This window comes from Micromonospora sp. CB01531, assembly GCF_001905095.1.
GTDB lineage: Bacteria > Actinomycetota > Actinomycetes > Mycobacteriales > Micromonosporaceae > Micromonospora.
In genome coordinates this window covers 1-57001 of record NZ_LWLS01000058.1, presented here as the reverse complement: position 1 = coordinate 57001, position 57001 = coordinate 1, and the positions used below count along the sequence as shown (strand labels likewise).

The window sequence follows — 57001 nt, the reverse complement described above, 5'->3', positions numbered from 1 at the left end:
ATCAAGCCGGGCAGTCTGCTCGTCACCAGCACCGAGGACTGCTTCGGCGGTGCCGTGCGCACCGTGGACGACCTGCCGTCGAAGGTGTGCCAAGCGTTCAACCCCGTCACCGGCCCCTTCCACGTGCTCGGCGCGGAACCCGGCGACACTCTCGTGCTGCACTTCGCAGCCATCACCCCGGCCCGGGACTGGGGGATGTCAGCCACCTTCCCGCATTTCGGGGCACTGACCGGCACCCACACCACGGCGATGCTGCACCCGCCGCTTGAGGAGCGGGTGTGGCGCTACAGCATCGACGCCGCCGCCGAAATCGTGGCCTTCCACGCCCGCCGGTCAGACCACGCGATTGTCATGCCCCTGGAGCCGATGCTCGGCACCGTGGGAGTGGCCCCGGCCGGCGGGGAAGCACGCTCCACGATCGTGCCTGACGCGCACGGCGGGAATCTCGACACCCCGGAGATTCGCCCCGGCGCCACCGTTTACCTGGGCGTCAACGTCCCCGGCGCGCTGTTCGCCATCGGCGACGGCCACGCCCGCCAGGGCCAGGGCGAGGTATGCGGCGTCGCGGTGGAGACAGCCATGAACGTCACCGTTGCAGTCGACCTAATTAAGGGCGTGGCTACGCCGTGGCCGCGCATCGAGACCGACCACCGGATCATCTCGATCGGCGCTGCCCGTCCGCTTGAGGATGCCTACCGGATCAGCCAGCACGACCTGGTCACCTGGACCGCGCAACTGACCGGCCTGGAATTGCTCGACGCCTACCAGGTCGTCTCGCAGGCCGGCCGATCCGCACCTGGCAACGTCTGCGACCCGCTTTACACCATGCACGCCGCCGTCAACAAGGCGATCTTGGCGGGCGTGAATCCCTACGACGGAGTGCACCAGCGGCTGCGCCGCATCGCCGGGGCCCCGCGCGAGCAACCGGGGAAAGATCATGGGAACTGAGGCGATGAGCTGGGCACCCGCCGAGCTCGACTTGACTCGTCCGAATGCTGCACGGATGTATGACTACTTCCTCGGCGGCAGCCACAACTTCGCCGCGGACCGTCAGGCCGCCGATGCCGTACTCGCCGTCGCACCCCATGTCGCCGACGCTGCCCGGGCGAACCGCGCGTTCCTGCGCCGCGCCGTCCGCTACGCACTCCAGCAGGGCATACACCAGTTCCTCGATCTCGGCTCGGGGATACCGACCGTGGGCAACGTCCACGACATCGCCCACCACACCAACGGCGGCGCTCGCGTGCTCTACGTCGATGTCGAGCCGGTAGCCGTAGCGCACGCCAGGGCCCTGCTGGGTAACGACCCGCGGGTCGACGTCATCCAGGCAGACATCTGCTTCCCGGACTTCATCCTGCAGAACCCCACCACGCAGCGGCTGATCGACCTCACCCGCCCCGTTGCCGTCCTGTTCGTGTCGGTCCTGCACTTCATCCCGGGTGACGTCAACGCCATCGTGGAACCGTTCCGCGCAGCGATGCCCCCTGGCAGCGCCCTCGTCATCTCCCACGCGACCTCCGGCACGGTTACCAGCCAGACCGATGAGGTGCAGCGGCTGTACCAACGCACGCCCACCCCACTCCAACTGCGCGCCCCCGCAGAGGTCGAGGCGCTTTTCGACGACTTCGCCATGATCCCTGCCAACCCACCAGCGTTGCGAGCCAGCGGCACAGCGCTCGTCCCCGTCGCCCAATGGCGCCCAGATCCCGAGGACCAGATCGAGAGGGGCCATACGTCCGCCAGCCCCTTCCTCGCCGGCTTCCTTGCGGGCGTCGGCATGAAAGGAGCCGGCCGATGAACGCTCCTCGACTGCCGCTGCGCGACGAGCTGTTCCTGCTCGGCCACAACGACGACAACGGCCATCCGCATATCCATCGGCAGGCGTTGGCACTCGGCCTGGCCGGCGCGGTCCTGATCGACCTCTTCCTGGCCGGACGGATCGTCCTCGACCCGAACGATGACACCCGCAAGGCAGGCGACCGGTGGCCGCGTCTCCACAGCGACCAGCCGGTGGGCGACTTGATCGCCGACAGCGCCATCGCCTTCATCCGCCACGGGCGCACCGCCCCACCGGTGAAGGCGTTCCTGCGCGGCTTCGCCGACGACCTGTACGAGCGGACCCGGGCGGGTCTTGTCGCCGCCGGGATCCTGCGGCAGGCCACCCGCCGACGCCTGGGTGGCCTCGTCCGTGCGGACACCTACCTTGCGACGGACAGCAAGTGGGCGGTTGTCGCCCGGGCCCGCCTCCGATACGTCGCGCAAGGCCGCGAGCAGCCCGACAACCACACCGCCGCCCTCGCCGGCCTTGTCGCCACCCTGGGCCTGACCACCTACCTCTATCTCAACGAGGACGGTTCTGCCGTGGCGGCGTGTCTAAAGGCCATCGCCAGCCAGCACCACCGATCGGTGCGAGACATCACCGCCGCCGTCGACGCGGCGGTCGGTGACCTCGCCACTGCGACGTATCGCTGAAACGAGACCACAAGGACATCAACCCGATGGAGACCGTTGTGCGTATCCGCGCCGCCCGTTGGGCGGACAAGGGCCCGGTCGCCGAGCTGATCGCCGACGCCCTGCACCTCAGCCCGCTCGCCGCTTGGCTGGTGCCCGACCTGGAGCGGCGGCGCCAGGTGCTGACCGACGTCGTCGCGGTCTGGGTGGAACATGCCTTGTTCTTCGGCGACATCCACCTCACCGGCGACCTGGCCGCCGCCATCGTCGGCTTCCACCGCTACCGGCCCATCCCGCCACCGGCCAACTACCGGCACCAGCTCACCGAGGCCGCCGGAGCACACGCCGACCGTTTCGACCTGCTGGAAAGCGTGCTGTCCGCGAAACAGCCCACCGAGCCGCACTACCACCTGGCGTTCCTCGCCGTCCGCCCCGACGTCCAGAGGAGCGGCCGTGGCGCCGCGCTGCTGGCCCACCACCGCAGCCGCCTGGACCGCATCGACCTGCCATCCTGGGCTGCCGTTCCCCCAGGTGGGGAACGTCTGCTCGCTCGCTACGGGTACATACCCCGACCGCCGATCACCGTGCCCGACGGCCCGACGCTGCAGCCAATGCGCCACAACGCTCACCGCAGCAGCGCAATGCCAGTCAACCCCAGCCGCCCGGTCGACAACCGCTGGCAGGACTTTCATGCGTAGCCCCACCGTCCTCGCCCCTCAAACAGGCAAATCGGCATCCACCGTCAGCCCATCGCCGGCATCTCAACCGACACCGCATCTCATGGCATTCCCTCGCAGATACCCGCCAGACTTCATCGACGCTGTTGTCCAACGTGTCGCGGATGCCCGCGACATCAGGGCCTACGGCGCGGTCACCACCGTCGCCCGCCAACTGAACCTCGACCCGCGCCTGGTCCAGAAATGGGTTACCAAAGCCACCACCCCAGTCGTACCCCAGCCGGAGAGGCCGGCCGACTCGCGGGAGACGTACCTGCCACCGGGGCTGCTGCACTGCCGGTTCTGTCGCCAACCAATGGCCGACGCCGAGCTACCCGATGCTGGCCAGGCCTACCAGTGCCAGCCGGGTTGTCGGCCGCGACCCCTCGACGCAGCGGCCATCGCCGACACCGTCGGCCGAGTAATCCTGCGGCACGCCGCCCGGATCATCCCCTCTACCGGAGCGCCGACACCCCCGCATTTGGCCGCCATCCACGCCCACCGCGTCCTCCCCGCATCACCATCGGCGCCACCCCCACCGACGTCACCCTCACCTGGCGTGCCACACCTATGCCCCTGGCCGACCGGCTCAACACCGAACGCGTACAGCGTGTCGCTACCGCCCGTCACCTGGCCCCCAACGACCCGCTACGCGCCCGGCAACTCCTGCACGACAGCCTCACCGGCGTCGACCCCGCCACCGCGCCCGCCCACCCGCTGCACGCCGAAGCCGCCATCCTCCTGGCGGAACTGCAACTCCGCCTCGGCCACCCCGCTGATGCCCTCACCTGGGCCACCTACGCCCAGCACAGCACCGCCCACCTCCACGGGCCCACCCACCGGCGCACCCTGCACGCCCTCCACCTTCACGCGGCCGCTCACCGGCGCGCCGGGCACCACCAACGCGCGTACCACCTATATCGGAAGCTCGCCGACCAACTCACCCGCGTGGAAGGCCCGCACGCCCGCCGCACCCTCGCCGCCCACGCCACCACCGCCCTCGTCCTCCACGCCCTCGGTCACTGCCAAGCCGCCCGCGCCCTGCTCGCCGACACCATCACCACCCACCAGCGCGAGCACCCCGGCCATTCCGCCACCGCTCGCATGACTCAACACCTGTCACGCATGTGGCACGACTGCGCCACCAAGGGTCACCACCACCAAGACGCCTGATCACTCGACCATCCTCGATAGATCCGCCGTGCGACTGCACCAGCGAGCAGACCCGGTCCGGCCACCAGTGGCCCACCAGGTTCCGGGGAAGCGTTCGGCGCGTTCAGAAGCGCCAGCTGACCGTGGTCGCTGTCCAACCCGCCCAACGGGCCCTGACATCGGCGCCAACGTGCCCAAGCAGGTTCCGCATGAGTCCCGTCCCTTATCCGACGAGAAGGAGTGGCCGTGCCGCTGACCATCGCCCACCCCGCCCGGTTGAGGCGAAACCAGTCCGCCGTGGCGGAAGACCTCACGCAGCAGGCTTCATGCGCACGAGAGCCTGGGGGCCGGATCCTCATCGTCGGGGCGGGGCTGTGCGGCCTGGCCTGCGCGGACGAGCTGCTGCGGCTGGATCACTCGGACTGGCTACTTCTGGAGGCGTCCGCCACTGCGGGTGGGCTCGCTTCTTCCGTGACTGATTCAGCCGGCTTCACATGGGACCTGGGTGGGCACGTTGTGTTCTCCCATTTCGGCGAGTTCGACCGGCTGTTGTCCGAGCTGTTCAGGGACGGGGAACTGCTGCGCCATGACCGCTCCTCGTTCATCCGTTTCCGTGACCGGTGGGTTCCGTATCCCTTCCAACAGCACGTGCATTGCCTGCCCGCCGAGGACGCGACAGCTTGCCTGGACGGGCTCGTCCTCGCCCAACGACAGGGCGGCGTAGTTGGGGCTGCCGACTTTGGCACCTGGTTGCAGGCGACGTACGGGCCGGCGCTGGTGGAGCGGTTCTTCGGCCCGTACAACGCGAAAGTGTGGGCCACAGCGCCTGAGCTCATGTCCTCCTCCTGGGTGGCCGAGCGCGTCGCGCCGGTCGATTTCGACCAGATTCTGACCGCCCCCACCGCCCCTACCGCGAGGCGCGCCGGCCGGTGGGGGCCGAACGCCACCTTCGCCTTCCCAATCTCCGGCGGCACGGGGGAAATCTCGCGCCGCCTGGCCACTCGTCTCGGTCCTCGTGTGCGTACCCGTGCCCGTGTGGTCGCGGTCGACGCCGCCGTCCGAGAGGTGGTTCTGGCCGGAGGTGAACGCATCGCGTACGACCATCTGGTGGCCACTGGGCCGCTGGACCAGTTGGCGGCGATGACGATGGGCGTTTCGGCTGGGGTGCGGGCGGCGGCCGGGCGGCTGCGGCACACCACCGTGGCCATGGTCGGTCTCGGCTACCAGGTCCCCACCACCGACGTCCGGTCGTGGATGTACTTCCCGCAGCCGGACGTGCCGTTCTATCGGGCTACCAACTTCAGCAAGTACGCGCCCGCCAACGTCCCCGGCTCGGACACCCGCACCTTCAGCTCCTGGATGACGGAGACCTCCCTGCCGGACGGTGCGCAGGTCGACCAGGCCACGTTGATCGATTCCTGCGACCGGGCGCTGCGCCGCCACGGCCTCGTCCCCGCCCACGCGCCGTTGGCCAGCGCCCACCTGGAGGTAATCCCTTACGCCTACCCGGTGCCCACCCTCGACCGCGATACCGCCTTGGCCGAGGTGGTGCCGTGGATGGAAGCGAGCGGGATCTACCCGCGTGGCCGGTTCGGCACCTGGCGGTACGAGATCGGCAACATGGACCACGCGGTGAAGATGGGCATCGACATCGCCCGCCGCCTGGTGACGGGCACTGCGGAAGAGCTGCTCAACACGCCCATGGTCACGGCGGCCGGGAGCCGCTCGTGAACGAGACCACGGACAGTGGGCTGGTTTCCTTCGCCGGGCACCGCTTCCGCATCCACACCGACGAGGCCTTCCAGGCCATGCAGGGCATCCACCTGCGGAATTTCGCCCCGGAGGCAGACCTAGCCCCGCCGTGCGGGCATGTCACGCCGATCCGCGTCCACCACGATGAGGATCTCTTCCGGGAGCAGATGACCCGCCTGAGTGCGGTTCGGTCGCTGACGGTGGTCCCGTTCCGCAGCGAGCCGTACCGATTCTCCCGGATGGGCAAGGTGTCCTGGTGGCGGCCCGACCCCGACTCGCACCTACCCCAGGACCACCTGTACGCACGGGATGCCGCGCGCCGGCCGCACGTCGTGTTGCATCCGGGGACAGAGCACGGCGTGCGGTACGCCATGCGCGTCATCCGAGAGATCGTCCTACGCTGCGCGGAAGATCGCGGCTGGACCACCTTCCACGCCGCTGCCGCGGCGATCGACGGCCGCGGAGTGCTGATCGCCGGTCCGTCGGGGGCGGGCAAGACCACCGTGCTGACCGCGCTGGCTGCGCACCGCCAGGCCGACGTGGTCGCCTCCGACCGCGCGGTGCTCACCGAGGGCGCCTCCCGCGTGGTCGGCGTGCCAATCTCGGTACGGATCGCGGGCGGCACTCTGTCCGCGCTCGGCCCGCGCCGCGGCCTGCCACCGCCCCGGCAGCTGCCAGCCGACTTCGGCCATGCCCGCAAGGCCGCGTGGTCTCCGCGCGACTTCGCCCACGCCTTCACCGCCCGTGTGCGGGACAGCGCCCCGCTCCGGCTCGTTGTTCTCCCTCAACTCAGCGACGACGGCCGGGAGCTGAGCATGGCCTTCTGCGGCCCGGCCGTGGCCCGCGCCGGGCTAGCCGCTGTCTGCTGCACTCCGCATGACGAGGACTGGCTCCACCCCTGGTTCGCCGACCGCACCCGCATCCCCGATGAGCTGGCACGCCAAGCCGCTGGCTGCGTGGAGGACCTGCTCGCCAAGGTGCCGGTGATGACTGTGACCGCCGGGGTGCGCACAGCACGGCTGCTGGAGCGGATCGCCGACGCCGTGACCTGGGGCCTCGCGTGACGCCCCGGCGGATCGCGCTGGTCGGGCCGGTGGCCTCCGGCAAATCCACCCTCGCCACCGCTATTGCCGCCCACACTGGCCTGCGCCACGTCGACCTCGACGACCTGTTCTGGGGACCCCAATGGACTCCTGTCGGAGCCTCCAACTTCCACGCCGCCGTGCGACACGCGCTCGCCGCCACAGCGTGGATCGCGGACGGCAACTACGGCGGAGACGTCGCCGAGATCCTGCTTGAGCGAGCCGAGCTCACCATCTGGCTCGACCTGCCGCTGCGAACCTGCCTGCCGAGGTTGATCCGTCGCTCGATACGGCGGGCCGCCACCGGGCAGGAACTGTTCGCCGGAAACCGGGAGACCTTCCGGCACCTCGCCTCCCGCGACTCGATCCTGTGGTGGGGCCCGGCCCACCACCACCAGCACCGCCGCCGCTGGGCGCAACGCCTCCATCCGCTCACGGCCGGCGGCATGTCCGTCCTTCACCTCGACCAGCCGGCAGCCGTCGCGCCTCAGCTACGAGCCCACGGCCTACTCGCCCCGAAGGAGGCAGGAGCGTGATCGCCTCAGTCGTCCGCGTACCCTGGCACACCGCCCACAGCGGCTACGACCGTCTCCTGGACCACCTCCCCGAAGTCCGCCGGATCACCCCGCCCACCAGGCGCCTCGCCCAACACGCCGCCCGACGCGCCCATCGACTGCTTCGACGCCGGTGCCCGCTGCCGTTCTACTCAATCGAGCACTGCGCCACAGACCTCGCACTTCTCGCCGCCCGCGGCCCCGCCCACGTCCTGTACGGGGACGAACAGTTCTACTTCTCCCGCCACCGCCAGGGACCCACCGCCGTCACCTACCACCGCCCGGCAGCCCACCTGGCGGCACTCATGCCGCCCGCCGCCTGGCGCGACGTTGCCGCACGCGCCGACCAGATCATCACTCTCGACCCACACCAGCAGGAGTTCTTCGCCAACCTCGTCCCCGCCGAGCGGGTGCATCTGGTGCCGCACGGCATCGACACGGCCGCGTTCACCCCAGCCGACCAACTCCTCACCTCCCGGCCGCTAGTGCTGACTGTCGGCTGGTGGTTGCGGGACTGGAATGTCCTCGACACGGTGCACGAACGCCTGCACCGCCGCCACGGCGCCGGCATCAACTTGACCGTCGTCACCCGAGAGGCCCACCGCCGCCCGTGGCACCCGGCCACTCGCGTCTTGCAGGGCATTAGCGAGCCATCGCTGATCACCCTCTACCGCCAAGCCACGGTCCTGCTGCTGCCGCTGAAAGACGCCACTGCCAACAACGCACTGCTGGAGGCGCTCGCCTGCGGCACCCCCGTCGTCGCCACCGACGTCGGCGGCATCCCGCACTACGCAGGCAGTAGCCCCGCAGCCGTTCTCACCCCGCCCGGTGACGCCGCCGCCGCCATGTACGCGGTCGAGACGGTGCTCACCGAGACCGGAACCCCCGACCACACCATCCAGCGCACCGCCGCCCGTGAACGCGCGCAAACCTTCGCCTGGCCCGCCATCGCCGACCAGACGCGGGCCATCTACCGGCTGCTGGAGCAGCAGTGAGCGCGACCGAGGTCTGGCTGCACATCGCTGCCCCTGTGCTGCTGGCCGCCCTGCTCGCCCGCGCTCTGTGGGTGACCGTGGCGGTCGAGATGAGCGCCCGGTGGCTGCTGGCACCGCTGGCCGCAGTGCCCATACACCGCAGCGAGGTGCCGTGGCTGGTGATCCTGCTGCCGATGCTGCGTGAGCAGAGCGTCGCCCCGGAAGCGATCGCCGCGTTCACGGCACTGGAGTACCCGCACGGACGGGCCGCCGTCGTGGTGATCACCACCGAACGCGAGACCACCGCCCGTACCCGGCACCGCAGTCAGCTCCCGGCGCTGGCCGCCCACCGCCCGCTGCGGGCCGGGCACCTGCGGGGCATCTTCCCCGCCGCCCAATGCCGCACCGTCGCCGCAGAAGTTAACGCCGCCCCGCCCGACGACCGCCTCACGATCCTGACCGAACGGTTCGACGCCGAACCCACCACCGCCGAGGTTGTCGCAGCCCTCGCCGCCACCTCGCCATCCGGCCGGCTGCCCCTGGTGCACCTGCACCAGCCCGACATCGGCGGGCGCAAAGCCGGCCAGCTGAACTTCGCCCTCGACCACCTCGATCAGGTACTCAGCCCGCTCGGCTGGCACGAAACCGGTGACGCCGAGTCCACGTTCGCCGTGGTCTACGACGCAGACGCGATCCCCGACGCCCGCACCCTCCACGCCTTCGCCGCCGCAGCCGCCACCCGCATCGCCCAAACCGGCAGAACCCCGGCCCTCATCCAGCAGCAGCGGCTGCCGCTGCTGGGCCGCCGACCCTTCCCCAACGGGCCGGTCGGTCTGCTACTCACCGGGGAATGGGTGTATCAGCTGCGACGCTCCCTCGGCATCGAACTCGCCCGCATCCGCCTCCACGCCTACCTGTCGGGCTCCCCGCTACCGCAGTGGCTGCGCGCGTGGCTACGCCCCATGGTCTACGCCGTGGGGTGCGGCATGGCCGTCCAAATCCCGGTCATCCGCGCGCTTGGCGGCTTCCCCGAACCGATGGAAGATCTCGGCACCGGACACCGGCTCTCCCTGCTCGGCGCCGACCTGACCGCCACCACGGTCGCGGTCCTGGACGAGCCCTACACCGAGCCGACCGGGCTGGCCAATCTCCACGCGCTCGCCTTCACCTCCTCCGCCCGCCCCGACCGCCACGCCCAGGCGGTCGCCCACCTGCCCGCCACGATTTCCCGCCCGGCCAAGGCCCTCCTGATCACCCGCGAGTGGGCAGACGAAGCCGCCTGGCTGATCGGCGCACCCTTGGCAGCCGCAGCGGTCGCCTCCGCCTGGTGGGCAGGGCCCCATTGGGCCGCCGTCGCCGTCCTCGCAATTCTGCTCCACGGTCCGCTGCTCACCGCCCGGCTGCTCGCCCTCGCCCCCGCGCTGCACGCCGCTGTTCTCCCGCCGTGCACCACCGGCCAGCCTCCGGTGGCATCCCCCCGCCATCCGGCCGCCGTGATCGCCGCCAGCCCGCTCCAGCCGTTCGTCCGGATGGCCGGTCCCTGGGCGATGATCTTCCAGAAGCTCACCAGACACCACCGCGGCTTCGGCAAGACTGAACGCTGACGCCCCCGCCCGCCGTGCCGAGCAAGAGTTGGAGACCACTTCGTGGCCGAGCCTCAAAACCCCCCGACCATCCGCACATCCGCCAAAGCCGTCGTCATCCACGACGGACGCGTCCTGCTCCAACGAGCCACGTGGGAAGGCATGGACTGTTACTTCCTGCCCGGCGGCGGCCAGCAGCCCGGCGAACCCCTCGACGCCGCCGCACGCCGCGAGGTCCACGAAGAGACCGGCCTGACCGTGCACGTGGTACGCATGCTCTGGCTACGCGAGTACATCGGCGCCAACCACGAACACGCCGACACCGAAGCCGACACCCACCGCATCGAAGCGATCTTCCACTGCACCCCAGAGGGAAAACCCGGGCAGCTCAGCGGCCACGCTGAAGACGACCTGCAGACCGGACTGGAGTGGGTCGAACTGGAGAAGGTGCCCGGCCTCAACCTGCTGCCCCACGCCCTGCGGCAACCGATCGCCGCCCTCGCCGCCCTCACCGCCGACGACCCGCACACCGGCTACCTCGGCGACGTCGCCTGACAGACACCATGGCGGAACTCGACGGGCGGGTCCCCGACGGCGCCCGCGAACTCACCACCGGCCAGGCCAACCGCGTCTGGCACGTCAACGGGCCAACGCCCTACGTACTCAAGCACTACGGAACTGCCGCCCGCGCCGCGAACGAAGCCGCCGCCCTCGCCCTCCTCGCCGCCCACCAGGCACCCGCACCCCGACTGCTGGCCGCCGACCCGAACGCAGCACCAGCGTGGACCGCACAAACAGCGGTCCACGCCCCGCCCGTGCCCGCCGACCAGTTCCTCAACCAGATCGCCGAACCCCTCGCCGCCATCCACCGCATCCCCGGCCCACACGCCGGCCGCCTCGCCGGCACACAGCGTCACCCGACCTGGCGCGCCTACCTCCACAACCGGCTGCACACCTACATCACGGCAGCACCGGACCTCGCCCCCGTCGCAGCCGCCATCCACCGCGAGCTCGACATCATCGACCTGGACATCGAGCCGAGACTGCTTCACCACGACCTACACGTCGGACACCTCCTCCACACCCCTGGAGGACTGCTGCTCGACTGGGAACTCGCCGCCTACGGCGACCCGCTATCCGACCTGGCCCGCCTCGCAGTCCGCCTCCAACTACCCGACCCCACCGACCTGCTCTCACTCACCCACCGGCCGCACCCAACCTCCGCACGCCGCCTCATCCTGTACTCGCGCATCCACCAACTCGCCGACGCTGCCCTCAGCACCGACCCACTGATTCGCAGCAGAGCCAACAGTCAGCTGAGCCGGATATGACCCCGCCCGTTACGCAAGAAGGTAAGGGCGGATAGACCCTCCCGTTCGGTCACGTGGAGGATGCGGACAGTGCGCGTGATCGACTAACCTCGACTGACTGTGAGGGCAATGGCTGACGATCTTCGACTTCAGGCGGAGCAGCGCGCCCGGGTCTTGATCGACCGGCAGCTTCGAGATGCCGGCTGGGTCGTGCAAGACCGCTCCGAGACCAACCTCTTCGCCGGCACGGGCGTGGCCGTTCGTGAGGTGATCATGGCGAAGGGCCACGGCCGGGTGGACTACCTGCTGTATGTCGACCAGCGGGTCGTCGGGGTGATCGAGGCCAAGCCGGAGGGAACCCCGCTGTCGGGCGTTGAGTGGCAGTCGGCCATGTACGCCGAGGGCCTGCCGCCCGCGGTGCGGCTGAAGGCGCTGACCCGCGATGGACGGCTGCCGTTCGTGTTCGAGGCCAGCGGCTCGGAGTCCCATTTCACCAACGGCTACGACCCGCAGCCGAGGGCGCGGCGGATCTTCGCGTTCCCGCAGCCCGGCACCCTCGCGAGGATCGTCCGTGGTGCGGAGGCCGATCCGAAGTGGCCGACGTGGCGGGCGAAGGTCCGTCACCTGCCACCGCTGGACATTGCAGCGCTGCGGCCGGCGCAGATCACGGCGGTCGAGGGTATCGAGCGGTCGCTGGCGGAGCAGCGGTTTGACCGGTCGCTGGTGCAGATGGCCACTGGCGCCGGTAAGACCTACACGGCCGTGACGGAGTGCTACCGGCTGCTCAAGCACGGCGGGTTCACCCGGGTGCTGTTCCTGGTCGATCGCAACAATCTGGCCGACCAGACCCTGGCGGAGTTCCAGAACTACCGCACTCCGGGTGACGGGCGGCGGTTCACCGAGCTGTACAACGTCGACAAGCTGAGCAGCGCCGGCATGCTGGGCAGCTCCAGCGTGGTGATCTCCAGGTGCTTCTCAACCTCGCCCCCGATGTCGTGCGGGAGGTCGGTGCGGGCATGCTGCTGCAACGGCCGATCCGCCGGCAGCGACAGATCGAACAACCTCACTACGAATGCGGTCCGCGCCGCCAAGGGCGTTGTCGAAGATGTACGTCGGGCCGACAGCGCCATCCGCCGGGCTGCTGGTCGCCGCCCTGGTTACCCGGTGGATGATCGTGCCGGGCCGGCGGCACGACGGACATCGGGTCGCGTTGGTGCCGGTGTTCAGGGTGCGTACTGGGTGCGCAGCTTGCTGGTGTCCCAGCCGGCGTGGCGGGCGCCGGCCTGGTAGGCGCTCTCCAGGAAGGTGAGGACCGTCGCGCGCGGATCGGTGGTGGCGCGGGCGTCGTCGTAGGTCAGCAGCGCGAGGTGTGCGCCCCGGTTTTCGATCCAGCGGGCCCGTGCGGGTTGCAGCGGTTCCTCGGTGAGGCCGTCGGGCTCAGGCGCTGTGTAGGAGTAGAAGGCCGGTTCGGGGATGTTCTTGTCGCCGAACCAGAAGCCGGCGCTGATCACCTCGTGGGAGTACGCCTCGCGGGTCACCGGGTCGACGGTGTCCGGCTGCGGGGCCTGCCGGCCGGAGAAGCGGGTGACCGCGATGTCGAAGGTGTGCCAGAAGTGGTGCACCGGGCTGGTCTTGGCGTTGCACCGGGCGGCGTACTCCTCCAGGACCAGCCCGACTTGGCTGAGGACCTGCCAGTACCGGTTGACCCAGAATGGGTCGTACGCGGCGTGCGTGGTGTCCTCGGCGAACGGGATGCTGTCGGTCAGGTCGTAGGGCTTGGCGTCGATGTGGACGTGGATGCCGAGGTACGACAGCGCGGTGAGCAGTCGATCGTGGAATGCCGCGACGGACAGGCCGGGCAGCGGGATGGAGACCGTCTGGCCGGCCAGGGTGTTGATGATCAGCCGGTGGTCGACGAAGTCGAAGTCGATGGCGAACATCATGTCCCGGCCCATGGGCCGGGATGTGATGCCGCGGCCGGTGAGATGGAACGGCACGTGCCACCAGTGGTTGCGCGGTGGTGCCTGGTTCAGCCGGATCTTGCCGACGATCTGCGTGAACCGGTGGACGGTTTCCTTCGAGTCCGCCCAGGCGGACAGCGGGATCGGCGGGAACAACTCGGTCATCCGGACTCCTCCGTGCTGTGCACCATTCTGGCCGTCGTCGGCATCCTTCCCGATCCGCCGGCCGTACGGGCACAAACCACGCGTCTTCAGCAAGTCTCGCCGTTGGGGTCTGCGAGATTGCTGGCGATGTTCCCGGCGACGGCTACCCGGCTGGGCTGTCGCCGAGCACTTCGTACCCGTTTGCTGTCGAGGCCCGGGACGCTGCCGGAGACAGCTCGCGGCGTCCGATGCGGTAACGGCGTGGGCATCGTTATCGAGCAGCATGGTCGGCTGGTTGACATCGGTGACGGAGGCGGGCAGCATGCCCACCTCTGTGAATCACCGAAACCTGTTTTTTGTTGAGTGGGGGCTTTGGTTGGGCCGGGTCGATGCCCAGCCTTCGGTCCTTCCATCGTTCGCGGTTATTCGCGGCGACCGTAGGTCCAGACCGCCATCGGGCAGAACAACAGAAATATTGCCGCACACCAGATGAGTGTGGTGGTGAGCCGGTCGCCGGGCGGCGTTCCGTTGAGCAACGCGCGGCAGGTGTCCATGACGGCGGTCACCGGGTTGACATGTACCCAGGATTGCAGCCAGCCGGGAAGGCTCGTGGTGGGGGCGGCGAGGCTGGTGCCGAGCTGAAGCGGCAGGAAGGTGAGGAAACTGAATGCCAGGACGGCCTCGGCGCTTTTGACCATGACGCCGATGAGCACGGTGATCCAGCTGACGCAGAAGCCGAAGAGGACGGCCAGGCCGATGGCGGCGAGGGTGGTGGTGACGCCGCCATGGCTGCGGAAGCCGAGGATCGTTCCGAGCAGGAACAGGATCGCAACGGCGATCAGGTAGCGGACGATGTCGGCGAGCACGGAGCCGAGCAGCGGCGCGAGGCGACTGATGGGCAGGCTGCGGAAGCGGTCGGTGACGCCGTTCTTGAGATCTATGTTGATATTCGTGCCGGTCGACACGAGCCCGGCCAGGCCGGCGCCCATGACGATGATGCCGGGGAACAGGTATTGCACATAGTTGTCGGTCGAGCCGGCTACCGCCCCGCCGAAGACGTAAAGGAAGAGGACGAGGAACAGCGCGGGGGTGACCACACCGTTGACGATGGCACCGGGATTGCGGGAGGTCTTGGCGAGGCTGCGCCGGGCGAGGATGAGGCTGTGGCGTAGCCAGCGCAACGGCCGGCCCGTCCGCGAGTCGACGGAATGGGTGTGCGTGGTCATGTCAGGGCCTCTGCGGAGTCGGCGTGGCGGCTGATGCGTCGGTCAGGGCGTGGAATGCCTCGTCGAGGCTGGGTAGGCGGAGCGACAGTTCGCTGACGTTGACGGCTTGGCGGCGCAGTTCGGCGGCGATCTGGAAGAAGTCGTCGTCACCGGAGACCGGTACGGTCAGCTGGTGCCGGGTGGCGCGTGCCGGGGTGCGGTCGGTGACGACGGTGAGGATGGCGGCGACGCGATCGACGTCGGCGGGGTCGTTGACTCGCACGTTGACGGTGTGTCCGCCGACCTGTTGTTTGAGTTGCGCCGGAGTGCCGCTGGCGATGACCCGTCCGTGGTCGATGACAGTGACGGCGTCGGCGAGGGTGTCGGCTTCTTCCAGATACTGGGTTGTCAGCAGGACGGTGACCCCGTCGGAGCTGAGGTCGCGGATCATCTGCCACAGCTCTTCGCGTTTGCCGGGGTCGAGCCCGACCGAGGGTTCGTCCAGGAAGACCACCTGGGGGCGGCCGACCAGGCTCGCCGCCAGGTCGAGCCGGCGGCGCATGCCTCCGGAGTACGTGGCGACGCGCCGGTTGCCCGCCTCGGTGAGGCCGAACCGGGACAGCAGTTCCTCGGCCCGGTGGGTGGCGTCGCGCCGGGTCAGGTCGAGGAGCTGACCGATCATGACGAGATTCGCCCGCCCGTCGAGTTCCTCGTCGACGCTCGTGTGCTGGCCGGATAGGGCGATGCGTCGGCGTACCTGTCCGGGTTGGCGCGCGACGTCGTAGCCGGCCACCCGCGCGGTTCCGCTGTCGGGCCTGAGCAGGGTGGCGAGAACCCGGATGAGGGTGGTCTTGCCGGCGCCGTTGGGGCCCAGCAAACCCAGAACCTGACCTCGGGGGATAGCTAGGTCGACGCCATTGAGGGCGGTGTTGCCGCGGAAGCGTTTGGTGAGCTCGTGCGCCTCCAGGCCGAGGTCGGTCACGGCGCTCCTTTCGGTGAGCAGTTGAGAGACAGTGAACATTCGGATGCGCCCAACATCTGGATGTTGATAGTATGCTGCTGGTGGCGAAACGCGTACAGGGGGTTTCGGTGGTGCGGTTGACCCGGGTGCAACAGCAGGCGCGGACGCGTGCCGCCGTGCTGGCGGCGGCGACGCAGGAGTTTGCCGAGCACGGCTATGTCGACGCCAAGGTCGATCGCATCGCTGCGCGAGCGGACCTGACCCGGGGCGCTGTCTACTCGAACTTTCCGAGCAAGCGGTCTCTGTACCTGGCGGTCCTGCTCGAATCTGTACCGCGCACGGCCGCGCCGGACGCGCCCGCCGGGGCGATGGATGTGGCGACGGCGGCCGAGGCCTTCGCGCGCGTCTGGCTCGAACGGCTGCCGCTGGCCGGTGACCCGGCCAGCGCCGCGAAACTGAAGTACCAGTCACTGACCGGCGTGTTCGACGACGAACCCGGGCGCACCGCCCTGGCCGGCCTCACAACGTTGGAGAGCCTGGTGGTGGCTCTCGCGCTGGAGTCCTGCCAGCCACCCGAAGCGGGTCGGCGGGTGCGGTTGGCCGAGCTGATCCTGACCCTGTTGAACGGAGCGGGTTATCTTGCCCAGACCGCGCCCGGCTTCGGTGATCCGTTCGACGTGGCGCGCGCCTGCCGTCATCTCGCCGGCCTCGATGTGGACGACGTCTGGAGCCCGCCCCATCTGGCGTACGTCGCCGCACCCGAACCGCGCCGCGACACGTGGATGCCGCCCACAGACCTGGCAGATGCGATCACTGGCCGTCCGGTCGGGTTCGACGGCGACGGACTCGTCGTGGTCCTCGGAACAGGCCGCCTGGGGGCGGCCGAGGAAGCGGTTCGTGCCGCCCGGTCGGGCGACCTCGTCACCTTGGCGATCGTCACGAGCGATCCGGCCGAGATCGGGGCACTGGTCCGGCTGAGGATCACCGACCTCGCCGCCTGCCTGCGGCGGGTGTTCGGGCCGGCGATCAGCCTGTCGACGCGCCTGGTCCTCGATGACCAGGCCGCGCTCGCGTCCGCCATCGGTGCCGGCACGGCCGAGGAGACCGAAGCCGCGATCCGCATCCGAGACGGGAAGATCATCGCTCGGGCATCCGGTTGGGGCGCCGCCTACGCGGCGGCGACCACCCCGACTCCGGCCGAGGCGGACGAACGATGACCGGCTCCGATGAATCGCTCGCGCTCCACGCGCTTCGTTGCATCGGATTCGCCGAATTGTCCCGCGTGGCGGACGCGGCTGGCCTCCCCGAGGCGGAGGCGGAGTCCCAGCTGATCGATCTCGCCGTTGCCGGCCTGGTGACGCGGACGCCGAGCGAGTTCGGCGGGTGGGGTCTCACGGAGGCGGGCCGTGTCGAGGATGCCCGACGGATAACTGGCGAGCTCGACGCCACCGGTGCCCGGGACGCCGTGGCCGCGGCGTACGAGAAATTCATGGTGCTCAACCCCGAGCTGCTGGATCTCTGCTCCGCATGGCACCTGCGTACCGTCGACGGCGTCGTGGCCTCGAACGACCACTCCGACCGCGCGTACGACGCTCGGGTCCTGGAGCGATTCGTCGACCTGGACCAACGTGCCGAGGCTGTGTGCGCGGACCTGGCCGCGGCGTTGCCGCGGTTCCGGCGGTACCGGACCAGACTCGCCGCGGCGCTCGACCGTGCCCAGTCCGGTGCTCTGGAAGAACTGGTCGACAGCACGACCTCTTATCACATCGTGTGGTTCCAACTCCACGAAGATCTGCTCGCCACCCTCGGCATCCCGCGACAGTGAGCCGCCCTCCCATGAACTGGATCCATCCGCTCACGCCCGAAACCGACGAGTCCCCGGCGCTGCTTGGCGGCAAGGGGCACGGCCTCGTCGCGTTGCGACGTCTCGGCCTGCCCGTCCCGCCCGGATTCGTCATCGGCACCCACGCCTGCCGCGCCTACCTCCGTGACGGGCGGTTACCGGAGGGCCTCGACGCCGAGCTGGTCATTGCCGTCCAAGGACTTGAGGCAGCCACCGGAAGGCGCTTTGGCGCTGCCCAACGGCCCCTGGTCGTGTCGGTTCGGTCCGGTGCCGCCGTGTCTATGCCTGGCATGATGAGCACCGTCCTCAACCTCGGCCTCACCACCGAGGCGACCGGGGGGCTGGCTGCCGAGACCGGCAACCCGGCCTTCGTGCAGGAGGCGCGTCAGCGATTCCTCACCAGCTTCGCGGCCGCCTTCCGCGAGACCACTGACGACGCGCAGGCAGCCACTCGGCCGTCCGGCATGGCTGCCTCTGACGACGCGATGGACCAACTGCGGGCGGCGGTGTGTGCCGTCTTCGCGTCGTGGCACACTCCGCGCGCGACCACCTATCGCGAGCTGCACGACATCCCGCACGAATCGGGTACGGCCGTGATCGTCCAGGCCATGGTGTTCGGCAACCGCGACGAGCACAGCGGCACCGGCGTCGCCTTCAGCCGCGACCCCAACACGGGCGAGAAGACCCCGTTCGGCGACGTCCTGTTCGGCCGGCAGGGCGAAGACGTCGTCTCCGGACGGTCCACCACCCGGCCGTTGTCCGAGCTCGCCGGCCGGGAGCCGGCGGTATGGGGAGACCTGCTGGCGGCCCTGCACCGGATCGAACAGCACTACCGCGACGCCTGCCATGTCGAGTTCACATTTGAGGCGGGCTGCCTGTGGCTTCTGCAGGTACGGCCCGGCGGCTTCACCGGCCGTGCCGCGATCCGCGTCGCCGTCGACCTCGCCGACGAACAGCTCATCGACCGACGCACGGCCCTACGGCGAATCTCACCACAGCATCTGCGCAACGCCCACACACCTCGGATGCGCGCCGGCGATGGGCTCGATGTCCTCGCCCGCGGCCGAGGCGCGTGTCCCGGTGTCGCGGCCGGGCGCATCGCGGTCACCGCGGACCGGGCCGCGCGCATGGCCGCCGACGGCCCGGTCATCCTCGTACGCCCCTACACCTCGCCGCTGGACATGCACGGCCTGGCCGCCGCCACCGGGATAGTCACGAGCCGTGGCGGGCCCACCAGCCACGCGGCCGTCGTCGCGCGGGCCATGGGCAAACCCGGGGTCGTCGACGCGACCGCCCTCACCGTTGATGTCGCGGCGGAGTGTGTGCGGGCGGGCGAACGCGTCGTTGCCGAAGGGACAGTCGTCACCATCGATGGCACCAGCGGAGAGATTGTGATCGGCAACCTGGGCACCGCCACCGTAACCGTCGACAGCCACCTGAACCGCCTACTCGATTGGGCCGACGAAATCTCCGGCAACCGATCGCAACGCCCGGACCAGGAACGCCTCATCGCGGCGCACGCCCGGCTCTGAACGCCGATCATGATGCATCAGCAACGCCTCCGGCGGCCCGGTATCCGAGCGGTCCTGTTCGACTCGGCTGGCACGTTGATCCGACCTTCGGACCCGGGTGCCCGCCTGGGCCGGGACTTGGAGGACATCCTCCGGCGGCATTGGCCCGCAGCGCCCATCGAGGAACTGCCGCACGCCTTCCGGTCCGGGGCCGCCATGCTCGAGCGCGCGCAGCGCTTCGGAACCTGGGAGGGCTATTGCCGCTGTGTCCTGGCCGAACTCGGGATCGGCCGGCCGCCGCAATCACTGCTGGACGAGCTGATCGCCGCGGATCCGAACCCGGTACAGCCGTTCCCCGATGTGCCCACCACCCTCAGAGGACTGCACGAGCGAGGCCTGCCGATGGCGGTGGTCACCGACAGCCTGGCGACCGCAGAGTCCTTACGGGCCAGCTACGAGCAGATCGGCCTGCGCGGCTACTTCCGATACTTCGCCGTGGCCGGCGAGGTGGGCTGCAGAAAACCGGACCCGGCGATCTACCGGGCGGCAAGCGAGGCGCTGGGCGTGCCACCACGGCACACCTGTTATGTGGACGACAACGCCGACCTGGTCGCCGCCGCCGTCAGCCTCGGTTACCGCGGTCTCGCGCTCTGCCGCACCGGCACGCCCACACAGCCGGACCTGCCATACGTCTCCGCTCTGGACGAGATCCTTGCGCACATCAACGGCGCGTGATCGCGACTTGTGCCGCACGCCGTGCGGAGGGGTTCAGCATTGCGCTCCCGCCGCGCGAGCCGGCAGTTAGCCGGCCTTCGCCTGGCGCGATCCGGCTGGGCGGTCCGGGGCGGCGCCTCACTTGATCCGGCCGTCCCGGTGCGGCCGTACCGCACCGGGGCGCCGGTCGAGCGTCAGCCGGCCCGGTAGGCCCGGATGATCGTCTGGTCGGTCCCGCTGCCGAGTTCGCGGCATCCCCCGGATCGGCCGCCAACCGGCGGAGGATGGTGGACCTGCGCAGACCTGGCGTCGTCTTGCGAGCATCACCAAGCGGCGGGCCGGCAGCCGGTGTACGTCTGCCGGCCCGCGCCCGGTCAGCGGTCGGGTGCGTCCGCCGGGTCAGCCGCGCTGGGCGGTGCGGCGGTAGGCGAGCAGACCGGCGACGAGGCCGGCGAGGCCGAGCAGGATGCCGGCGATGCCGTAGGCAGTGCCGTTGCTGCTGTCCTTGTCGCTGTCGGTGCTCGTCGCGACCGCAGCCACGGGGGCGGCGGCGGCAGCAGGGGCGGCGTCCTTCTTCGTCAGCTTCAGCACCGGGGCCGGGTGCTCCGGCTCAGCGCCGCTGGTCGGTTCCTCGATCCACCGCACCACGTCACCGTCGGAGTAGGTCTGCAGGGCCTTGAGCACGAGCTGATCGGTTTCCGGCAGCGGGCCGAGGGAGACGTCGAACTCCTGGAACTGGCCTGGCTTGATCGCCGAGTTGGCGTCAGCGGTCCAGGTGATCTTCGTGACCGCTTCGGTCAGCTCCGAGTCGTGGACCTTGATCGGCGTGGCGAGCTTCGACGTCTCGGTCTGTGCGGTCCACCCGGCCAGCGGCTTCAGCGACACCGACCCGATGGGCGAGCTGGCCGGAAGGTTCACCTCGACCTTGGTGGTGTTGGCGTTGTCCTTCTCGTTCGGCACCCGGAAGGTGACCTTGGTGTAGCCGCCCTGCGTCGCCTCCTTCGGGTTGACGCTGACGTGCGCCGACGCCGGGCCAGCCACCCCAACGGTGATGGCGGCGACAGCAGCGGCGATGGTGGCCGCTCTCGCGAGCAGGGACCGGTTCATATCAGGGCGTCCTCTTCGTCTCAATCTCAGGCGGCCGGCGTGCCCGGCACCTTCTGCTAGTCGTCCATCACGCGGGGATAGTTCCCGGCGTCATCCGACCAGGCGAACCCAACCGTGACTGCGGCGGTGCGGGTGGCCACCAGGGCGGAACGTCACAGGCGGCGGGATAGCAGAACCGAACCTCACAGTTCGAGTGCCGCTGGGTGGTGCAGCGCAACGGGCAGCAGCGGCCGGGCGGATCTTGTTAGCCGCGGTCGGGCGCGGACAAGCCCGGTCTCGTCGACCGGGATTGTGCGATGCCGGGGCTGCCGTGGCGGGGAACTTTCCGCCCCTGGCGATCGACTATTCAGCAGGCGCCGGCAGCCTGCCGCCGTCTGACGGGCACGCCGTGACATGGGGACGCGGGGTGCGGTCGTGAGCAGGACCGAGCGTGGCGGCCAATGGCAGCCCCTGAGACCGAACGAGGAGCCATGTCCGTCACCGACGTCTTCGACCAGCCCGCCGAGGCGCCCGCCGCATCCCCACCCCCGACTCGGTCCACCAATCGCCGCGCATCGGGCCTGGGCGGACTGCTGGTCCGGCTGCACTTCTACACCGGTGTGCTGGTCGCTCCGTTCCTGCTGGTGGCGGCGGTGACGGGGCTTCTGTACACGGCGACGCCGCAACTGGACCAACTCTTCTACGGCGACAAGCTGACGGTGGCGCACGCGGGCGCGACCGCCAAGCCCCTCGCGGAGCAGGTCGCCGCTGCCCGCGGCGCCCACCCCGAGGGCAGCTTGATGAGTGTCATCGTCGGCGACTCTGACGCCACCACCCAGGTGGTGTTCTCGATGCCGGAGCTCGGCGAGAAACAGCACACCGTCTATGTCGACCCGTACACCGCTGAGGTGAAGGGCACCCTTACCACGTGGTGGGGCTCCACTCCGGCCACCACTTGGCTGGATGACCTGCACCGCAACCTGCACCTCGGCGACCTCGGCCGCTACTACTCCGAGTTTGCGGCGAGCTGGCTGTGGGTGTTGGCCCTCGGTGGGCTGGCACTGTGGTGGCGCCGCCAGCGCGGTGCGAACCCGAAAGCTCGCCGGCTGCTGCTGCCGGACTTGACCGCCAGGAAGGGGGTGCGTCGTACCCGGGGCTGGCACGCGGCCACCGGCGTGTGGATCGCCGTCGGGCTGCTGATCCTGTCCGCGACCGGGCTGACCTGGTCCCGGTATGCGGGCGGCAACTTCGACAACGCCCTCACCGCGCTCGACGCGCGCCAGCCTCAGCTGGCCACCGCCCTGGCTGGCGGCGCGCCGGCGGCCGGGGGCGGCCACCACGGTGGCTCCGGCGTTGGCGAGGCCAACGCTGTCGACCCGGCCGCAGCGGACACCGTGCTGCGCATCGCCCGCGACCACGACCTGGCCGGCCCGATCGAGATCAGCATCCCCGAGGACGCCACCAGAGCGTGGACGGTAACCCAGGTCGACAACACCTGGCCGGTGCACCTGGACCGCGCCGCCATCGACCCGGCCACCAGCACAGTCGTCGCCCGCAGCAACTTCACCGACTGGCCGCTGCTGGCCCAGCTATCCAAACTGGGCATCCAGGCGCACATGGGTCGGCTGTTCGGCATCGCCAACCAGATCCTGCTCGCCGCGCTCGCGCTCGGACTGCTGTGCGTGATCGTGTGGGGATACCGGATGTGGTGGCAACGCCGCCCCACCCGCGCGGACCGCCGCGCCACCGTCGGCACCCCACCCGAGCGCGGCGCCTGGCAGAAGCTGCCCGCCTCGGCCATCGCCGTCGGCGTACCGGTGGTGTTCGCGATCGGCTGGGCGCTCCCCATGTTCGGCATCCCGCTGGCCGCGTTCCTCGTCCTCGACGTCATCATCGGCGTCGCTCGAGGCCGGCGGGACCAACCGGCACCGGTTTCCCCGGCGCCGGCCAGCCAGTGAGCCACCGACCGCCCGTCGTCTCCCGGCACAACCGTTAGCGTCACCCCAAACCGGGCATGCGAGGCGGGTGTGAACGGTCGGCCTGCCCGTGGCCAGGACGAACCGACCGGACCTGGGCATGGGCAGGCCGTTTAGGTCGGGCATGGCGTCATCGGTCACAATCCCGCCCGGGCCTACGGCTGCCCGACCTTGAGAACTGGCGGTAGAGCGACGGTTCGGGTGGCCCAGCGGACCCATCAGGGCCGGGTCGTGGGTAATGAGCAGGACATCCGCGGTGTGCTGACGTTGGTAGTCGGTGATGACAGTGCCGAGGTGGGCCTGGGTAGCGGCATCGAGCATGGTGGTGGCCTCGTCGCCAATGAGGTAGTCGGCTGGCGGACGAGGGCGCCGGGCCAGCGGCGCCTCCAGTTGGCCGTCGCTGGCGGCGTGCGAACGCCGGGTCAGCAGGTCCGGGGTGAGGCCGACGAGGTCGGCCAGCTCCGCCACGCGTGTCTGGGCGTCTTGCCTCGGTGCCGGTGGCGCGCAGTGGTTCGGCGAGGATGCTGGCGAGGCTGAGCCGAGAGTCGATGGCGGTACGGCGGCCCAGATCTCGCGGGCGAGAAGCCGTTCGTGGCAGCGGATGATCTCTGCCGATATAACACCGCCCGGCCGGGGTCTTTACTGGATCACCAGCAGCCCGTGGGGTCGCCGCGCGACCGTGCCCGTCGCCGATCTTGGTCTTGGCGCTCCTTCCGCCGCGGGTAAACCGGCTGCGGTGGGAGTGAACAGCGACTCACTCACCTTCCACGTCCTTTGATCTTGATGCTACTTTTTGCCAAGGCTTGGCAAGAGCAAATTGCTTGCAGATGGGGGTGTGGTGATGGCCGCCGCCCTGCTGGAGGGGCAGAAGGATCTGCTCGGCGTCGCGGCGCAACGACGTCGAACTGGGTTATGGCTGGTCGCGCTGACGGTCGGGCTGGTCCTGACCGGGGTGGTCGCGGTCGGGTCCGGTGCGATCGGCATCGCCCCGGCGAGCGTGGCCCGGATCATCGGGCATCAGCTCGTCGGGGTGCCCGGCGAAGTGACCTGGACCCTGCCGCAGGAGGCCATCGTTTGGCAGGTCCGGCTGCCTCGGGTGCTGCTCGGCATGCTCGTCGGCGCGGGACTGGCGGTGTGCGGGGTGGCGTTGCAGGCCATGGTGCGCAATGTGCTGGCCGACCCGTACCTGTTGGGCATCAACTCCGGGGCCTCCAGCGGCGCGGCCGCCGCGATCCTGTTCGGGGCCGGTGCCGGCTTCGGGCAGTACGCCCTGCCCACCAGCGCCTTCCTCGGTGCGCTCGCCGCGTCGCTGCTGGTCTTCCTGATTGCGCGCAGCGGCGGCCGGGTCACCTCGATCCGGTTGTTGCTGTCCGGGGTCGCGGTCGGGTACGCGCTGTACGCCACCACCAGCTTCCTGATCTTCGCCTCCGGATCGGCCGAGGGATCCCGATCGGTGATGTTCTGGCTGCTCGGATCGTTGGGATTGGCCCGGTGGAACGCCCTGCTGGTGGTGGCCGCGGTCGTGCTGGGTGGCGCGATCCTCTACCTGACCGTGGCGGGACGGCGGCTCGACGTGCTGGCCCTCGGTGACGAGTCTGCGCAGACCCTGGGCGTGTCGCCCGACCGGTTCCGGATGCGGCTGCTCGTGGTGGTCTCACTCAGCGTAGGCGTGCTGGTCTCCGCCGCCGGCAGCATCGGCTTCATCGGACTCGTCGTTCCCCACCTGGCCCGCCGCATCGTCGGGGCCCCGCACGTGCGGGTGGTGCCGGTGGCCGCCCTGCTCGGGGCCATCCTGCTGGTCTGGGCCGACGTGGTCGCCCGGGTCCTGCTGGCCCCGCAGGAGATCCCGATCGGCATCATCACCGCCCTGCTCGGCGCACCGTTCCTGGTGGTCCTGATCCGTCGTCTGCACGCCACCGGCACCTGAGCACCCGATCCGTCGAGGAGGAATCATGAAGACCGTTCGCCTGGCTGCCACTGCCGCCGCGTCCGCCACCATATTGCTCGTCGCCGCCTGCGGCGGCGGCAAGGAACCGGCTGCGGCAGACGACGGTTACCCGCTGACCGTCACGAACTGCGGCATCCCGGTGGCTTTCGACGCCGCGCCGCAGCGGGTCGTCCTGCTCAAGAGCGCGGCCGTGCCGTACCTGCACGCGCTCGGGGTCATGGACCGGGTCAGCGCGCGTGCCGGGCAGTACCCGAAGGAGTACTACGACGCCGCGACCCTCACCGAGTTGGACCGGATTCCGCTGCTCACCGACAAGACCGACACCAGCGGCCACCTGCAGATCTCCAAGGAGGTGGTGATCAGCCAGCAGCCGGATCTGGTGCTGGGCGAGGTGGACAACCTGTCCCGCGACACGCTGTCGGCGGTGAACATCCCCCTGCTGGAGGAGCCGGCGATGTGCCCGGACAGCACGGCCCCGCCGACCTTCGACGACATCTACTCGCAAATGCAGACCTACGGCAAGGTGTTCGGCCGCGAAGCCGAGGCCACGACCGCGATCACCGCCCTGAAGGAGCGGATGAGCAAGATCCAAGCACAGGCGAACGCGTCGACCGGTCGTACGGCGGCGGTGCTGTACCCGACGGTCGGTGGTGGGACGACGTACGCCTACGGGACGGTCAGCATGGCCCACCCGCAGCTGGAGGCGGCCGGCTTCCGCAACGTCTTCGGGGACGTGAAGGAGCGAGTCTTCGAGGTCACGGTGGAGGAGTTGCTCGGCCGCAATCCCGACGTGCTGATCCTGCTGTACGGCGACGGCGACGCCAAGGCCGTCGAGCAGGGGCTGACCGGGCTGCCCGGCGCGGAGAACCTGGACGCCGTCCGCAACGGCACCGTCATGACACAGCTGTTCAACTTCACCGAGCCGCCGACCCCGCTGTCGATCGACGGCCTGGAGCGGATCGTGCAGCGTTTCAAGGCCGGCGCGTGATCGAGGCGACCGGGGTCTCCTGGCGCTACGGCGCGAACCCCGTCATCGACGGGGTCAGCGTGGCCGCACGGCCGGGGCGGGTCCTCGGGCTGATCGGCCCGAACGGCAGCGGCAAGACCACGCTGCTGCGGCTGCTCTACGGCGCACTCCGCAGCGGCACGGGACAGGTCATGGTCGACGGCGACGAACTGTCCGCCCTGCCGTCCCGGGAAGCCGCACGCCGGCTGGCCGTGGTGGTGCAGGAGACCGGCGGTGAGACGGCCCTGACCGCGGCGGAGCTGGTGCTGCTGGGCCGAGGGCCGCACCTGTCGACGTTCCAGCGCATCGGCCGGGCCGAGCACGAGATCGCCGCCCGGTGCCTGACCCGGGTCGGTGCGGCCCACCTGGGCGCGCGGGCATTCGCCCAGCTCTCCGGCGGTGAGCGCCAGCGGGTGCTGATCGCCCGTGCCCTCGCCCAGCAGGCCACCCACCTGCTACTCGACGAGCCGACCAATCACCTCGACATCCGCTACCAGCACGAAATCCTGCACCTGGTACGCAACCTGAACACCTGCTCCATCGTCGTGCTGCACGACCTCAACCTCGCCGCCCGCTACTGCGACGACCTGGTGCTGCTGGATCGCGGCGGGGCCGTCGTCGCCGGCACCACCGAGGAGGTGCTGGACCCTGAGGTGCTCGAACCCATCTACGGCATCGGCATCCGGCGCCTGGAACTCGACGGCGCCATCCATCTGCTGTTCCAACCGGTCGACCAGACCACCGACGAGAGGAGCGCCGCATGACGGCGCAGGATCGCATCAACGCGTACTGGACCGGACGCGCACCGAGCTACGACGAGTACGTCCAACGCCCGGAACGCTTCGCCGCCGACCAGCAGGCCTGGTCTGCGATCTGGGAGCGAGCCCTGCCGCCCGCCCCGCTCGATATCCTCGACGTCGGCACCGGCACCGGGCAGGCCGCCATGGTCCTGGCCGGCCTCGGCCACCGCGTGACCGGCATCGACCTCGCCGAGGGCATGCTGGAGCGCGCCCGCCACCACGCCGCCGCCATGGCGAACGGCCCGGTCATCCAGCACGGCGACGCCGTCCACCCCGACTTCCCGGCCGCCAGCTTCGACGCGGTGACCAGCCGGTACCTGATGTGGACCCTGCGCGAACCGGAGATCGCGGTAGCGAACTGGGTACGCCTGCTGCGCCCCCGCGGCACGATCGCAGTAATCGACAGCACCTGGTTCCCCGACGGCCTCCACAATGCTACCGACAACTTCACCGACCACTACGACAACCAAGTACAGGCCATGCTTCCCCTAGTCACCGCCAAGTCCATCGACCGGACCGTCGCGGTCCTGGAGAAGGCTGGTCTGCAGGCGGTCACCGTGACGCCGCTGACGTCGATCTACGAACTGGACCGGCAATTCGGGGTGGCCCCGAACCACGAGCACCAGATGCAGTTCCTCATCACAGGCCAGCGGTAGGGCCGCGACGCTTCCCTGCCCGCATCGCTGCACGGCAAGAGCCCTGCCCGCCGCGCCTAAGCCTGCCGTGTGATCAAGGCTCCTAACTGGTGTCCGGTCACCGTAGGCAAGAATCAAGCCAATGAGGGCGTTGCCCCAACCAGCTCGACGGCCTGCGGTGCCAGGATCGCCAACGGTAAGCACAGGTTGGAGCGGCGCCGGGGAGATGGTCGCCACGCCGCCTCAGGAAATCATGACCGGAGGTACACCTCCAGGAGCAGCTCGTCGCGATGATAACCGGTTTCATCTCTGGTTCGGCATCTGACAGCAGGGCACCCAGCTGCACGGTCAAGCCAATGAGGAGACAAAGTGCCTGAACGGGCGCGGCCGACGTGCGCCCTGGGGGAGCGTGCCGCCGGCCGGGTCCGCCTCACCTGAGGTATGTACCCCCTACATCACGGACGGGATCACGATAATGAATTCCGATTCGAATGTCACCGAGCATGCGGCAGCGGCTTGCATCAGGCCGCACAAGCGACGCGCCCGCGCCCCACCCGAGCAAGGACGACCAGCGGTGAACACCCTGGGCCGGGAACAGGCGCCGACTGTTGACGTGGGCCTGGTGACGTGATGTGCTCGGATCGTAACGCTAACGGCAATCATGGTCGTTAAGGCCCTGAGGAGGACCATGTCTCTCACCGTGTCGCCTGCCCTGCTCGAAGCCGCCGAGACCGGCCCCGTGGACGACGACGCCTTCGTCGCCTGCGTCCGGGACTCCCTCCCGTACGCCTGGGACACCGTCAGTCGGGTGGTCGCCGACCTGGAAACGTCTGACACCGAGTTCGCCGACAACGTCGTACCACCACCCACCGAGGCGGAGCGCGGGCAGCTGCTGCGCGCGCTGGCCAGCGATGCCATCCGGGCGAGCCTGGAGCGCCACTTCGGGGTGAAGCTGGCGTTCCAGAACTGCCACCGGGTGGCGGCGTTCCGGCTGAGTGCCGTGGACTCCGACACGCACCGTCGTTTCATTTCGACTCGGGGACAACTGCTCAACCAGTCACCAGAGCTGCGTGACTGCTGAACCGCCCGGCAGCTCGCGGCCCGGCGAGCAGGTCCACTGGCACCTGTTCCTGCTCGCCGGGCACCGCGCCGGCGGCACCCACGCGCAGGCGCTGGCGGACGCGCACCGCTACGGCCTGGCCGCGGAGGCCGCCGGCTACGCCGGCGTGTGGGTCGCCGAGCACCACTTCATCTCCTACGGCGTGTGCCCGTCCGCCATCACCTTCGCCGCGCACCTGCTCGGGGCGACCCGCCGCATCACCGTCGGCACCGCCGCCTGCGTGCTGTCGGTCCGGCACCCCGTGAGCCTGGCGGAGGAGGCGGTGCTGCTCGACGAGCTGTCCGGGGGCCGGTTTCGGTTGGGGGTCGCCCGGGGCGGACCGTGGGTCGACCTCGAGGTGTTCGGCACCGGCCTGGATCGCTACACGCACGGCTTCGCCGACGCGGTGGAGATCGTGCTGCGGTGGTTGTCCGGCGCGGCGCAGGTCACCGGCAACGGCAGGTTCCCCTTCCGGCCGGTGCGGGTGGTGCCCCGGCCCCGTCGGCGAGTGCCGACGTGGGTCGCGGCGACCTCACCCGCCACCGTGGACCTCGCCGCCCGCCACGGCCTCCCGCTGCTGCTCGGGCTGCACGCCGACCTGGCCGAGAAGCGGTCGCTGCTCGACCGGTACACGCAGGTCGCCGCCGCGCACGGCCACGACAGCACGCAGGTGCCGCACGCCAGCGCCCATCTGGCGCACATCGAGGACACCGACGCGGATGCAGCCCGGACGGTACGCGAGCGGCTCCCGGAGTTGCTGACCGGCACCAGGGAGTACGTCCGTCTCGACGGCGCCACGGCCGGCCCGCCCGACATCGACGAGTACGTCCAGCGCCTGATCGCCATGCACCCCGTCGGGTCGCCGCAGCGGTGCCGGACGGCCGTGGACGCGGCCGCGGCTGTTCCCGGCGTGCGGCATCTGCTGTTTCTGGTCGAGGTGACCGGAGACGACGCGACGACCCTGCGCACCATACGGCGGCTCAGTGGCGAGGTGTTGCGCCGGCAGTAGCGGCGGGCCGAGAAGGTGGTGAACGCCCGACGACGAATCGCTGCGGTGACTCGCCCGGATTCCGCCCGGAGAGCACGACCCATCGCGTACGCTCGCGCTCATGGAAATGGTTTCCAATAGAGTGGGAGGGTGTCAGCGGTGAAGGTCGCGTTCGTGGGCAAGGGCGGTAGCGGCAAGACGACCCTCGCCGCGCTGTTCGCCCGCCATCTCGCCGCCCGATGCCTGCCAGTGCTGGCCATCGACGCCGACATCAACCAGCACCTCGGTGCCGCCCTCGGCAGGGACGCGGACACGCCGCCGCCGGTAAAACCGCTCGGTGAGCACCTGCTGACAATCAAGGACTACCTGCGCGGCGACAACCCGCGCATCACCAGTGCGGATCGAATGGTCAAGACGACTCCGCCGGGGCGCGGTTCGCGGCTGCTGCGGGTGATCGAGGACAACCCGATCTACGCCGCCTGCGTACGGGATGTCGGTGGGGTGCGGCTGGCGGTCACCGGCGAGTTTGCCGCCGAGGATCTCGGCGTGGCCTGCTACCACTCGAAGGTGGGAGCGGTGGAGCTGCTGCTCAACCACATGCTCGACGGGCCCGGCGAATACGTCATGGTGGATATGACCGCGGGCGCGGACTCGTTCGCCTCCGGGCTGTTCACCCGCTTCGACCGCACCGTGCTGGTGTGCGAGCCGACCGTGCGCAGCGTCGGGGTCTACCGGCAGTACGCCAGCTACGCCCGCGACTTCCGCGTGGCCCTGTCGGTGGTCGGGAACAAGATCGAGGACGCCAGCGACGTGGAGTTCCTCCGCGAGCACATCGGCGGCGACCTGTTGACCTGGTTCAGCAGGTCCGGCTACGTGCGCCGAGCGGAACGGGGCACGGTCTGCCCACTGGCCGAACTCGAGCCCGCCAACCAGGCAGCTCTCGCCCAACTGGCGGAGGCGGTGGACGACACCGTGCAGGACTGGGCGGCCTTCACCCGGTGGGCGCATGAGTTCCACCGGCGCAACGCCGCCGCGTGGGCCAACGAGCGCGCCGGGGCGGACCTCACCGATCAGATCGATCCGGAGTTCCGGATGGGAGCGCAGGCGGTCAGCGAGCCCACGGTGGTGGGTTGCTGATCCAGGCAACCGCCGGTCAGGCGGCGCACTTACCGCAGGTGCCGAAGATCTCCAGGGTGTGCCCGACGTCGGTGAAACCATGCTGGCTCGCGACCTGGTCGGCCCACCGCTCCACGGCAGGGCCGGCGACCTCGACCGCGCGCCCGCACTCCCGGCACACCAGGTGATGGTGGTGCCGGCTCTGGCTGCACCGCCGGTACAGATAATCCCCGCCCGGCAGCCGCGTCGAGTCGATCTCACCGGTGTCCACCAGCATTTGCAACGTCCGGTAGACGGTGGTCAGGCCGACCCGCGCCTTGCGGTCGACGAGCATCTGGTGCAGTTGCTGCGCGCTGTGGAAGCCCTCCACATCGCGCAGCAGCGCCAGCACCTCGGCGCGCTGCCGGGTATTGCGGGTCGCACTGGACATTGCCTCGGTCACCGTCCGCCGTCTCCGCTCGTCACAGCGCCTGTCTCGACGCCCGATTTTCTGTCCCCGTGCCGCTGGCGGTCACGTGACATCGGAACCCATTATGCATTGCGCATATGTTCACATCTCCTGCCGTCACCGAACCGGGCGCCAGTGGTCAGCAAATGGAGCAGTCGTGGGTCGCGGCTCCAGGCGGTTGGCGAGGCGCCCGCCTGGATGCAGGTCGACGGCTAGGTGGCGCTGGCGGACATCGCCGAGCCTGAACTCCCCCGCCCTGGGCGCGGTCACCGCCCCGGGCACGGTGCTCTCTGGCCAACGATGCGGGGGCCACCGCCACCGGCGGTCACAGTGAATCCCACGCCTGCTGTCGGCGGCAGCTGTTCGGCGGACTCAATCTGATCGCCGACGAAGCGGGATCATGAGCCGCAGTGCAATCGGCGCCGCGAACAGGTCCCCATTCGCGGCGCTCCGGCTCCCCAAGGGGCGGTCATCACCCGCTTCGGACTCTCTGTGACTGGGTGATCACAGTAGGATTCTGTGGTTGATCGGAGAGGTGATCCGCCTGAGCACGACTGACCCAGCAGCCCCCGTCACGCCGGCCGTCCCGGCCGGCGTAGACGACCAACCCGCTGCCCCCGAGCGAGAACGAGCGGTCGGCTCGACCGAGGTGCTGTGCTTCCTGCTCATCCTCATAGGCATCCTGCACCGACCGATCGGCGCGCTGGTGGCAAACCCGCGCCTGCAGACCTGGCTGACCGTCTTCGTGTCGGTGATGGTGCAGGCGACGCCATTCCTCGTCTTCGGGGTGGTCCTGTCAGCCGTCATCGCGGTGTTCGTACCTCGGTCGTTCTGGGCCCGGGCCCTGCCCCGCCACCCGGCCCTCGCCGTGCCGGTCGCCGGCATGGCAGGCGTGGTACTACCCGGCTGCGAGTGCGGGTCGGTGCCTATCGCCGGGTCGCTGATCCGCCGCGGGGTCACCCCGGCCGCGGCGCTGGCGTTCCTGCTCGCCGCGCCAGCGATCAACCCGATCGTGCTCACCGCCACCGCAGTCGCCTTCCCCGGTAACCCGGAGATGGTGGCGGCTCGAGGCGGGGCCAGCCTGGTGGTCGCACTGCTGATGGGCTGGTTGTGGCTGCGGCTGGGCCGCACCGAGTGGATCCGCCTGCCACATCGCGCACACCTCGACGGCCTGCCCCGGATGACGGCGTTCTGGACCGCCTGCCGGCATGACATCATCCACGCCGGCGGGTTCCTCGTCGTGGGCGCTATGGCCGCGGCGACCATCAACGTCGCCATGCCCCAGCAGCTCCTGCACGACCTGGCCGCCCGACCGCTGCTGTCGGTGCTCGCGCTTGCGGCCCTGGCCGTGCTGCTCTCAATCTGCTCCGAGGCCGATGCGTTCGTCGCCGCCTCGCTGTCCCAGTTCTCCCTGACCGCCCGTCTGGCCTTCCTCGTGGTCGGCCCGATGATCGATCTGAAGCTCATATCCATGCAGGCCGGAATGTTCGGCCGGCGGTTCGCCGTCCGGTTTGCACCAGCCACCTTCACCCTCGCCGTGCTCGTCGCGGCCTCGCTCGGGACGGTGATCTGGTGAGTCGTGGAACCCAAGCGGTGGTGCTCGCCTTCCTTGGCGGCGCGATCCTGCGCGCCAGCATCACCGACCTGTACCTGCGCTACGTGAAACAGGGACTGCGACCGTTCCTCATCGCCGCCGGAACGCTGCTGGTCATCACCGCGATCGTGGCACTCCTGCAGGAGCTGCGACATATCAACCGGCCCGAGGCTGGGCCGGAAGACGACGGGCACGGGCACGGCCGCTCGGGTCCGGGCGTCGGATGGTTGCTGCTGTTGCCGGCGCTCGCTCTGCTCTTCGTCGTCCCGCCGGCACTCGGCGCCGACACCGCCGCACGTGCCGGCTCCGCCCTGACCGACAACCGGGAGGTCGCCTACCCGCCCCTGCCGCCCGGCGACCCGGCCGAGCTCACCCTCCTCGACTATGGCTACCGCGCCGTCTATGACCACGGCCGGACCCTGCAGGACCGGCGCATCCAGTTGACCGGCTTCCTCGCCCCCGGGCCGGACGGCCAGCCCATGCTCGTCCGCATCGTGCTGTCCTGCTGCGCCGCCGACGGCATCCCCATCAAGATCGGCCTGCGTGGCCAGGTTCCGCAGGCGCCGGCGAACACCTGGGTACGGGCCACTGGCCGATGGATTCCGCACACCGCCAAGGACCCCGTCAACGACGCCGATGTTCCCTATTTCCAGGTGGAGGACTGGCAACATATGCCCGCACCCGCCGAGCCGTACGAGTAGGACCGGCGATGGTTGCACGGGTGCTGATATGAGCACCTGACAGCTAGACGCACTTATTGGAAATGACTACCGTTCCGCTCATCCAATGAGCAAGGAGCGGTTGTGACCCTATCCATCCGTACGCTCGGCACCGTCCTGGCGATAGCGACGATCGGCGCCGCCGCCGGCTGCGGTGCCAACACCGACACCGGCACCGCGACCGCAGCGAAGAATGGCACTGTCGCGGTGGTCGCCACGACGCCCGAGGTCGCCGATTTCGCGCGCAACGTCGGCGGCAACGCCGTCAGCGTCACCCAGATCATCAAGCCGAACGTCGACCCGCACGACTACGAGCCAACCCCCGCCGACATCCAGGCGATCGGCGCGGCAAAGCTGGTGATCAAGAACGGCGTCGGGCTCGAGGAGTGGCTCGACGGCACCATCTCCGCGGCCGGCTTCAAGGGCACTCTCGTCGACACCTCGCAGGGAGTGGCCCTGCGCAAGGGCGACCCCGGTGACGAGGAGACGAAGGATGGCGATCCGCACATCTGGCACAACCCCCGCAACGCCAAGATCATGGCGGAGAACATCGAGAAGGCGCTCGTCACCGTCGACTCCGGACACGCCGACGCCTACCGCGCCAACTTCCAGGCGTACGCGGCGAAGCTGGACAAGCTCGACGCGGACAACGAGCGCAAGTTCGCCGCCCTGCCGGCGGACGATCGCAAGCTGGTCACCAACCACGATGCGTTCGGTTATTACATCGACCGCTACCAGCTGCGGTTCGTCGGCGCGGTGATCCCTAGCTTGGACACCAGCGCCGAGCTGTCGGCCACCCAGATCAACGACCTGGTGGCGAAGATCAAGGCCACCGGCACCAAGGCCATCTTCAGCGAAAGTTCCCTGCCGCCCAAGGCCGCCGAGGCGATTGCCCGGCAGGCGGGCGTGAAGGTGGTCGGCGGGGAGGACGCCCTTTACGGCGACAGCCTCGGCCCCGAAGGCACCCCCCAGGGCACCTACCTCGGCGCCGAGGAACACAACACCGACACCATCGTGGCAGCCCTCGGTGGCTGAACCCGCCGCGGCGCCGGTAGCCGATTCCGCCCTGCACCTCACGCAGGCCGGCGTCGGCTACCGGCCCCGCGCCGTCCTCACCGACGTGAATCTCACGGTGGAGCCCGGCCAGATCGTCGCCCTCGTCGGTGCCAACGGCGCCGGCAAGTCCACCCTCATCAAGGCCGTCGTCGGGCTCGCCGACATCCTCGCCGGCACGATCACCGTCACCGGACGGCCGGCGCGGCAGGCCCGCGGCGCGGCGGCCTACGTGCCGCAGGTCGACACCCTCGACGCGGACTTCCCCGTCACCGCCGCCGACGTCGTGCTCATGGGCCGCTACCGGCCCAGCCGCTGGCTACGGCAGATCCGCGCGACCGACCGTGCCATCGCCGCGGACGCGCTGGAGCGAGTCGGGCTGGCCGACCGCGCACGGACCCGCTTCGGGCTGCTGTCTGGAGGCCAACGCCAACGGGTCCTGCTCGCTCGCGCCATCGCCGCCCAGGCCCGACTGATGCTGATGGACGAACCCTTCAACGGTCTCGACGTCACCAGCCAGGACGTCATCGTGACGCAACTGCGGGACCTCGCCGCCGCCGGTACCGCCGTGCTGCTCAGCACCCACGACCTGCGCCTGGCCCGCGACCTCGCCGACACCGCCTGCCTCATCCACGGCGGCCGCGCCGTCACCGGCCCCACCGAACGGATCCTCGCCGAGCTTCCCGGCGCTTACGGCTTCGGCAGCCAGGCGGCCGACCTGCACGGCGTGCGGCCCGGTCGGTGACGGCATGAGTGGTCTCGTCGCCCCGTTCAGCGTGCCGTTCATGGGCCGCGCCCTCGCCGAGTTGCTCCTGCTCGCCGTGGTGTGCGGGCCGGTCAGCGTGCTGGTCTTCCTGCGCCGGCTGGCCTTCGTCGCCGACGCGCTGACCCACACCGTCTTCCCCGGCGTGGTCATCGGATTCCTCCTCGCCGGCTGGACCGGCATCGCCGGCGGCGCGCTCGCCGCCGGCCTGCTCACCGCGGTCGCGCTCACCGTGCTCACCCGCTGGGGGCGGCTCAGCGACGACACCACGGTGGCCGTGCTCCTGACCGCCATGTTCTCGCTCGGCGTGGTGCTCGTATCCCGCCAACACTCCTACACCAGCGACCTGACCGCGTTCCTGTTCGGCCGCCTGCTCACCGTCACCCACGCCCAGCTCGCCCAGACCGCCGCGCTGGCCGCGATCGTGCTCACCGGCCTCGCCGTCACCGCCCGGCCGCTGGTCCTTCGAGCCTTCGACCCGATCGCCGCCGCCACCGCTGGGTACCGCCTCACCCTGCTGGATCTCGGGCTCAACGCGGCCGTCGCGCTGGTCGTCGTCGCCGCCGTGCAGGCTGTCGGCACCATCCTGGTGATCGCCCTGCTCATCGTGCCCGCCGCCACCGCGCGCCTGCTGACCGACCGGCTCGCCGCCATGGCCGTGATCGCGACCGCCGTCACCGGCCTCGCCGCCTACCTGGGCCTGCTGGCCAGCTGGACCGCCTCCGTCCGATACGGCGTCCGGCTCACCTCCGCCGCCGCGGTGGTGCTCACCCTCGTGGCCTGCTACCTGCTCGCCCTCCTCGCCGGCCGCCGCCGGCCGCACCCGCCTGCGGCGGTGACCCGATGAGCTGGCTACTGCAAGACACGTTCGGGCGCGCCCTGGTCGAAGCCGTCGCCGTCGGGGTGCTCACCGGCCTGGTCGGTGTGCACGTCGTGCTCCGCCGGCTGTCGTTCTTCACCATGACCATGGCCCACGCCACGTTCCCCGGCGTGGTGGCCGCGTCGATCCTCGGCATCAACATCTACCTCGGCGGCGTGGTCACCGGGCTGCTGACCGCCGCCGCCGTCGCCGCGCTGGCACGTACCCGCGGCCAAGAGGCCACCGCCGCGACCGGAGTGATCCTCTCCGCCGGCTTCGCGCTCGGCGTCGCGCTGGTCGCCACCCAGAACGGTTTCAGTCGGGACCTGTCCGCCTTCCTCGTCGGCTCGATCCTCACCGTCACCACCGAGAACCTGGTCGTGACCGTCGCCCTGCTGGCGGTCACCACGGTCGCGCTCGCCGTCGGCGGCCGGCACCTGCTGTACGTCGGTTTCGATCCCGCTGGCGCCCGCGCCGCCGGGTACCGCGTCCGACTGCTCGACCTCGCTCTCTTGCTGCTGATCGACCTCGTCGTCGTCGCGATCGTGCCCGCCGTCGGCACCATCCTCGCCCTGGCACTGATCGTCGCCCCCGCCGCGGCCGCCCGCGCCTGGACCGACCGTCTCGCCCCCATGACCGCTCTCGCCGCCACGCTCGGTGCCGGCAGCGCCGCCGCGGGGCTGTGGTTCTCCCGGCTCTGGGATGTCGCTGCCGGCGGCAGCATCTCGCTGACCGCCGCCGCCGTCCTGCTCGTGTCGCTGGCGGTGCATCGCCTGCGCGACGAGTTCCGCACGATCTTCCTCACCGCACCGTGACCGCCGAGCCCGCCTCGATCGAGGACATCAGCGAGCTGCTACGCACCATCGCCCACCCGGCGCGCATCCGCATCCTGCAGCAGCTCACCCGAGCCGACGCGTGCGTCACCGAACTCTCGGGCGCACTGCAGCTACCCGCCCCGCACGTATCGCACCAGCTTCGGCACCTGCGCCACGCCCGCCTCGTACGCCGCTACCGTCAGCAGGGCCGGATGCAATACGCGCTCACCAGCGTCCCCGCCGTCTCTCTAGTCCTGGACGTGCTCAAGCACTGTAGATGAGCGTGCCGGGCGTCTACGGGCCCGACGCGGATGATCTGTCGACGGGGCGTGGCTCGTGGCCCCGCCGGGCGAGGAGCCACGCCCCGTCGGGTTGTCCCACCGGACGTGCCTCGACCATGCCGAGTCCCCCGTCGGGGCTATCGGCGCCTCCATCCGCGCGTTCCGGTCGAGGAGCTCCGCTGCGGCGGCCTGTCACGGTTTGCCGGCCCGGGACGTTACTCACCACTCCCCCTGCTGGCCGCTACGCTTCGGATCGTCTGCAGCCGCGAAGGACGAGCGCCCGCGCCGATACCGGCACGGGCGTTCACAAGGGCCGGCGACAGCACCGCGGCGGTCGAGACTGCCGCCGGCGCAAACACCACTCCGGCGGCCCTGCTCCCAGTCGCTGAAATCGGTCTGTGTCTTGCGGCCTACGGCCTGGTCATTCCCCTTCTTACACCCGCATCTGTCGGGGGCGTCGACGTCGTCGATCCGGATTCCGGCGCGGTGGGTGGCGTCGTCACCAGGACGCCTTGCGGATCCCCGGCAGCTCGCCCCGCAACGCCATCTCCCGGAACCGCACCCGTGACAATCCAAAGCGGGTCAGCACACCTCGCGGTCGGCCGTCGATGACGTCCCGGCTGCGCAGCCGAACCGGGCTGGAGTCGCGGGGCAGCTGCGCCAGGTGGCGGACTGCGTCGTCCCGCACCGCCGGGTCGGTGTCCGGGTGGGCGATGGTCTGCTTCAGCTCGGCGCGGCGCTGCGCGTGGCGAGTGACCAGGTCGGCGCGGCGGGCCTGTCGGTTGGCGAGGCACTTGCGGGCCATGTCAGCGCGCCTCCCGGAACTCGACGTGCCGACGGACGACCGGGTCGTACTTGCGCAGCACCAGCCGGTCGGGGTCGTTGCGGCGGTTCTTGCGCGTGACGTACGTGTAGCCGGTGCCGGCGGTGCTGCGCAGCCGGACGATCGGGCGGACGTCGGTCTGCCTGGCCATCAGATCGTCACCCCTCGGGAGCGCAGCTCAGCGACGACCTTTTCGATGCCCTTGCGGTCCACGGTCTTCAGCGCCTTGGCGGTCAGCGTCAGGCGAACCCAGCGCCGCTCCGAGGGCAGCCAGTAGCGGTGCTTCTGCAGGTTGGGGTTCCACCGGCGGCGGGTGCGCCGGTGGGAGTGGGACACGGCGTTGCCGAAGCTCGGCTTCGCACCGGTGACATCACAGTGACGGGACACAAGTACTCCTTCTGAAACGGTCCGCAGTAGCGATAATCGTTTTCATTTTTACCGTGGCCGCTCGTGCGACCTCCACCCGGGGTCCCGAACGACCTAGACCGGCGCCGACGAGCCGAGCGATACCTCGACGCCACGTGCAGATCACCGACAGCCAGGAGCGTCGCCGGGCCGCCCTGGCGCTTTCCTGCGAGAAGACCTCGGCTGTCACTCGCCGTCGACCACGTGTCTATAATGGCAATCGTTTTCAACTAAGTCGAGAGGACTGTGATGTCGACGTCCCCGCTCGCACCGGCCAACGCCGGAGTTCCGGCGTCCGACGCCCGACCGTCGTTGACCGTGCTCAGTGGCTTCTGGCCGTCCGCCACGTACGCCGTAGCCCGCAGCCTGCTCGCCGCGGACCCATCGTTGCTGCTGATCCGGCATGACCTCGCCGGCCTCAACAGTGGCACCGTGCACCGGATCGTGCGCGACAGCGAGGGGATACTCGAGGACGAGCGCATCACGCTCGCGCACGGCTGTGTCTCCTGCACACTGCGCGAGGACGTACTGCCGACCCTCGCCCGGCTGGCGCGCACCCACCCGCACCGCGACCTAGTGCTAATGCTGCCGGAGGTGGTCGAGCCGGAAGCCGTTGCCGCCGTCTGCGCGCACTGCCTCGTCGACGGCGCGCCGATCACCGACCTCCTACACGTCGACTCGTACGTCACCGTCGTCGACGCCGAGCACCTGCTCGACGGACTGGCCAGCACCGACGACCTCAAAACCCTCGGCATCCACGCCGCCGACAACGACAACCGCGGGCTCGCCGACGTCATCGTCCGCCAGATCGAATACGCCGACACCCTCGTCTTGTGGGGACAGTCCCGCGACGGCGCGTACGACACCAGTCGGCTGTCGATGCTGCTGGAACGCATGGTGCCATGGGCAACACAGGTGCAGGTCGACGGTGACGTCATCGACGCCGCCGCGCTGACCCGCCAGCTACGCGGTACCCGCCGGCACCGCCCCGAGACCCCCGGCGTCCTGACCCGCGGGTTGGAGGGCTACAACCTCGGCCTGCACGAGCCGCACCCCGACTGCGGAGTGGTGTCCGTGGTATTCCGCGCCCGCCGCCCCTTCCATCCACGACGGCTGCACGACGTCCTCGAGGAGGTCAACGCCGAGGTGATCCGGTCCCGGGGGCACCTTTGGCTAGCCAGCCAACCGGACACCGTCATTGCCTGGGACTTCGCCGGCGGCGGCCTCAGCCTCGGCTCCCTCGGCCGCTGGCTGGCCGCCCTCGCCGACCCGCACTGGGACGAGGTGTCCGACCACCGCCGACTCGCCGCCGCCCTCGACTGGGACCCCTACTACGGCGACCGGCACCAGCACCTTGTCTTCATCGGCCTCGACCTCGACCCCGCCGACCTGCACCGCACCCTCACCAACTGCCTACTCACCGACGCCGAACTCGCCGACGGCGAAGCCACCTGGCGCAGCTACGACGACCCGCTCAACGGCTGCTTCCCGCTCGCCGACCTCGACCCGACCGGCACCGAAGGAGAACCCGCATGAAGCCCGACATCCACCCCAGCTACAAGCCCGTCGTCTACCGCGACCGCGCCGCCGACTTCGCCTTCCTCACCCGCTCCACGGCCACCAGCGACCAGACGATCGAGTGGACCGATGGCAACATCTACCCCGTCATCGACGTGCAGATCTCCTCCGCCAGCCACCCCTTCTGGACGGGCAAGCAGCGCCTACTCGACACCGAGGGCCGGGTGGAGAAGTTCCGCGCCAAGTACGCCCGCCGCGGTCCGCAGCAGTCGCGATGAGCACAGCGGGCATCGACGGGGCAGCAGGCGCCCCGCCCCGTCGGTGCCGCCGCAGGCGACCGGGCCTCGTACTGGGCCGCCGCCCGCGAGCTGGTCGCGCCCCGGCGACCGGCTCACGGGGCGACGTTGGCTGCTGATCCCTGGGACGTTGGATTCAGAGAAGCCGCCTGGAAGTGCGCCTGCATGCCGTGCGGGACGCAGTGGTGCTCATGGTCTGTCCTCGGGTCGGCGGAACGCCAACAGGGCGTGCTCCGACCACCGGTGGAGCATCGTGCGGCCGGGCTGGCGGTGGTGCATCATGGCTTCCCAGTCACGCCGCCATCGGGCTACGTCGTCTGGGGTGAGGTTGGTCGGCATCGTCAAACCGGAGCCGGGACCGGATCCGGGTGGTCGTGGTCGTGCAAATCGCCGAGGTCCCATTTGGGAGAACGGGTCGGGCAGGGTTCGTCAGGCGTCCTCCCCGGCGGTGATCTCCCTGTCGGTCAGCAGGCAGGCGCCCAGTGCGTTCCGCAGGCCTTTGCTGTCCAGGCCCACTCCGATGAGCACCAGTTCCTGCTGCCGGTCGCCGAAGACTGGGTGCCAGCGGGACTCCAGCTCGGTCCGCTCGTCGGGGTCGTCTGGCCATTCCCCGGACACCGCGACCGGTACGGCGACCGAATCACACCGTCCCGACGGGCCCGCCTGGGACCACAGGGCCTGCACGTCCGGGCAGCTGGCCAGCCACAGGAACCCCTTGGAGCGCACCACGCCGAAGGCGTCCAGGCCGCCGGCCAGCAGGTCCCACAGCCGCTGCGGGTGGAACGGCCGGTGGTCGCGGAACACGATGCTGGAGATGCCGTACTCCTCGGTTGCGCCCGGCGGTGGCGGCTATTCGATCTCGAATCTTCCGCTTCGATACGGCCAGGGCAGGTCTCCTTCACTGGTCGAGGTTTGACAACACCCGCAAACGATAACGGTCTTCGTTTAGGTTCTCGCCAGCGGACCTGGGTTCCGGGGATTACCTGGACGTCAGCGCGCCGGCGCGCGTCCCGCAGTACGAGATGACGCAGGCGCGACGGGGTCGAGCAGCCGCTGGAGGCGTCAGCGCGAGCGCCGGCCGCCTATGCACCTGGCGTCGACGTCGGGCCACTCAGTAAGGCGCTCATCGGATGCTCCGGCCATCGCCGCGAGGCCTCCGCGTAACCGCAGCGACGACTCGCCGGAGAGGCGGGCGCCGCCAGACCAGGAACACGTTGGCCTTCCGGCAATCGTCAGGGCAACTTGCATCCGGCCATCGACTTGACAACGGTTTTCATTTGCTGGGAGGCTGCGGCTGGCGATGGTGTCCCATCCCTCGCCCGGGTGGCGCCGTCGCGGCGGTGTCCGAACTCGGCGGACCTGACGGGGCTCCTGGTTCGCCGCCATGACCTGTCCCACTCGTGCCACATCTCGACCTGAAACGGACCTGCGGCCTCTCCTATGCGTTCACTCCTTACTGTCCCCGCCCTGGTCCTGCTCGGCATCGCCCCGCCGGCAGCCGTACCGGGACCGGTGCCCACCCCACCACCCGGTGGCGGCGCTCCTGCCGCTGCCGAATCGGCGGCCGTCACCTGGGGAGTCAGCCCGTCGAGCCCGAAGGGGCCTAACGGACGTGCGAGGTTCGCGTACAAGCTTGATCCCGGCGCCAGGTTGACCGACTACGTCGCCGTCACGAACCACTCCGCGCGCCCCGTCACCCTGCGCGTCTACGCCAGCGACGCCGTCACCACACCGCAGGGTGGCTTCGACCTGTTACCCGCGGCGCAGCAACCGGTCGACGTGGGTTCCTGGGTCAGTCTCACCGCCCGGACACTGACCATCCCGTCGAGCTCCCGAGTGGACCTGCCGTTCACCGTGACCGTGCCGAGCAACGCCACCCCGGGTGATCACGCGGGCGGTATCGTGGCCTCTCTCACCAGCACGACCACCGACGCCCGGGGCAACCAGGTGGCGGTCGACCACCGCGTCGGCACCCGCATCTACCTGCGGGTCACCGGCGAACTCCGGCCGGCACTGGCCCTGGAAGACGTGCGGGTCCACCACCGCGGTTCACTCCACCCGTTCGCCGGCGGCGAGGTCACCGCCACGGCCACCGTTCGCAACACCGGCAACATCCGGCTCGCCGGTCGGACAACGGCACGCGCCGCCGGACCGCTGGGCCTGAACGCCGGGGCTGCCTCCGGCGAGGCTCTGCCGGAGATCCTGCCCGGACACGCGGTGCGGGCCACCATACGGCTCTCCCGGGTCCCGCCACTGTTCCAGCTGACCGTCACCACCGCGGTCACACCGACAGCTGCGGACGGTCAAGCGCTCGACCCGCCTCCGGGCACCGCGTCCCACGCCGTGACCGTCTGGGCGGTGCCATGGCCCCAGCTGCTGCTACTGGTCCTGGTCGCCGGTGCGATCTGCGCCTTCGTGACGATCCGTCGCCGCCGGCGGCGGCGGGCAGCCCGGGACCTGGAACAAGCCCTCGCCGCCGCTCGCGAGCAGGGTCGCGCCGAGGCAGCCACGACAACAGCGTCATCGACCGCACCGCCCCGAGACGCCACCGCCACCGGCGCCTGGCCGCACGGAAACGGGCAGAGTCCCGGCGGCGCACCACCAGCGCCCACCTCCACCCGCGGGAGCAAGGCGTGACCAAGCCCGCCCGCGCGACCCGGGTGGCCGCAATGCCAACAGCCGACGATTCGAGGTAGGGAGAATGATGAGAACGGCACGTGTGCGCGCCGGTGCGGCCGGGTTCGCCCTGGCCGTACTGGCGCTGACCGCCGGTGCTGTACCGGCCGGCGCCACCCCAGTGTCGGTCGACGCCGCCGGGGCGGATCTGGTGTCCCTGTCTATTGACGACGGCGCGCTGCGGCTGCGCGTCCGCGACGCCGCCCAGGTGGCCCGACAGTCAGCCGGGCACGACCCGGCCGACGTAACGCTCGGCCCGGATGGCGGGGTAGCCGTGCGGGTACCCCAGAACGCCGCGTTCCGGTTCCTCGGCGCCCCAGGCAAGGAGGTCTGGTCACTCACTGCCGGGGATATCGGCCTACCCACGCTCGACACCACCGGGGTGAGGCGGGACGCGGTCCGCGGGGACGCGGTGACCCTGTCCCTGACCTCGACGCAGGGGCCCGGGAACTTCACCGCCTACACCCTGTCCAGCCTGGGCACACCGAAACCGCTGCTCAGCACGAACGCGCGGCACGTCGCGCTGCCGGCCGCGACCCGCACTCCAGTGGTGTGGGCTTTCGACGCCGCCGGGGACTATCGGCTGATCCTCGAAGCGTCGACGACGTTGGCGACGGGGCGGTTCGTCACCACCGAGGCGACCTACCGAGTCACGGTCCCGCCCATCCAGCCGGGGCCAGCGGCACCGCCACCCGCCCCAGCCGCTCCGGTCGAAGCGCCTTCCCCGCCGCAGGCGCTCGCCAAGAAGATCACCGGCAGCCCCCAGGCCGCACCGGCGGCGACGTCGGCGACCTCGCCACCTGCGCCCAGGAATACTGCCGAGGTCAGGTCCGCGGCCGCCGGCGCACGCCGGGTGATCTCCGACGGGCACGTCGACATGGGGCCACAGCTGTCCGGCGGTGACTTGCGGATCCGCGTCCGGGACGACATCGCCACCCCACCCGTGTGGCGAGAACTCGCCGACGTGGTCCTGCACGTCAAGGACAACGCCAAAACAACGGTGCCGGCCGGGGCGGACTTCCTCGGCAAGCGGGGAGAGACGATCTGGTTGCTGCCGCAGGCGCAGCAGGCCGGGATTGTCTGGCCCGGCTGGAACACCCAGCACGAGTCGGTCGTCACCGGCACCCGGGGCAACGTGACCTGGACCCTCACCGGCGTGGACGGTCCGGGGCGCTTCACGCTCTTCCTGACCGGATCGTTCGGCAACGCCGACGTCCTGTTCGACTCGGCCAAGAGCCTCCCGCAGCGGCTGGCCATCCCGCCGAACACGCACGCCCACGGCAACTGGGCCTTCAGCAAACCCGGCCTGTATCGGCTGGATGTCCAGATGAGCGCCGCCACTACCGCCGGCCGGGCGGTCACCGACAGCAGGACGCTGACCATCGCGGTGGGTGACAGCACCGACCCGAGCTCCGGCTTCGGCGGCGGATCCGGCACCGGCGGGGACGGCCACTCCGGGGGTGACGGCGATTCCGGTGGCGCCGGCCGGTTGCCTCGTACCGGAGAGTCCTGGGTCATTCCAGTCGGGGCCGGCGGGCTCCTGCTCGTGCTGGCGGGGGCGCTGCTGCGGTTCGCCGGTCGTCGTCGCGGCCGGGCGGCGGCTCCCGCCGCCAACGCCCGGTAGGCGTGCGGAGGAGGACGCAGGTGTCTGTTGTCGGTTCGGGAACTTCCCGTGCCTGGCCCCACCGGACCGGCCCTTGGGGGCGGGCACTGGTGTTGCCGCTGCTGATCGCCCCATTGACCGCCGGCTGCCGCTCCGAGGTGGCGTTGAGCGCGCACGACGAGCGGGTCCAGGTCGTCACGACCACCGGGATCCTGCGGGACCTGGCGAGCCGGGTCGGCGGTGATCGGGTACGAGTCAGTTCGCTGGTACCGGACGGCGCCGATCCGCACAGCTACGAGCCGTCGCTACGGGACGTGCGCAACGTCGTCTACGCCGACGTCGCGTTCAGCAACTACCTACTGCTGGAGGAACAGGCCGTCATCAAGGCGCTGGACGCGAACCTGCGCGACGGCGTACCGAACATCTCGCTGGCCGAGGGAGCGGTGAAGTACGCGGCGGAGATCATCCCGCTGGTCGAGGACGTGTCACTGGACACCATCTGGCTGGGCATGCGGGTCCGCGGCACCGGCGCGGCGCAGGGCGCGAACCGCTCCTCCGACGTCCTGCTCAGCGCCACCGCCGCGCAGGGTCCGGGCAGCATGGTCGCCTACCTGACCGAGTCGTTCGGCAATCCGTCGTTCTACGTCGACTCCGCCGACGGGTTCGACCCCGCCAACGGCTACCGGGACGACACCGCCCGCCTGCCACCGGACGCGCACACCCACATGAGCTGGGCGTTCACCAAGCCGGGGGTCTATCGACTGACGATGCGGGCACAACTCGCGGTCACCCCGCAGGCGGCGCCCATCCCGCTCGGTGCGCAGACGTTCACCTTCGCCGTGGGAGTGGATCCGTACTCGGTACCGGGCATGGCGGGCGCGGCGGTGTTGAACTCCGGACACGCCGACCTCACCGCGGACATCGACCAGGGGCGGCTGTACCTGTTCGCCGATCCGGAGGGCAGCGGCGAGGCGAACCAGCGGGTGTACGACCCGGCCCGCACGGTGATCGAGGTGCAGAACAAGGCGCTGCTGGAGGTGCCCGGTGATCGCAGGTTCCGGTTCCTCGGCCGGCCCGGCACGCAGGTCTACCAGTTGCCGCAGGCCGTTCTCGGCAAGCACGTGCACGGCGAGATCGACCCGCACCTGTGGCAGAACGTCCGCAATGCGATCTCCTACGTAGAGTTGATCCGCGACACGCTGATCGGGGTGGACCCGCGAGGCGCGGCGACGTACCGGTCCAACGCCGCCGCCTACATCGGGGAACTCGAACGGCTGGACAGCTACGTCCGCGACACCATCGCCCAGATCCCGCCGTCGCGGCGGCACCTGGTCACCACGCACGACGCGTTCGGCTACCTGGGCCAGGCATACGGCATCCAGATCTCCGGCTTCGTCACCGCGAACCCGGCCACCGAGCCGAGCCTCGCCGACCGGCGCCGGCTCACCGAGACGATCCGCAACCTCGCGATCTCCGCCGTGTTCCTGGAACCGAACCTGGCGGCCCGTTCCACCACGCTGACCGAGGTGGCCCGGGAAGAGCGGCTGCGGGTCTGCCCCATCTACGGCGACACCTTCGACGGCAAAGTCACCAACTACACGGACATGATGCGGTTCAACGCCCAGTCACTGCGCGATTGCCTGACCGGCGCGGCCCAAGGGAGGAACAAGTGACAGCAGGACGCGCGCGTCGGCGCGCGGTGCGAGCGACGACGGCAGTCAGCCGGTGGGTGGCCGTGACCGTGGTCGCGCTGGTGGTGACGCAGACGCCCGCGGTGGCCGGGCAGCCGGCGCCGGGGCCGAGTCAGTCGATCGCGGCGGACCAGCCCATCGCCACCGGCCGGACCGTGCTCAGCGCCGGGCACGTGGACCTCGGACCCCGCTACGTCGACGGCCGGTGGACGCTGCTCGTCCACGACGGCACCAAGGCGCAGCCGGTGTGGCGCAGCCCCGACGAAACCGTGTTACGGGTCTCCGACGCCGCACTGCAGCCCGTCCCCGACGATCCGGCGTACGCCTTCCTCGGCATCGACGCGGGCAAACGGGTCCACGTGGTGCCGCAGGTCCAGAACCAGGACGTGGTCTGGATCGGCTGGAACACCCAGGACCCACAGGTGATGCAGACCATCGACCGCGGTGCCACGCTGAACCTGCTCGGCGTACGCGGGCCGGGCACGCTGACGACGTTCCTCCAGTCCGGCAACTTCGCCGCCCCGCAGGTGCTGTGGCGCTCCGCGCAGCCGTCAGCCCAGCCGTTCTGGGTCGAGGTCAACACCCACACCCACGCCAACTGGGTCTTCTCCGAACCCGGCGTGTACCTGGTCACCGTACAAGTGTCGGCCGACCTGATCAGCGGCGAAAAGGTCTCCGCCACCCGGACGCTGCGCTTCGCGGTCGGCGAGGCGACCAGTCCCGACGCAGCCTTCGCGGCCAGCGCAGACGCGGGCCCGACGCTGGTCGGCGAGGCGGCGTCCGGCGCGGACCGGAAGCCCGACGGCGGCTCCCCTGCGCCGGTTGTCGTCGCGCTGGCCGCCACCGGGGTCCTGCTCGCTGCCGGTCTGGTCGTGGTCCTGCTGCGCGGGCGCGGCGCGAAGCGCCGGGCCGAACGGGAGCGCAGCACGTCACCGTCGGGTGGTCAGCCGTGAGAGCGCTGGACATCGAAGACCTGGACGTGGACCTCGGCGGCCGGCCGGTACTGCGCGACGTGCGGCTGCGCCTCGACCGCGGGGAACTGGTGGGGCTGCTCGGCCCCAACGGCGCCGGGAAGACCACTCTGCTGCGCGCCATCCTGGCGCTGATCCGCACCAGGGGCGGCCGGGTGCTGGTCGAGGGCAAGCCTTCCCGGCCCGGCCGGTCGGCGATCGGCTACGTCCCCCAGCGCCACGAGTTCACCTGGGACTTCCCCATCTCCGTCGAGCAGACGGTGCTCAGTGGCCGGACCGGTCGGATCGGCCTGCTCCGCCGCCCCGGCGTGGCCGACTGGCGGGCGGTGGGCGACGCGCTGGACCGGGTGCAGTTGTCCGAGCTGCGCGGCCGCCCCGTCGCGGAACTCTCCGGCGGGCAACGCCAGCGCGTCTTGGTCGCTCGCGCCCTCGCGTTGGCACCGAGCATCCTGCTGCTCGACGAGCCGTTCACCGGCTTGGATATGCCCACCCAGGAACTGCTGAGCGACCTGTTCGCCAGCCTCGCCCAAGAGGGCCGCGCGGTGCTGATGACCACCCACGACCTGGTCGCGGCGATGGAATCCTGCACCCGGCTGGTCCTGCTCAACGGCCAGGTCATCGCCGACGGGCGCCCCGAGGACCTGCAGGACGCCGAGGTGTGGATGCGCACCTTCGGTGTCCGTGAGACCTCCCCGCTCCTCAAGCTCGTGAAGGTGGCCTAGTGTCCATCACCGATTTCGTCACCGACCTGCTCAACCCCGACCTCGCGTTCCTGCCCAAGGCACTGGCGATCGCGGTCATGTCCAGCATCGTGTGCGGCGTGGTCGGCTGTTACGTCGTCCTGCGGGGAATGGCGTTCATCGGCGACGCCGTGGCGCACGCGGTCTTCCCCGGCCTCGCCGTCGCCTTCGTCCTCCAGGGCAGCCTGGTGCTCGGCGGCGCCGTCGCCGGGGTCGCGACCGCCCTGCTGATCGCGATCTTCTCGCAGAACCGGCGGGTCAAGGAGGACTCCGTGATCGGCGTCTTCCTGGTCGCCGCGTTCGCCCTGGGCATCGTGATCATCTCGCAGGCGCCTGGCTACTCCGGCTCGCTGCAACAGTTCCTGTTCGGCTCGATCACCGGTATCCCGGACCGGGACCTCTACCTGGTGGGCGTCTCCGGCCTGGTCATCCTCAGCCTGGTGTTCGCGCTGCACAAGGAGTTCGTCGCGGTGTGCCTGGACCGGGAGATGGCTCGCTCGATGGGCCTGCCGGTGTTCTGGCTCGACATCGTGCTCTACGTGCTGGTGACCCTGGCCGTGGTGATCTCGCTGCAGACCATCGGCAACATCCTCGTGCTGGCCCTGCTGATCACCCCCGCTGCGGCCGCCCGGCTGCTCACCGACCGGCTCGGCGTGATGATGCTGCTCGCCCCGGCGATCGGCGGCACGTCCGCACTGGTCGGGCTGTACCTGTCGTGGAGCTACGACACACCGGTCGGCGGCACGATCGTCCTGGTCGCCACCGCCGTCTTCCTCGCCGCGTGGCTGCTCGCGCCACGGCACGGCCTGCTCGTCAGACGCTGGCGACGCCCGGCCCGGCACGAGCCCTCCGCGGACACGCGACCGAATGACGAAACGGGCGTCGCCGCCGCGCGGGGCGCGACTGCAGCCGTCTCGTAACCGGATGGCTGCTCGCGGCCGATGGATGGACGGCACTGAGCGCAGCCGGTTCAGTTCGCCGGGTTCCCCGCGTTGCCCGCCGGCACAGGAACGGTCCCGGGGTCCGAGGCGGGCCGCGGCCATGCGCCGCGGCGCGGAAGCCGGAACCCGTTGAGGGCCACGAGAATGGTGGACTGGACCCCCTCGTGCCCGGCAACGGCGGGAGGTGGCCGAGGACTAATGCCCCGGTCGTGAGCACGATGACGAACGTGGCGACATCTGGGTAGCACATCAGCGTTCGGCGGGCACGCCGAAGGCAAATCGGACGGTGGTGGTCAGGAGCAGGTCGACCGCCCGGGTCAGGACCAGCATCGCGTCGGCGAGCGCCGCGGGAAGCCGGTCTCCCGGGATGCGTTCCAGCAACGCGCGGGCACCGTGCGACCAGACCCAGGTCAGCCAATGGTCAACGTCGCGGACCTCGGAGTAGCCGGCGGCGCCCAGCAGCGTCGCGGTCGACTCCGGGGTCGCATACAGGTGCTCCTTGCCGGTTGTCGCCGGCTGACGTTGCCCCTCTGGCAGGTGCTGCGCCAGCGTGCGCAGGGTCTCGGTGAACAGTGGGTCGTGGGCGGCGAAGGTGGTGAATCTGAGCCGTCCGTCGGGCGGGAGCAGGCGCCGGTCGCGCGCAGCGCGTCAACGGGCGCGGGAAGCAGGAACACCACGACGCCGGCGAGCACCACGTCGAAGGCGGCCTCGGGCAGCGGTGGGTCCTCGGCGTCGGCGACGCGACCCGTGGGTGGGTGTGGCCGGTCGCCGCCGCGTCGGCTCGGGTCAGCTCGACCATCGCCGGAGCCAGGTCTATGCCCACGACGTTGCCGGTGGGCCCAACGGCCGGCCGGGAGGAGGACTGCGCCGCGTTCGCAGCCGACGTCGAGTAGCCGCTGCCCGGGACGCAGCTCAGCGCGGCGCACCCGCTCACGTCCCATCGGATCGAAGAACTCCACGCCGACGTGGTCGTTAGGTCGCGGCGCTGCGGTCGCACACTCCGGCCAGGATCGCCTTGATCCGCATCGCGTCCGTCACGCTTGTGCTGTCGCCCACGTCAGGCCTCCCTCACTGCGGTCAGGTGTGCGGGGTGGCGACCACGACGTCCAGTTCCCGCAGCCTGGCGGCGAATCCGGCGGCGGTCAGCTCGTCGAGCACCTGCGCCGGTGTGATGACGTGCCATGGGTAGTCCGCGACCAGCTCGCGTTCGACCGCACCGCCGGGGTCGAGGATGCGGTACCGCATCGTCCATGTGACGGTGTTCTCGCCGCTGGGGCGGGCAGCGCCGCTGCCCTCGTAGATGTGCCGGCCGATCTGGACCGATGCGAAGGTGGTTTGCGGCACGGTGGTCACCTCGGCGGGTGGTTGCAGGTTCACGATCAGCGGCGCGGACGGCGCCAGCCGCGCCCGTAGGTCGTTCCAGAACACGCGGCGTCGCTGTGGGCTCAGATGACCGAGCATGTTGATCGCCAGTACTCCGCCCAGGCGGGATGGTAGCCGCACGTCCTCGACACCGGCGGCGACGACTGTCACCCGCCGCCGCAGCGCCTCGTCACCGGCCACCCGGGCCAGCAGTACCGCACGCAGGATCGGCGACGGTTCCACCGCGATGATGTCGACGTCTGGCACCGCTTCCGCGACGAGGAGGGTGCCCAGCCCGGTCCCGGCGCCCACATCGACGATCGGCTCCTGGCCTGGTGCGGCGTGACGCATCGCCTCCACGACCGCAGGGCGCAGCGCCTGCCAGGCGTCCCGGCTGAACACGTCGAGGAATTCACCGGATTGCGTGTACGGATCGGCTGTCATCGGCTTCTCGCCCTCTTGCGTCGAGCAGACAGGTTCCGGGAGGGCTCAGGTCCGGTCCGCCGGATGAGGAGGGCAGGAACGGGGTGGGGCCGCGCCGGGAGGTCGTCTCGGCAGCCGTGGCGTGCCACGGCTGCCGGGACTATGGAACGGGCCTCAGATAGCGGTCAGGGTCAACGTCGCGGTGTACTGCCCCGCCACGGTGTCCGTCGGCATTTCCAGCCGCAGCCCGGCACCGAGCCGGGCGGTGCCGCGTCCGTCGCCGGCCGACGCGGAGCCGAGTACGCTGCTCGCGGCCAGACCGTTGCCGGACGCGAAGCCCGGTGCCACCGCCGGACCCGCCACGACGCCCTGGCCGTCCGCCTGGGCCAGCACCCTGGGCGTCCAGCCGAGGTACCTGCCGCCCGCTCGAGCAGCTCCGGCGGTGAAGTCACTCAACTGGCCGGCGACGTTCCACCCGGGCGCACCCGGTCGGGTATCGGTCACCGTGACCGGACGCAGGTCACCGTTGCTCTGCCACCGGTCACCTGTCGTGGACAACCCGGCAACCGGCAGCGTCACCGTCCGGTCGTCGGGGTTCACGCTGACCACCAACGCTCCCTGCGCCCCGTCGATGGTGACCGTGATCGTCTGGGACGACGCCGGCGTTCCGGCGTTCTCGACGGTCAAGGCCACCGGGCCGCTCTCCGCCACCGGGACCTCACCGTCGCCGTAGAGCCGGACGAGGTACTGGCAGTTGTCCAGCTGTGTGGTGGCGGTGAACGAGTACGCGGCAGAGGTCTCGCCCGGCACGGCGGTGAACTCCTGCGCTCCCGGGCACTTGCTGAACCATCGGTACTGGTTCAGGTCGGTGGCCGGAGTCTGGACAGCGGTCAGCGTCACGGTCGCCCCGGGAGCGTACGCCGACTGGAGGCCCTGGATCGACAGCTGGACCTGCGGGTTGGGATCCGGCAGGTCGCCCACCACGAACTGGTACGCCACCGGACCGGTCGACACCTGCCGCCCGTCCGTGAGCGTGGCGTCCGCCCGGAAGGTCAACGTGTAGCTTCCCAGCGCCCCGAACACCCAGTTGGCGTGTGCGTGCGTGCCGACCGGCACGTCGATCGCGTCCGGTAGTCCGTCGTCGCTGCGGAACCTTATCAGCGGCTGGCCGACCGGGTCGGTCATGAACACCGAGACCCGGCCCGGCCCGGAGACGTCCAACAGACTCAGGCTGATCTTCTCAGCCCGGAACACCCCGGACGGCAGCCTGGTGGTGTTCCACCCCGGCCACAACAGGTTCGGGTCCTGTGTCATCGGCAGCAGCCACACCGTCGAGCCGGCGGGCCCGAGGAACGCGTACTCCGGCAGGTCCGGCACCTCGACTGCGGCCTGCGGCAGGGCCTGGAACGTCACGTCCCGCGGATCCCGGGTGACCGACGGCTGCACGGTGTCGTCGTGCACCTTCAACCCCAGCTGGCCGTCCTTGTAGTGCACATCGACGGCGTCGACGTGGCCTGCGGACAGCACCACGCTCTCCTGGGCCGAAGCCGGGCCAGCGGCAGTCGTCACCAGGCTGCTCACGAGTGCGATGAGCGTCCCAGCGGTAGCGGCAAGCCGCCTCGGTCTTCTCGTCCTCATCCCCCTCCCTCCAAGTCATCTAAAATGAAAACCGATTCCAGATTCGCGAGGAAGCTAGCACGTCCCCACTGCCATGTCGAGACGCCTGGGCCGGCGGCATGCAACCAGGACCTTCCACATAGCCCGACCTCCGCCAGGGCGTCCGCGCCCGCCCCCGTGTCGGCGATCAGATGACGTCATTGACAGTCGCATGAAAATGGATATCGTTTCCAACTGCCGCGACGGGGTGTCGCGGATGAGGAGGAGTTGCATGCGAGCCAGAATGTCCGCACTGACCGCCGTCACCGCGGCGATGACCGCCGGCCTACTGACCTGGGCCGCACCCGCCCAGGCCAGTACCGTGGTGCTGTCCCAAGGGCACGTCGACGCGGTTGACGTCGCCTTCGACAACGGCGCGCTCGAGATCTCGGTCCACGACGAGACCGTCGACCCGGACGTAGAACGCGACCCGGCCGACGTGCTGTTCGTCGTCAAGCCCGAGGCGGCCGTGACCGTGCCGGACGACCCGAGGTACGCATTCCTCGGCACCCCCGGCGCCACCGTCCACATCCTTCCCGAGGTCCAGGACGAGAACCTGTTGTGGCCCGGCCTTGCCACCGAGGAACTGGCGGCGGGCGTCTTCAGCGGCGACACCGTCAAGATCAGGTTCACCCGCGCGCTCGGGCCGGACGGGGTCAGCCTGTTCACCACCGACCCGGTCGGCGCGCCGAACGTGCTCGTCGACAGCGAGGACGGCCTGCCCGACTCGATCACCAGACCGGTGGGCACCCACATGCACGCCAACTGGGCGTTCGAGAAGGCCGGCACCTACCGCATCAAGGTCGAAGCGACCGGGATCCTCGCCGCCACTGGTGAACGGGTGACCTCGGCACCGGTGTGGCTCACCTTTCAGGTCCAGTGCTGACCCGCAACTCCAACCCGACTTCCGCAGGATAGAACGGAGAGTTCAACCATGAGGCTCACCAAGCGGCTACTGGCGGTCATCGTCGCCGTCACCGCCGCCGTCACCGGACTGGCCGCCGCGCCGGCGTCCGCCGCCACTATCGAAACCGGCCACGTCGACGTCCTCGACATCGACTACGCCAACGGGGCGCTTACCCTCGACATCAGGACGTACAACCCCGCCAACGACGACCTGTCCCCCGTGGGCACGACCCTGCGGCTGCCGTCGAGCTCCGCCATCACGGTGCCCACCGGATCCGCCTGGAACTGCCTCGGCGCGGCCGGCTCCACCGTGTACGTCGCCCCGCAAGCCGAAAACGCCAACCTGCTGTGGGCGGGTTGGAACACCCAGGACGTGCCGGCGGACCAGGGACCGATCAAGATGGAACTGGTCAGCGTGTCCGCCCCCGCCGGCGGCCGATTCACCCTCTACACCACCAACGCCTTCGGCACCCCCACCTACCGGCTCAACTCCAACACCGCCGCCGGCTGCCCGATCTCCGTCTGGCCGGGCAACATCAGCGCCGGCACGCACGCCCACGGCAACTGGGCGTTCTCGGCACTGGGCATCTACACCCTGACGTTCAAGGCCACTACGCAAGGCGGCTCCGGAGTCGCCAGCCCCACCGTCAGCTACACCGTTCAGGTCGGCTAGCACCCGTACCCACGGCCCCCGACCCGTCCACCACTGGGGCGGTCGGGGGCCGTGAGGCGGGTCGTGGGCGACGGGCCCGGCGGGTGATATCTGGATAAGCACCCGCCTGTCCGCCCTGCCTGACGGACTCACCCTCGTCAGCCAGGGCGCCAAGGTGTTTCCGGTGATCCGGCGGGCCCTACTCGTACGGATCCTTGGGTGGTGCGATCTTCTGCCAGGTGTCCAATCGGATGTACGGGATGTCGGACCCGTTGACCGGGTCGATGGCAGTCTCCGGAATCCACTGCCCAGTCGCCTGTACCCAGGTATCCGTGGACACGCGGGGCACGTCGCCGCGCAGCCCGATCTTGACGGGTATGCCGTCGGCAGCGCAGCAGGACAGGATGATGCGAGCGAGCAGGGGTTGGCCGTCCGGGCCGGGGGCGATGAAGCCGGTCAGCTGGATCTGTCGGTCGCGCAGCGTTTTGCCCTCGCCGTAGACGGCGCGGGAGCCGTAGTCGAGGAGGGTGAGCTTGACCGGGTCATCCGGCGGCAGCGGCGGGAAAGGACTGTAGTCGCCCCTGGATCCATCGTCGGCCTCCTGCCGGCTATTGGTCAGGGCGGAGCCGGCGCGGGCTGCGGTGTCGGCGCCCAGGGCGGGCGGCGCGACGAAGAGCAACGCGAGAGTGGGCAACAGCAGCAGCCAACCCGCCGCCGACCCGGAGTGATGATGTCCGTGCCCGTCATCGTCGGGCTGGGCGCTCGTCCGGCGTTGGTCACGGAACTCGTGCAGTAGGGCCATCACGGCAGCGGCGACCAGCAGAACGCCGGCGGCGATGAGGAACGGCCGCAGACCCTGCTTGACGTAGCGCAGGTAGACGTCATCCATGGTGGCGCGCAGGATCGCGCCACCGAAGAACACCATCACCACGGCCTGAGCGCCCCGGTTCACCAGATCACCATCCCGACTGCGGCCGCGACGAGTACGGCGAGGACAAAGGTCGCCGGCGCGAACCGGACAGCGAACCGCCGCCCGAACACTCCGGCCTGCATCGACACGAGCTTCAGATCCACCATCGGGCCGACCACGAGGAACGCCAGGCGCGCGGTCAGGGAGAACTGCGACAGCGACGCGGCGACGAACGCGTCCGCCTCGGAGCAGATCGACAGCAGCACCGCCAGCCCGGCCAGCGCAAGCACCGAAAGCACCGGCCGCGCGGCCAGCTCGTGCAGGAACTGCTGCGGAACGGCCACGTTGATGGTCGCCGCGGCCATCGCGCCGACGACGAGGAACCCGCCGGCGTGGATGATGTCGTGCCGGCAGGCGGCCCAGAACGCCTCCATCCGCGGCAGCCCGTCGAGGTGCGCCCGATGCGGCAGGCGAATCCACTCGGCCCGGCCCAGGCGTAGCCACAACCAGCCGATGAACAGGGCGACCAGCAGACTGGCGCCGCCGCGGGCCGCCACCATCTCCGGGTTACCCGGAAACGCCACTGCGGTCGCGGTGAGCACGATCGGGTTGATCGCCGGAGCAGCCAACAGGAATGCCAACGCCGCAGCGGGCGTGACCCCACGTCGGATCAGCGATCCCGCGATCGGCACTGACCCGCACTCACAACCAGGCAGCACCACCCCAGCGACACCCGCGACCGGTACGGCGAGGGCCGGATGCCGGGGCAGCGCCCGGGCCCAGAACGAGCGCGGCACGAACACCGCGATGACCGCCGACAGCACCACCCCGAAGACCAGGAACGGCACCGCCTGCACCATTACCGACACGAATACCGTCAGCCAGGTCTGCAGCCGCGGATCGACAAGCAGCCCGCCGATCTGCCGGTTCAGGACACCGACGAGGATGAGCAGCACGCACAGCACCTCGACAGAACCGATCGCCCGGCCGCGTGTCGGCGGTGTGGGCTCCGTCGCTGTCCCCAATAGCGGGTCCGGGTGCTGCTCGTCGGACGTCGCAGGGGGCGCAGAATCGGTCGTGCTCAGAGAGATCACCTTTCCCGGTATCCAACGCAGGCATACTTGAGTGATCAGAACGTGACGCAGGGCCCGGAGCGGCGAAGGACAGCCCCACGGTCGGCCTGCGCCGCTAAGGTCCGCCCGCGTCCAGGGATTGCTGATCTCACGTGCGACTCCTCGAACAACAACCGCCCGGCGGAGGCAGGGCGAACGAGGAGCATCATCCGGCTAATGAAATCGACTGTCACTACGCCTAGGTCGGTCGTGATCAGTCTGTGACAAGACGGCAGGTCGAGCCAGGTGTCCTGCAGTACTGGCCACTGCCGCAACCACCAGGGCATCCGCTAAAGGAAATCGGTTGCCGACTGGAGCAGACCTGCCAGGGTCGACGAGCACCAGCCGCCGCCATGCGAAGCCACGCCTACCCCGCCAGCGGCCACTGTGGTGCCGGCTGATGATCACGCCAACGCGCCTGGCCGCCCGACTGATGTGCGTCCTGCCCGACTCCCACCCGGGCATCTTTCGTGTGAACGGATGAAAGTTTGTATTCCGCGAACAGAACTATCGACTGGGCGCGGCCGAAGGACTTACGCTCCAAGCCAAACGACCATCGATGCGAGGGATGCCCATGTCCCGTCGAACCGGAAGACCCTCCTACCTCCTGGCCACACCTGCCCGACAACAGCGATCCACGATAAAGACGGGCGCGGGCGCTGCCACGGCGGCATTGGCTGTGGGCCTGGTCGGCGGACTGATCGGATTCGCCGTGGGCCAGCCAACCCCGACCGAAGCGGGCATAGTGCAGATGCGCGAAGCCAACGCGAAGCGCGACGTCCAGCAGATCATCCAACTCACCGAGATGGCCCGCGAAACAGGCGGCCAGCTCTCGCCAATCCTTCTCGCCATCAAGCAGGACTCGGACGCCGGACGGACGCCCGAGGCGTCGCAGGTCCACCAATGGCAGCAGACCATGCGCCAGCTAACCGAACAGTTCGATAACCCGCCGTCGGGCATGACCGCAACCAACGTAGCCCGTGGCGGCCTCAGAAGCGCCGTGGAACAAGGCGCCCTCGCGGTCGACTCTGTCGCCCTGGCCGTCACCAGCCCCGCCCCCGCACGTAAGAACCAGTTGGCGCTGGCGACGCGGCAAGCGGTCCTCGCGTCGGTCACATGGTCGATTGCCGCGGCCCAGCTCGACCAAATCAACATCGATGCCGGCCGGGGCCACCAACACGTGTACCTAGCCTCGGCCCTTCGTTAAGGGCTGTCCA

Annotated in this window: 56 protein-coding genes and 1 pseudogene (1 of these 57 cut by a window edge); 43 read left to right on the top strand and 14 right to left on the bottom strand. The window is 69.9% G+C overall.

Features of this window, described 5'->3' with window-relative positions; genetic code table 11:
- The 13 genes from A6A27_RS10060 to A6A27_RS10000 form a co-directional block, all read left to right on the top strand.
- Positions 1-948 carry the 3' portion of an acetamidase/formamidase family protein gene (locus A6A27_RS10060; protein WP_073834289.1) on the top strand. The gene continues 78 nt to the left of window position 1, outside the view, so the window shows 948 of its 1026 coding nt (coding positions 79-1026); its start codon lies beyond the left edge, outside the window; it ends in the stop codon at positions 946-948.
- A gap of 4 nt (positions 949-952) precedes the next feature.
- Positions 953-1798 carry an SAM-dependent methyltransferase gene (locus A6A27_RS10055; protein WP_073834288.1) on the top strand — a complete coding sequence of 282 codons (846 nt, stop codon included), beginning with the start codon at positions 953-955 and terminating at the stop codon, positions 1796-1798.
- On the top strand, positions 1795-2472 hold the full coding sequence (locus A6A27_RS10050) for a GOLPH3/VPS74 family protein (RefSeq protein ID WP_073834287.1): 678 nt from the start codon (positions 1795-1797) through the stop codon (positions 2470-2472). The genes A6A27_RS10055 and A6A27_RS10050 overlap by 4 nt, the downstream gene beginning before the upstream one ends.
- Positions 2473-2498: 26 nt before the next feature.
- Positions 2499-3149 (top strand): GNAT family N-acetyltransferase, encoded by a 651-nt coding sequence (locus tag A6A27_RS10045; RefSeq protein ID WP_073834286.1) that lies wholly within the window; start codon positions 2499-2501, stop codon positions 3147-3149.
- Positions 3150-3737: 588 nt separating this feature from the next.
- Positions 3738-4340 carry a hypothetical protein gene (locus tag A6A27_RS10040; protein WP_073834285.1) on the top strand — a complete coding sequence of 201 codons (603 nt, stop codon included), beginning with the start codon at positions 3738-3740 and terminating at the stop codon, positions 4338-4340.
- Between the two features lie 276 nt (positions 4341-4616).
- Complete coding sequence (locus tag A6A27_RS10035) at positions 4617-6050, top strand: protoporphyrinogen/coproporphyrinogen oxidase (protein WP_073834354.1); 1434 nt, start codon at positions 4617-4619, stop codon at positions 6048-6050.
- Positions 6047-7135 carry a hypothetical protein gene (locus A6A27_RS10030; protein WP_073834284.1) on the top strand — a complete coding sequence of 363 codons (1089 nt, stop codon included), beginning with the start codon at positions 6047-6049 and terminating at the stop codon, positions 7133-7135. The genes A6A27_RS10035 and A6A27_RS10030 overlap by 4 nt, the downstream gene beginning before the upstream one ends.
- Complete coding sequence (locus tag A6A27_RS10025; RefSeq protein ID WP_198940257.1) at positions 7132-7689, top strand: adenylate kinase; 558 nt, start codon at positions 7132-7134, stop codon at positions 7687-7689. The genes A6A27_RS10030 and A6A27_RS10025 overlap by 4 nt, the downstream gene beginning before the upstream one ends.
- On the top strand, positions 7686-8702 hold the full coding sequence (locus A6A27_RS10020; protein ID WP_073834283.1) for a glycosyltransferase family 4 protein: 1017 nt from the start codon (positions 7686-7688) through the stop codon (positions 8700-8702). The genes A6A27_RS10025 and A6A27_RS10020 overlap by 4 nt, the downstream gene beginning before the upstream one ends.
- Complete coding sequence (locus A6A27_RS10015) at positions 8699-10285, top strand: hypothetical protein (RefSeq protein ID WP_073834282.1); 1587 nt, start codon at positions 8699-8701, stop codon at positions 10283-10285. The genes A6A27_RS10020 and A6A27_RS10015 overlap by 4 nt, the downstream gene beginning before the upstream one ends.
- Before the next feature lie 42 nt (positions 10286-10327).
- Positions 10328-10819 carry an NUDIX domain-containing protein gene (locus A6A27_RS10010; protein ID WP_073834281.1) on the top strand — a complete coding sequence of 164 codons (492 nt, stop codon included), beginning with the start codon at positions 10328-10330 and terminating at the stop codon, positions 10817-10819.
- Between the two features lie 8 nt (positions 10820-10827).
- Positions 10828-11595, top strand: a complete 768-nt coding sequence (locus A6A27_RS10005; RefSeq protein WP_073834280.1) for a phosphotransferase family protein — start codon at positions 10828-10830, stop codon at positions 11593-11595.
- Between the two features lie 108 nt (positions 11596-11703).
- On the top strand, positions 11704-12864 hold the full coding sequence (locus A6A27_RS10000) for a DEAD/DEAH box helicase family protein (protein ID WP_241825202.1): 1161 nt from the start codon (positions 11704-11706) through the stop codon (positions 12862-12864).
- On the opposite strand, the gene A6A27_RS09995 is transcribed toward A6A27_RS10000, so the two are convergent.
- The 3 genes from A6A27_RS09995 to A6A27_RS09985 all read right to left on the bottom strand — a co-directional run bounded on the left by A6A27_RS09995 (position 12798) and on the right by A6A27_RS09985 (position 15905).
- Entirely contained in the window at positions 12798-13700 is a 903-nt protein-coding gene (locus A6A27_RS09995; protein WP_073834279.1) for a DUF5996 family protein, read from the bottom strand. The genes A6A27_RS10000 and A6A27_RS09995 overlap by 67 nt on opposite strands.
- Before the next feature lie 401 nt (positions 13701-14101).
- Positions 14102-14905 carry an ABC transporter permease gene (locus A6A27_RS09990; RefSeq protein ID WP_073834278.1) on the bottom strand — a complete coding sequence of 268 codons (804 nt, stop codon included), beginning with the start codon at positions 14903-14905 and terminating at the stop codon, positions 14102-14104.
- Position 14906: 1 nt separating this feature from the next.
- Entirely contained in the window at positions 14907-15905 is a 999-nt protein-coding gene (locus tag A6A27_RS09985; protein ID WP_073834277.1) for an ATP-binding cassette domain-containing protein, read from the bottom strand.
- Between the two features lie 32 nt (positions 15906-15937).
- On the opposite strand from A6A27_RS09985, the gene A6A27_RS09980 reads away from it, so the two are divergent.
- The 4 genes from A6A27_RS09980 to A6A27_RS09965 all read left to right on the top strand — a co-directional run bounded on the left by A6A27_RS09980 (position 15938) and on the right by A6A27_RS09965 (position 19934).
- Positions 15938-17062, top strand: a complete 1125-nt coding sequence (locus A6A27_RS09980) for a TetR/AcrR family transcriptional regulator (RefSeq protein WP_198940256.1) — start codon at positions 15938-15940, stop codon at positions 17060-17062.
- 65 nt (positions 17063-17127) lie between these two features.
- Positions 17128-17670, top strand: coding sequence for a transcriptional regulator (locus tag A6A27_RS09975; RefSeq protein WP_241825199.1), 543 nt, complete (start codon positions 17128-17130; stop codon positions 17668-17670).
- Between the two features lie 11 nt (positions 17671-17681).
- Positions 17682-19220: a pyruvate, phosphate dikinase gene (locus A6A27_RS09970; protein WP_073834275.1), complete on the top strand. Its 1539-nt coding sequence runs from the start codon at positions 17682-17684 to the stop codon at positions 19218-19220.
- A gap of 9 nt (positions 19221-19229) precedes the next feature.
- A complete protein-coding gene (locus A6A27_RS09965) occupies positions 19230-19934 on the top strand; it encodes an HAD family hydrolase (RefSeq protein WP_073834274.1) in 705 nt (234 codons plus the stop codon).
- A 378-nt stretch (positions 19935-20312) separates the two neighbouring features.
- Here the strand turns inward: A6A27_RS09965 and A6A27_RS09960 are convergent, their stop codons facing one another.
- Positions 20313-21020, bottom strand: a complete 708-nt coding sequence (locus A6A27_RS09960) for a YcnI family copper-binding membrane protein (RefSeq protein ID WP_073834273.1) — start codon at positions 21018-21020, stop codon at positions 20313-20315.
- Positions 21021-21490: 470 nt separating this feature from the next.
- Here A6A27_RS09960 and A6A27_RS09955 point away from each other — a divergent pair, with 470 nt between their 5' ends.
- From A6A27_RS09955 to A6A27_RS09920, 8 genes are all read left to right on the top strand, one after another.
- On the top strand, positions 21491-22957 hold the full coding sequence (locus A6A27_RS09955) for a PepSY-associated TM helix domain-containing protein (protein WP_073834272.1): 1467 nt from the start codon (positions 21491-21493) through the stop codon (positions 22955-22957).
- A gap of 859 nt (positions 22958-23816) precedes the next feature.
- Complete coding sequence (locus A6A27_RS09950; RefSeq protein WP_073834271.1) at positions 23817-24902, top strand: FecCD family ABC transporter permease; 1086 nt, start codon at positions 23817-23819, stop codon at positions 24900-24902.
- A 25-nt stretch (positions 24903-24927) separates the two neighbouring features.
- A complete protein-coding gene (locus tag A6A27_RS09945) occupies positions 24928-25911 on the top strand; it encodes an ABC transporter substrate-binding protein (protein ID WP_073834270.1) in 984 nt (327 codons plus the stop codon).
- On the top strand, positions 25908-26693 hold the full coding sequence (locus tag A6A27_RS09940; RefSeq protein WP_073834269.1) for an ABC transporter ATP-binding protein: 786 nt from the start codon (positions 25908-25910) through the stop codon (positions 26691-26693). The genes A6A27_RS09945 and A6A27_RS09940 overlap by 4 nt, the downstream gene beginning before the upstream one ends.
- Positions 26690-27385, top strand: coding sequence for a class I SAM-dependent methyltransferase (locus A6A27_RS09935; RefSeq protein ID WP_073834268.1), 696 nt, complete (start codon positions 26690-26692; stop codon positions 27383-27385). The genes A6A27_RS09940 and A6A27_RS09935 overlap by 4 nt, the downstream gene beginning before the upstream one ends.
- Positions 27386-28052: 667 nt before the next feature.
- On the top strand, positions 28053-28445 hold the full coding sequence (locus A6A27_RS09930) for an SCO5389 family protein (RefSeq protein ID WP_073834267.1): 393 nt from the start codon (positions 28053-28055) through the stop codon (positions 28443-28445).
- Positions 28435-29472, top strand: coding sequence for an LLM class flavin-dependent oxidoreductase (locus A6A27_RS09925; RefSeq protein ID WP_073834266.1), 1038 nt, complete (start codon positions 28435-28437; stop codon positions 29470-29472). The genes A6A27_RS09930 and A6A27_RS09925 overlap by 11 nt, the downstream gene beginning before the upstream one ends.
- A gap of 129 nt (positions 29473-29601) precedes the next feature.
- Positions 29602-30588, top strand: a complete 987-nt coding sequence (locus tag A6A27_RS09920) for an ATP-binding protein (RefSeq protein ID WP_241825198.1) — start codon at positions 29602-29604, stop codon at positions 30586-30588.
- Between the two features lie 16 nt (positions 30589-30604).
- Here A6A27_RS09920 and A6A27_RS09915 read toward each other — a convergent pair whose 3' ends face one another.
- A complete protein-coding gene (locus tag A6A27_RS09915) occupies positions 30605-30997 on the bottom strand; it encodes a Fur family transcriptional regulator (RefSeq protein WP_083672528.1) in 393 nt (130 codons plus the stop codon).
- A gap of 544 nt (positions 30998-31541) precedes the next feature.
- Between A6A27_RS09915 and A6A27_RS09910 the strand changes: the two genes are divergently transcribed.
- From A6A27_RS09910 to A6A27_RS09880, 7 genes are all read left to right on the top strand, one after another.
- Positions 31542-32591, top strand: a complete 1050-nt coding sequence (locus A6A27_RS09910; protein WP_443189966.1) for a permease — start codon at positions 31542-31544, stop codon at positions 32589-32591.
- Positions 32588-33310: a TIGR03943 family putative permease subunit gene (locus A6A27_RS09905; protein ID WP_073834263.1), complete on the top strand. Its 723-nt coding sequence runs from the start codon at positions 32588-32590 to the stop codon at positions 33308-33310. The genes A6A27_RS09910 and A6A27_RS09905 overlap by 4 nt, the downstream gene beginning before the upstream one ends.
- Before the next feature lie 102 nt (positions 33311-33412).
- Positions 33413-34363 (top strand): metal ABC transporter substrate-binding protein, encoded by a 951-nt coding sequence (locus A6A27_RS09900; RefSeq protein WP_143193959.1) that lies wholly within the window; start codon positions 33413-33415, stop codon positions 34361-34363.
- Positions 34356-35126 (top strand): metal ABC transporter ATP-binding protein, encoded by a 771-nt coding sequence (locus A6A27_RS09895; protein WP_073834262.1) that lies wholly within the window; start codon positions 34356-34358, stop codon positions 35124-35126. The genes A6A27_RS09900 and A6A27_RS09895 overlap by 8 nt, the downstream gene beginning before the upstream one ends.
- Positions 35127-35130: 4 nt before the next feature.
- On the top strand, positions 35131-35991 hold the full coding sequence (locus tag A6A27_RS09890; protein WP_073834261.1) for a metal ABC transporter permease: 861 nt from the start codon (positions 35131-35133) through the stop codon (positions 35989-35991).
- Entirely contained in the window at positions 35988-36818 is an 831-nt protein-coding gene (locus A6A27_RS09885; RefSeq protein ID WP_073834260.1) for a metal ABC transporter permease, read from the top strand. The genes A6A27_RS09890 and A6A27_RS09885 overlap by 4 nt, the downstream gene beginning before the upstream one ends.
- Positions 36815-37099, top strand: coding sequence for an ArsR/SmtB family transcription factor (locus A6A27_RS09880; protein ID WP_073834259.1), 285 nt, complete (start codon positions 36815-36817; stop codon positions 37097-37099). The genes A6A27_RS09885 and A6A27_RS09880 overlap by 4 nt, the downstream gene beginning before the upstream one ends.
- A gap of 499 nt (positions 37100-37598) precedes the next feature.
- Here the strand turns inward: A6A27_RS09880 and rpsN are convergent, their stop codons facing one another.
- From rpsN to rpmB, 3 genes are read right to left on the bottom strand one after another with little or no spacing between them, the layout of a single operon-like run.
- Complete coding sequence (gene rpsN / locus A6A27_RS09875; protein ID WP_073834258.1) at positions 37599-37904, bottom strand: 30S ribosomal protein S14; 306 nt, start codon at positions 37902-37904, stop codon at positions 37599-37601.
- 1 nt (position 37905) lies between these two features.
- Entirely contained in the window at positions 37906-38073 is a 168-nt protein-coding gene (rpmG, locus tag A6A27_RS09870; RefSeq protein ID WP_013287204.1) for a 50S ribosomal protein L33, read from the bottom strand.
- Positions 38073-38309 (bottom strand): 50S ribosomal protein L28, encoded by a 237-nt coding sequence (gene rpmB / locus A6A27_RS09865; protein WP_073834257.1) that lies wholly within the window; start codon positions 38307-38309, stop codon positions 38073-38075. The genes rpmG and rpmB overlap by 1 nt, the downstream gene beginning before the upstream one ends.
- Before the next feature lie 267 nt (positions 38310-38576).
- Between rpmB and A6A27_RS09860 the strand changes: the two genes are divergently transcribed.
- Both A6A27_RS09860 and A6A27_RS09855 read left to right on the top strand, forming a co-directional pair.
- On the top strand, positions 38577-39863 hold the full coding sequence (locus A6A27_RS09860) for a CobW family GTP-binding protein (protein WP_073834256.1): 1287 nt from the start codon (positions 38577-38579) through the stop codon (positions 39861-39863).
- Positions 39860-40123: a type B 50S ribosomal protein L31 gene (locus A6A27_RS09855; protein ID WP_073834255.1), complete on the top strand. Its 264-nt coding sequence runs from the start codon at positions 39860-39862 to the stop codon at positions 40121-40123. The genes A6A27_RS09860 and A6A27_RS09855 overlap by 4 nt, the downstream gene beginning before the upstream one ends.
- Positions 40124-40482: 359 nt before the next feature.
- Here the strand turns inward: A6A27_RS09855 and A6A27_RS09850 are convergent.
- Positions 40483-40972: pseudogene (locus A6A27_RS09850) on the bottom strand (GTP-binding protein); the annotation flags it as partial.
- A gap of 609 nt (positions 40973-41581) precedes the next feature.
- Between A6A27_RS09850 and A6A27_RS09845 the strand changes: the two are divergent.
- The 6 genes from A6A27_RS09845 to A6A27_RS09820 all read left to right on the top strand — a co-directional run bounded on the left by A6A27_RS09845 (position 41582) and on the right by A6A27_RS09820 (position 48742).
- Positions 41582-42778, top strand: coding sequence for a WxL protein peptidoglycan domain-containing protein (locus tag A6A27_RS09845; protein WP_083672526.1), 1197 nt, complete (start codon positions 41582-41584; stop codon positions 42776-42778).
- Between the two features lie 67 nt (positions 42779-42845).
- Entirely contained in the window at positions 42846-44441 is a 1596-nt protein-coding gene (locus A6A27_RS09840) for a TIGR03773 family transporter-associated surface protein (RefSeq protein WP_241825196.1), read from the top strand.
- Positions 44442-44461: 20 nt separating this feature from the next.
- A complete protein-coding gene (locus A6A27_RS09835; RefSeq protein ID WP_073834252.1) occupies positions 44462-46093 on the top strand; it encodes an anchored repeat ABC transporter, substrate-binding protein in 1632 nt (543 codons plus the stop codon).
- Positions 46094-46149: 56 nt separating this feature from the next.
- Positions 46150-47064: a choice-of-anchor M domain-containing protein gene (locus tag A6A27_RS09830; RefSeq protein WP_443189965.1), complete on the top strand. Its 915-nt coding sequence runs from the start codon at positions 46150-46152 to the stop codon at positions 47062-47064.
- Between the two features lie 26 nt (positions 47065-47090).
- Complete coding sequence (locus tag A6A27_RS09825; protein WP_443189964.1) at positions 47091-47804, top strand: anchored repeat-type ABC transporter ATP-binding subunit; 714 nt, start codon at positions 47091-47093, stop codon at positions 47802-47804.
- Positions 47804-48742, top strand: coding sequence for an anchored repeat-type ABC transporter permease subunit (locus tag A6A27_RS09820; protein ID WP_073834249.1), 939 nt, complete (start codon positions 47804-47806; stop codon positions 48740-48742). Before A6A27_RS09825 ends, A6A27_RS09820 begins: the two co-directional genes overlap by 1 nt.
- Positions 48743-49012: 270 nt before the next feature.
- Here A6A27_RS09820 and A6A27_RS46795 read toward each other — a convergent pair whose 3' ends face one another.
- The 3 genes from A6A27_RS46795 to A6A27_RS09805 all read right to left on the bottom strand — a co-directional run bounded on the left by A6A27_RS46795 (position 49013) and on the right by A6A27_RS09805 (position 52186).
- Positions 49013-49144: a hypothetical protein gene (locus A6A27_RS46795; protein ID WP_274534540.1), complete on the bottom strand. Its 132-nt coding sequence runs from the start codon at positions 49142-49144 to the stop codon at positions 49013-49015.
- A 696-nt stretch (positions 49145-49840) separates the two neighbouring features.
- Complete coding sequence (locus A6A27_RS09810) at positions 49841-50569, bottom strand: class I SAM-dependent methyltransferase (RefSeq protein WP_073834248.1); 729 nt, start codon at positions 50567-50569, stop codon at positions 49841-49843.
- Positions 50570-50722: 153 nt separating this feature from the next.
- Complete coding sequence (locus tag A6A27_RS09805) at positions 50723-52186, bottom strand: choice-of-anchor M domain-containing protein (protein ID WP_073834247.1); 1464 nt, start codon at positions 52184-52186, stop codon at positions 50723-50725.
- A gap of 250 nt (positions 52187-52436) precedes the next feature.
- Between A6A27_RS09805 and A6A27_RS09800 the strand changes: the two genes are divergently transcribed.
- Positions 52437-53090, top strand: coding sequence for a choice-of-anchor M domain-containing protein (locus A6A27_RS09800; RefSeq protein ID WP_073834246.1), 654 nt, complete (start codon positions 52437-52439; stop codon positions 53088-53090).
- A gap of 48 nt (positions 53091-53138) precedes the next feature.
- Positions 53139-53783, top strand: coding sequence for a choice-of-anchor M domain-containing protein (locus A6A27_RS09795; RefSeq protein WP_073834245.1), 645 nt, complete (start codon positions 53139-53141; stop codon positions 53781-53783).
- A 178-nt stretch (positions 53784-53961) separates the two neighbouring features.
- Here A6A27_RS09795 and A6A27_RS09790 read toward each other — a convergent pair whose 3' ends face one another.
- Both A6A27_RS09790 and A6A27_RS09785 read right to left on the bottom strand, forming a co-directional pair.
- Positions 53962-54714, bottom strand: coding sequence for a TIGR03943 family putative permease subunit (locus A6A27_RS09790; RefSeq protein ID WP_073834244.1), 753 nt, complete (start codon positions 54712-54714; stop codon positions 53962-53964).
- Positions 54711-55757, bottom strand: coding sequence for a permease (locus tag A6A27_RS09785; RefSeq protein ID WP_443189963.1), 1047 nt, complete (start codon positions 55755-55757; stop codon positions 54711-54713). The genes A6A27_RS09790 and A6A27_RS09785 overlap by 4 nt, the downstream gene beginning before the upstream one ends.
- 706 nt (positions 55758-56463) lie before the next feature.
- Here A6A27_RS09785 and A6A27_RS09775 point away from each other — a divergent pair.
- Positions 56464-56991 carry a hypothetical protein gene (locus A6A27_RS09775; protein ID WP_241825194.1) on the top strand — a complete coding sequence of 176 codons (528 nt, stop codon included), beginning with the start codon at positions 56464-56466 and terminating at the stop codon, positions 56989-56991.
- Positions 56992-57001 lie beyond the last annotated feature (10 nt).

What these genes read in the sequence shown, in the direction of transcription:
- A6A27_RS09995 (WP_073834279.1), bottom strand. Translation starts at nt 13,700, where the DNA reads ATGACCGAGTTGTTCCCGCCGATCCCGCTGTCCGCCTGGGCGGACTCG.
- A6A27_RS09980 (WP_198940256.1), top strand. Translation starts at nt 15,938, where the DNA reads ATGCTGCTGGTGGCGAAACGCGTACAGGGGGTTTCGGTGGTGCGGTTG.
- A6A27_RS09890 (WP_073834261.1), top strand. Translation starts at nt 35,131, where the DNA reads ATGAGTGGTCTCGTCGCCCCGTTCAGCGTGCCGTTCATGGGCCGCGCC.
- A6A27_RS09885 (WP_073834260.1), top strand. Translation starts at nt 35,988, where the DNA reads ATGAGCTGGCTACTGCAAGACACGTTCGGGCGCGCCCTGGTCGAAGCC.
- A6A27_RS09960 (WP_073834273.1), bottom strand. Translation starts at nt 21,020, where the DNA reads ATGAACCGGTCCCTGCTCGCGAGAGCGGCCACCATCGCCGCTGCTGTC.
- A6A27_RS09795 (WP_073834245.1), top strand. Translation starts at nt 53,139, where the DNA reads ATGAGGCTCACCAAGCGGCTACTGGCGGTCATCGTCGCCGTCACCGCC.
- A6A27_RS09935 (WP_073834268.1), top strand. Translation starts at nt 26,690, where the DNA reads ATGACGGCGCAGGATCGCATCAACGCGTACTGGACCGGACGCGCACCG.
- A6A27_RS09930 (WP_073834267.1), top strand. Translation starts at nt 28,053, where the DNA reads ATGTCTCTCACCGTGTCGCCTGCCCTGCTCGAAGCCGCCGAGACCGGC.
- A6A27_RS09805 (WP_073834247.1), bottom strand. Translation starts at nt 52,186, where the DNA reads ATGAGGACGAGAAGACCGAGGCGGCTTGCCGCTACCGCTGGGACGCTC.
- rpsN (WP_073834258.1), bottom strand. Translation starts at nt 37,904, where the DNA reads ATGGCCCGCAAGTGCCTCGCCAACCGACAGGCCCGCCGCGCCGACCTG.
- A6A27_RS10005 (WP_073834280.1), top strand. Translation starts at nt 10,828, where the DNA reads ATGGCGGAACTCGACGGGCGGGTCCCCGACGGCGCCCGCGAACTCACC.
- A6A27_RS10045 (WP_073834286.1), top strand. Translation starts at nt 2,499, where the DNA reads ATGGAGACCGTTGTGCGTATCCGCGCCGCCCGTTGGGCGGACAAGGGC.
- A6A27_RS10000 (WP_241825202.1), top strand. Translation starts at nt 11,704, where the DNA reads ATGGCTGACGATCTTCGACTTCAGGCGGAGCAGCGCGCCCGGGTCTTG.
- A6A27_RS10050 (WP_073834287.1), top strand. Translation starts at nt 1,795, where the DNA reads ATGAACGCTCCTCGACTGCCGCTGCGCGACGAGCTGTTCCTGCTCGGC.
- A6A27_RS09860 (WP_073834256.1), top strand. Translation starts at nt 38,577, where the DNA reads ATGTCGACGTCCCCGCTCGCACCGGCCAACGCCGGAGTTCCGGCGTCC.
- A6A27_RS09950 (WP_073834271.1), top strand. Translation starts at nt 23,817, where the DNA reads ATGGCCGCCGCCCTGCTGGAGGGGCAGAAGGATCTGCTCGGCGTCGCG.
- A6A27_RS09855 (WP_073834255.1), top strand. Translation starts at nt 39,860, where the DNA reads ATGAAGCCCGACATCCACCCCAGCTACAAGCCCGTCGTCTACCGCGAC.
- A6A27_RS09810 (WP_073834248.1), bottom strand. Translation starts at nt 50,569, where the DNA reads ATGACAGCCGATCCGTACACGCAATCCGGTGAATTCCTCGACGTGTTC.
- rpmG (WP_013287204.1), bottom strand. Translation starts at nt 38,073, where the DNA reads ATGGCCAGGCAGACCGACGTCCGCCCGATCGTCCGGCTGCGCAGCACC.
- A6A27_RS09955 (WP_073834272.1), top strand. Translation starts at nt 21,491, where the DNA reads ATGTCCGTCACCGACGTCTTCGACCAGCCCGCCGAGGCGCCCGCCGCA.
- A6A27_RS10055 (WP_073834288.1), top strand. Translation starts at nt 953, where the DNA reads ATGAGCTGGGCACCCGCCGAGCTCGACTTGACTCGTCCGAATGCTGCA.
- A6A27_RS09840 (WP_241825196.1), top strand. Translation starts at nt 42,846, where the DNA reads ATGAGAACGGCACGTGTGCGCGCCGGTGCGGCCGGGTTCGCCCTGGCC.
- A6A27_RS09945 (WP_073834270.1), top strand. Translation starts at nt 24,928, where the DNA reads ATGAAGACCGTTCGCCTGGCTGCCACTGCCGCCGCGTCCGCCACCATA.
- A6A27_RS09965 (WP_073834274.1), top strand. Translation starts at nt 19,230, where the DNA reads ATGATGCATCAGCAACGCCTCCGGCGGCCCGGTATCCGAGCGGTCCTG.
- A6A27_RS09990 (WP_073834278.1), bottom strand. Translation starts at nt 14,905, where the DNA reads ATGACCACGCACACCCATTCCGTCGACTCGCGGACGGGCCGGCCGTTG.
- A6A27_RS10040 (WP_073834285.1), top strand. Translation starts at nt 3,738, where the DNA reads ATGCCCCTGGCCGACCGGCTCAACACCGAACGCGTACAGCGTGTCGCT.
- A6A27_RS09970 (WP_073834275.1), top strand. Translation starts at nt 17,682, where the DNA reads ATGAACTGGATCCATCCGCTCACGCCCGAAACCGACGAGTCCCCGGCG.
- A6A27_RS09800 (WP_073834246.1), top strand. Translation starts at nt 52,437, where the DNA reads ATGCGAGCCAGAATGTCCGCACTGACCGCCGTCACCGCGGCGATGACC.
- A6A27_RS09845 (WP_083672526.1), top strand. Translation starts at nt 41,582, where the DNA reads ATGCGTTCACTCCTTACTGTCCCCGCCCTGGTCCTGCTCGGCATCGCC.
- A6A27_RS09985 (WP_073834277.1), bottom strand. Translation starts at nt 15,905, where the DNA reads ATGTTCACTGTCTCTCAACTGCTCACCGAAAGGAGCGCCGTGACCGAC.
- A6A27_RS09915 (WP_083672528.1), bottom strand. Translation starts at nt 30,997, where the DNA reads ATGTCCAGTGCGACCCGCAATACCCGGCAGCGCGCCGAGGTGCTGGCG.